At 38.5% G+C, this 40,709-nt stretch carries 37 protein-coding genes and 1 pseudogene; 6 read left to right on the forward strand and 32 right to left on the reverse strand.

What is annotated here, in order from left to right; all coding sequences use genetic code 11:
- A partial coding sequence (locus tag C9J34_RS22295; protein ID WP_238600566.1) for a hypothetical protein occupies nucleotides 1-260 on the forward strand: 260 nt, incomplete at its 5' end.
- Nucleotides 261-274: 14 nt separating this feature from the next.
- On the opposite strand, the gene moaD is transcribed toward C9J34_RS22295, so the two are convergent.
- The 5 genes from moaD to C9J34_RS04665 are packed head-to-tail and all read right to left on the reverse strand — an operon-like array spanning nucleotide 275 to nucleotide 3,765.
- The gene (moaD, locus tag C9J34_RS04645) at nucleotides 275-505 is read right to left on the reverse strand and encodes a molybdopterin converting factor subunit 1 (protein WP_107838699.1); all 231 of its coding nucleotides are present in this window, start codon (nucleotides 503-505) and stop codon (nucleotides 275-277) included.
- Between the two features lie 5 nt (nucleotides 506-510).
- Nucleotides 511-969: a molybdenum cofactor biosynthesis protein MoaE gene (locus C9J34_RS04650; protein WP_107838700.1), complete on the reverse strand. Its 459-nt coding sequence runs from the start codon at nucleotides 967-969 to the stop codon at nucleotides 511-513.
- On the reverse strand, nucleotides 969-1,481 hold the full coding sequence (gene mobB, locus C9J34_RS04655; protein ID WP_107838701.1) for a molybdopterin-guanine dinucleotide biosynthesis protein B: 513 nt from the start codon (nucleotides 1,479-1,481) through the stop codon (nucleotides 969-971). Before mobB ends, C9J34_RS04650 begins: the two co-directional genes overlap by 1 nt.
- Nucleotides 1,442-2,734, reverse strand: a complete 1,293-nt coding sequence (locus C9J34_RS04660) for a molybdopterin molybdotransferase MoeA (protein ID WP_107838702.1) — start codon at nucleotides 2,732-2,734, stop codon at nucleotides 1,442-1,444. Before C9J34_RS04660 ends, mobB begins: the two co-directional genes overlap by 40 nt.
- A gap of 14 nt (nucleotides 2,735-2,748) precedes the next feature.
- Nucleotides 2,749-3,765 carry a MoeB/ThiF family adenylyltransferase gene (locus tag C9J34_RS04665; protein WP_107838703.1) on the reverse strand — a complete coding sequence of 339 codons (1,017 nt, stop codon included), beginning with the start codon at nucleotides 3,763-3,765 and terminating at the stop codon, nucleotides 2,749-2,751.
- Nucleotides 3,766-3,830: 65 nt separating this feature from the next.
- Between C9J34_RS04665 and C9J34_RS04670 the strand changes: the two genes are divergently transcribed.
- The 3 genes and pseudogenes from C9J34_RS04670 to moaC all read left to right on the forward strand — a co-directional run bounded on the left by C9J34_RS04670 (nucleotide 3,831) and on the right by moaC (nucleotide 5,377).
- Nucleotides 3,831-4,328: a MogA/MoaB family molybdenum cofactor biosynthesis protein gene (locus tag C9J34_RS04670; RefSeq protein ID WP_107838704.1), complete on the forward strand. Its 498-nt coding sequence runs from the start codon at nucleotides 3,831-3,833 to the stop codon at nucleotides 4,326-4,328.
- Nucleotides 4,325-4,795, forward strand: a pseudogene (locus tag C9J34_RS22300) (molybdenum cofactor guanylyltransferase); the annotation flags it as partial. The gene C9J34_RS04670 and the pseudogene C9J34_RS22300, both read left to right, overlap by 4 nt.
- A gap of 99 nt (nucleotides 4,796-4,894) precedes the next feature.
- Nucleotides 4,895-5,377: a cyclic pyranopterin monophosphate synthase MoaC gene (gene moaC, locus C9J34_RS21830; RefSeq protein WP_193768891.1), complete on the forward strand. Its 483-nt coding sequence runs from the start codon at nucleotides 4,895-4,897 to the stop codon at nucleotides 5,375-5,377.
- Between the two features lie 160 nt (nucleotides 5,378-5,537).
- Here the strand turns inward: moaC and moaA are convergent, their stop codons facing one another.
- The 3 genes from moaA to C9J34_RS04690 are packed head-to-tail and all read right to left on the reverse strand — an operon-like array spanning nucleotide 5,538 to nucleotide 7,714.
- Nucleotides 5,538-6,551, reverse strand: coding sequence for a GTP 3',8-cyclase MoaA (moaA, locus tag C9J34_RS04680; protein ID WP_420799117.1), 1,014 nt, complete (start codon nucleotides 6,549-6,551; stop codon nucleotides 5,538-5,540).
- Nucleotides 6,551-7,354 (reverse strand): formate dehydrogenase accessory sulfurtransferase FdhD, encoded by an 804-nt coding sequence (gene fdhD / locus C9J34_RS04685; protein ID WP_107838707.1) that lies wholly within the window; start codon nucleotides 7,352-7,354, stop codon nucleotides 6,551-6,553. Before fdhD ends, moaA begins: the two co-directional genes overlap by 1 nt.
- Nucleotides 7,355-7,366: 12 nt before the next feature.
- Nucleotides 7,367-7,714, reverse strand: a complete 348-nt coding sequence (locus C9J34_RS04690; protein ID WP_107838708.1) for a Na-translocating system protein MpsC family protein — start codon at nucleotides 7,712-7,714, stop codon at nucleotides 7,367-7,369.
- Nucleotides 7,715-8,095: 381 nt separating this feature from the next.
- Here C9J34_RS04690 and fdhF point away from each other — a divergent pair, with 381 nt between their 5' ends.
- Both fdhF and C9J34_RS04700 read left to right on the forward strand, forming a co-directional pair.
- A complete protein-coding gene (fdhF, locus tag C9J34_RS04695; RefSeq protein WP_107838709.1) occupies nucleotides 8,096-11,029 on the forward strand; it encodes a formate dehydrogenase subunit alpha in 2,934 nt (977 codons plus the stop codon).
- 4 nt (nucleotides 11,030-11,033) lie between these two features.
- Nucleotides 11,034-11,510, forward strand: coding sequence for a helical membrane plugin domain-containing protein (locus C9J34_RS04700; RefSeq protein WP_107838710.1), 477 nt, complete (start codon nucleotides 11,034-11,036; stop codon nucleotides 11,508-11,510).
- A gap of 209 nt (nucleotides 11,511-11,719) precedes the next feature.
- On the opposite strand, the gene C9J34_RS21690 is transcribed toward C9J34_RS04700, so the two are convergent.
- From C9J34_RS21690 to C9J34_RS04825, 24 genes are all read right to left on the reverse strand, one after another.
- A complete protein-coding gene (locus C9J34_RS21690) occupies nucleotides 11,720-12,190 on the reverse strand; it encodes a hypothetical protein (RefSeq protein ID WP_153062606.1) in 471 nt (156 codons plus the stop codon).
- Nucleotides 12,191-12,384: 194 nt separating this feature from the next.
- Entirely contained in the window at nucleotides 12,385-12,675 is a 291-nt protein-coding gene (locus tag C9J34_RS04710; RefSeq protein WP_107838711.1) for a hypothetical protein, read from the reverse strand.
- A gap of 15 nt (nucleotides 12,676-12,690) precedes the next feature.
- The gene (locus C9J34_RS04715; RefSeq protein ID WP_107838712.1) at nucleotides 12,691-15,288 is read right to left on the reverse strand and encodes a VWA domain-containing protein; all 2,598 of its coding nucleotides are present in this window, start codon (nucleotides 15,286-15,288) and stop codon (nucleotides 12,691-12,693) included.
- On the reverse strand, nucleotides 15,272-17,017 hold the full coding sequence (locus C9J34_RS04720) for a vWA domain-containing protein (protein WP_107838713.1): 1,746 nt from the start codon (nucleotides 17,015-17,017) through the stop codon (nucleotides 15,272-15,274). The genes C9J34_RS04715 and C9J34_RS04720 overlap by 17 nt, the downstream gene beginning before the upstream one ends.
- A 10-nt stretch (nucleotides 17,018-17,027) precedes the next feature.
- Nucleotides 17,028-17,903: a DUF58 domain-containing protein gene (locus tag C9J34_RS04725; protein ID WP_107838714.1), complete on the reverse strand. Its 876-nt coding sequence runs from the start codon at nucleotides 17,901-17,903 to the stop codon at nucleotides 17,028-17,030.
- A complete protein-coding gene (locus C9J34_RS04730; RefSeq protein ID WP_107838715.1) occupies nucleotides 17,900-18,895 on the reverse strand; it encodes an AAA family ATPase in 996 nt (331 codons plus the stop codon). The genes C9J34_RS04725 and C9J34_RS04730 overlap by 4 nt, the downstream gene beginning before the upstream one ends.
- Before the next feature lie 11 nt (nucleotides 18,896-18,906).
- A complete protein-coding gene (locus C9J34_RS04735; protein WP_107838716.1) occupies nucleotides 18,907-20,331 on the reverse strand; it encodes a hypothetical protein in 1,425 nt (474 codons plus the stop codon).
- A gap of 12 nt (nucleotides 20,332-20,343) precedes the next feature.
- Nucleotides 20,344-21,189: an ABC transporter permease gene (locus C9J34_RS04740; protein WP_107838717.1), complete on the reverse strand. Its 846-nt coding sequence runs from the start codon at nucleotides 21,187-21,189 to the stop codon at nucleotides 20,344-20,346.
- A complete protein-coding gene (locus tag C9J34_RS04745; RefSeq protein WP_107838718.1) occupies nucleotides 21,186-22,121 on the reverse strand; it encodes an ABC transporter ATP-binding protein in 936 nt (311 codons plus the stop codon). Before C9J34_RS04745 ends, C9J34_RS04740 begins: the two co-directional genes overlap by 4 nt.
- Nucleotides 22,121-24,514, reverse strand: a complete 2,394-nt coding sequence (locus C9J34_RS04750) for a DUF7408 domain-containing protein (RefSeq protein ID WP_107838719.1) — start codon at nucleotides 24,512-24,514, stop codon at nucleotides 22,121-22,123. The genes C9J34_RS04745 and C9J34_RS04750 overlap by 1 nt, the downstream gene beginning before the upstream one ends.
- A gap of 359 nt (nucleotides 24,515-24,873) precedes the next feature.
- The gene (locus tag C9J34_RS04755) at nucleotides 24,874-25,740 is read right to left on the reverse strand and encodes an ABC transporter ATP-binding protein (protein WP_107838720.1); all 867 of its coding nucleotides are present in this window, start codon (nucleotides 25,738-25,740) and stop codon (nucleotides 24,874-24,876) included.
- Complete coding sequence (locus C9J34_RS04760) at nucleotides 25,740-28,205, reverse strand: ABC transporter permease subunit (protein WP_107838721.1); 2,466 nt, start codon at nucleotides 28,203-28,205, stop codon at nucleotides 25,740-25,742. The genes C9J34_RS04755 and C9J34_RS04760 overlap by 1 nt, the downstream gene beginning before the upstream one ends.
- Nucleotides 28,206-28,330: 125 nt before the next feature.
- Entirely contained in the window at nucleotides 28,331-28,810 is a 480-nt protein-coding gene (locus C9J34_RS04765; RefSeq protein WP_107838722.1) for a hypothetical protein, read from the reverse strand.
- A gap of 331 nt (nucleotides 28,811-29,141) precedes the next feature.
- Nucleotides 29,142-30,029, reverse strand: coding sequence for a LysR family transcriptional regulator (locus tag C9J34_RS04770; RefSeq protein ID WP_107838723.1), 888 nt, complete (start codon nucleotides 30,027-30,029; stop codon nucleotides 29,142-29,144).
- A 66-nt stretch (nucleotides 30,030-30,095) separates the two neighbouring features.
- On the reverse strand, nucleotides 30,096-30,539 hold the full coding sequence (gene cbpB / locus C9J34_RS04775) for a cyclic-di-AMP-binding protein CbpB (RefSeq protein ID WP_107838724.1): 444 nt from the start codon (nucleotides 30,537-30,539) through the stop codon (nucleotides 30,096-30,098).
- A 319-nt stretch (nucleotides 30,540-30,858) separates the two neighbouring features.
- Nucleotides 30,859-31,098 (reverse strand): short-chain dehydrogenase, encoded by a 240-nt coding sequence (locus tag C9J34_RS04785; protein ID WP_238600567.1) that lies wholly within the window; start codon nucleotides 31,096-31,098, stop codon nucleotides 30,859-30,861.
- 89 nt (nucleotides 31,099-31,187) lie between these two features.
- The gene (gene fadH / locus C9J34_RS04790; protein ID WP_107838727.1) at nucleotides 31,188-31,955 is read right to left on the reverse strand and encodes a 2,4-dienoyl-CoA reductase; all 768 of its coding nucleotides are present in this window, start codon (nucleotides 31,953-31,955) and stop codon (nucleotides 31,188-31,190) included.
- A gap of 331 nt (nucleotides 31,956-32,286) precedes the next feature.
- The gene (locus tag C9J34_RS04795; protein ID WP_107838728.1) at nucleotides 32,287-33,930 is read right to left on the reverse strand and encodes a putative bifunctional diguanylate cyclase/phosphodiesterase; all 1,644 of its coding nucleotides are present in this window, start codon (nucleotides 33,928-33,930) and stop codon (nucleotides 32,287-32,289) included.
- A 42-nt stretch (nucleotides 33,931-33,972) separates the two neighbouring features.
- A complete protein-coding gene (locus tag C9J34_RS04800) occupies nucleotides 33,973-36,144 on the reverse strand; it encodes an RNA degradosome polyphosphate kinase (RefSeq protein WP_107838729.1) in 2,172 nt (723 codons plus the stop codon).
- Nucleotides 36,144-37,688, reverse strand: coding sequence for a Ppx/GppA family phosphatase (locus C9J34_RS04805; RefSeq protein ID WP_107838730.1), 1,545 nt, complete (start codon nucleotides 37,686-37,688; stop codon nucleotides 36,144-36,146). The genes C9J34_RS04800 and C9J34_RS04805 overlap by 1 nt, the downstream gene beginning before the upstream one ends.
- Nucleotides 37,689-37,960: 272 nt before the next feature.
- On the reverse strand, nucleotides 37,961-38,863 hold the full coding sequence (locus tag C9J34_RS04810) for a chemotaxis protein (protein WP_107838731.1): 903 nt from the start codon (nucleotides 38,861-38,863) through the stop codon (nucleotides 37,961-37,963).
- Nucleotides 38,864-38,983: 120 nt separating this feature from the next.
- Nucleotides 38,984-39,853: an NAD(P)-dependent oxidoreductase gene (locus C9J34_RS04815; protein ID WP_107838732.1), complete on the reverse strand. Its 870-nt coding sequence runs from the start codon at nucleotides 39,851-39,853 to the stop codon at nucleotides 38,984-38,986.
- 323 nt (nucleotides 39,854-40,176) lie between these two features.
- A complete protein-coding gene (locus C9J34_RS04820; protein ID WP_107838733.1) occupies nucleotides 40,177-40,362 on the reverse strand; it encodes an aspartyl-phosphate phosphatase Spo0E family protein in 186 nt (61 codons plus the stop codon).
- Nucleotides 40,363-40,399: 37 nt separating this feature from the next.
- Nucleotides 40,400-40,588: a hypothetical protein gene (locus C9J34_RS04825; RefSeq protein WP_107838734.1), complete on the reverse strand. Its 189-nt coding sequence runs from the start codon at nucleotides 40,586-40,588 to the stop codon at nucleotides 40,400-40,402.
- Nucleotides 40,589-40,709 lie beyond the last annotated feature (121 nt).

Below are 40,709 nucleotides of genomic sequence, written 5' to 3' on the forward strand. Positions count from 1 at the left end.
TTGCGACTTTCCCGATTTATTTGCGGGTTTCCTCAGTTTATTTGCGACTTTCCCAATTTATTTGCGGGTTCTCTCAGTTTATTTGCGACTTTCTCGATTTATTTGCAGGTTTCCTCAGTTTATTTGCGACTTTCCCGATTTATTTGCAGGTTCTCTCAGTTTATTTGCGACTTTCTCAATTTATTTGCGACTTTCCCAATTTATTTGCGACTTTCCCAATTTATTTGCGGGTTTCCCAATTTATTTGCGGGTTTCCATAAATCATTCTCGCCACTCATCCCCCGCTGATTGGTGGGATAAAGGCAACTGTATCTTGTGGTTGAATCACGGTTGTATCTATGGCAAACTCCTCATTCACTGCAACCATCACTTGCTGCAACGAAATGTTCGGATAGTTGCTCGCCATCCATTGTTTCAACTCGCCCACTGTGCATTGTGGCATGTCAATCGTTAACTGGGATTGTCCGATGGTTTCCTGCAAATGAGCAAATAATAAAATCTCCATGTTGCCTAGTCCTCCTTATTTAATGATGGCGTACCTGTTGGATAAGGGATATTTTCCAATTGGTCCCCTATCCACTCTGTGCCATCCTCCCAATGCTCTTTCTTCCAAATCGGCACAATTTGTTTAATGCGGTCAATTGCATATTCATTTGCTTCATAGGCAACTTTACGATGTGGCGAGGAGACTGCAATAACAACAGCAATATCTGAAATCGCTAGCTGTCCGATGCGATGACTAATCGCTATTTGTGCATCTGGCCAGCGTTCATTTATTTCCTTAGCAATTTGCTCAAACATTTTAATTGCCATTGGTATATAGGCCTGATATTCCAAATGCAATGTTTTTTTGCCTTTTGTCATTTCACGCACTGTGCCGATAAAAACTGTGATAGCTCCTGCATTACGACTAACTACCTTACCTCTTACTTGCTCTATATCAATTGGCTTATCAGTAATTTCAAACATTAATCTTTCCTCATTTCTGTCATTAAAAAATCAAGATATTGTGCTGTTTCATCAATCGAAAACGCTGGATAATCCGTTGTAGGCTGTACATGCCAATAAATTACACAGACGATATTGGATAACTGCTGCAATAAAATCTCATCTGTCTCTGTACGTAACAACACAACTTTCGGGTAATGTTCATTTTTATAGCCTTCAATCAACAGCCAATCGATTGGAAATATGTTATAAAGCGCCACGATATCGTCTAGCTTCCAACGCTCTTGCTGTATGCTCAAACGCAACATGCCCGCACCTTCAACAGCCGTTATACGAGCACCTGCCTCTGCATGACGTGCGCTATCTTTTGTCTGATCGTTTTGCGGTACACCGCCATGCCCATGGTGCTTAATCGTTGCAACTCGCACCCCTTGCTTTGTTGCACAGGCAATTAACCTCTCAAGAAGCGTCGTTTTGCCGCTGTTTTGATAGCCTACGATTTGTAGGATTTTTCGATTTTGTCCCAAGGCCATTCACTTCCTTGCATATCTTCTAACAATAAAACAACAACTTGCATGCCCTTTTCGTAGCCGCGCGAGCCACCTGGCAACACGATAAAGGCGTTCGCTCCCTCTAACGATGATACAGCACTTGATTTATCAAAACCGCAAGGCACAGCAATTAGCTGCCCATTATCAAAAGAAACCGTTCCACGTACAAAGCGTGTAAAAGGATTCGGCTTTGGAAAATCAGCGCCTAACCTCGCCTGCTCACGTCGTAAATGCGGCTGCGGATTTTGAAAAGCTGTACGAATAATCGGACGTGTAAATAGTTCAAAGCCGACATAACAAGCAGATGGATTGCCAGACAAACCATATAAGAGCTGTCCATTACGTGCCGCAACTGTCGTAACGCTACCTGGACGCATCGCCACTTTATTAAAAAGTACCTCTGCTCCAATCGCCTTGTAGATAGCTGGCAAATAATCATAATCACCAACAGATACGCCACCTGTTGTAATTAAAATATCCACTTCCTGTAAAGCATCTTTCACAGCTTCAATACATAGTTCCAAATTATCGCTTAATTGACCAAAATATTTCGCTGTTGCACCAGCACGCTCAATTTGTGCCATTACCATATAAGCATTACTATTGCGAATTTTTCCAGCTTGCAACGCTTCATCAGGCTCTAATAATTCACTGCCTGTTGCAATCACACCAATGATAGGTTTTTTGAAAACTGTTACTTGTGGATAACCAAATGTAGCCAAAAGTGCAACAACACCGGGGTTAATATACTGCCCTTTTGTAATTAAAACAGCACCCTTTTGAATATCCTCGCCTTTGTAAGAAATATTTGTGCCTGCCTGTACTTGTCGCTTCAATGACATATAGGCTTGCCCATCCTGCTCAAAGCTTTGCGTTATTTCAAGCATGACAACAGCATCACAGCCTTGCGGAATCATCGCTCCTGTCATAATGCGCACAGCTTGCCGCTCATCGACAATACCGTCGTAAACATAGCCTGCGCCGATTTCACCTACAACTTGGAATACAACAGGCTGTTCAGCGTTAGCTCCCTCACTATCAATCGAACGTATCGCATAGCCGTCATAAGGCGAGCGATCAAAGGCAGGGACATCTTGATCAGCAGCAATATCCTCTGCTAAAAAACGTCCATACGCTTGATGCAATGGAATCGTTTCCGTTTTTTCTTGATAAGCATAGTGCATGACACGTTGCACAGCCTCCGCTACAGCAATTGGCTTTCTTTGTTCTATCATATTAAAACACTCCTTTATCCTAATAAACGATAGTAAATGCTTTTCGCTTGGTGAACATCTTGTACGCCATGGATCACAACTCGTCCATCTTGAAATAGTACAAAACGATAATCCTCTGTTTGACAAGAGAGTAAATATGGATTTTGTTGAATCCTACCATGATGTTGTAGCTTTTCGGCAAGCTGCTGCAAGTCATAGTGAACTTGCTGTGGTGGTCGAATTTGTACAGCATCACGTCCACATAATATATCGAGCTTCGTTTGATTTTCATAGGCTAAATACGGATAGGTAGGATTTGTACCACAGGATGGACAATCAGATTGACGGATTTTATTCACATTAATTTCATAATGCTGATTTTGCCAAACATCAAATGTTAAATAGCTTTTGCGTAAAGTTGCCATATTCCCTACTAGAATTTTAAGTACCTCCGCTACTTGATAAGCCGCTACTATTTGCACTGTTGGGCTAATAATGCCTACCGTATCACAGGTTGCTCCGGTATTTGGTATAGCGGATAGTAAGCAGTGTAGACACGGTGTGACCTTGGGTACAATGGTATACGTAGCGCCGTAGCTTCCAACACAAGAACCATAAACCCATGGTATGTGATGCTTTTGTGCAAGGTCATTCAAGAAAAAGCGAATATCAAAATTATCCGTTGCATCTATCATGACATCAACACCAGCAAGCAATGTGGTAAATTGTGCCGTATATGCATCTAAAATATGTACATCAATCAGCACATCACGGTTAATTTGCTGTAAGCGCTGCTGTGCCGCAATCACTTTCGGTATTTTATTTTCAGCATCTTGCTCTGTATAAAGTTGCTGCCTTTGTAAATTACTCCATTCTACATAGTCTCGATCAACTAACGTCAGCTTGCCAACACCAGCGCGTACAAGTGCCTCCGCACTCGCACTGCCGAGAGCTCCTACCCCAACAATAAGCACATGCTTTTGCTGAAGTTGCTGTTGCCCAAGCTGTCCAATGGGCTGAAATAATTGCTGTCTTGAATATCTATCATGCATGGCATTTTTGCCTTTCTATTTATATTTTTATTATAATAAGATTCAAAAAGGAGAATTTCAATTATATGACACATCCAACATATCAGCATCTTGCTATACACGTTGCAGTTTTAACAGTAAGTGACACACGTACAGTAGCCGATGACAAGAGCGGGCAACGCATTCAAACATTGCTTGAAGAAGCTTCCTTTACATTAGCAGACTATCGAATTGTAGCCGATGAGCCTGCTGAAATTGCCCACCTTGTACAAGGCTGGTGCGCTGACCCAACCGTTCATGCCATCATTGTAACTGGTGGAACAGGCTTTACAGCAAGAGACCAAACCTATGACGCCATTGCTCCTCTTTTTGAAAAAGAAATGACAGGCTTTGGCGAGCTATTTCGGACGTTAAGCTATGATGAAATTGGTGCAAAAGCAATGTTTAGCCGCGCAACAGCAGGTAGCTGTCAACAAACGGCCATCTATGTGCTACCAGGCTCTACAAACGCGGTTACACTTGCAATGACAAAGCTTATTGTGCCGACTATCCAACATTTTGTTGGTGAGCTACGACGCCTATGAAAATTGCAGGCGTCTTATTAGCAGGTGGGCAATCGTCACGCTATGGTCAGCCAAAAATGTTTGAGCAATTTGCAAATCAGCCTCTTTATCAGTACAGTTTAAACGCTTTACAACAAAATCAGCTACAGCCCTTAATTATCGCCACAAATGAGCACTTGCAGAAGGGCTTTGCTGAAACTGATGTACAGTGGCTTATTGAGCAACAGCCACACCAAGGACCGCTCTTTGCTTTACACAATATTATGGGAAATTTCCCCGATGTTGAATGGTTTTTCGTTTTAGCAAGCGATATGCCTTTTATCGATGCAGCGCTTGTCCAAACATTGCTAACATTTATAGATGAGCGCTATGATGCCATTGTGCCACGGCAAGATAATCGATTACAGCCGCTCGCTGCCTTATATCGCCGCACTGCCTATCCACTTGCTAGCCAATTAGTTCAGCAAAATCGGCGCAGTATGCAAGCTTTATTAGAAAAGCTTCGCGTTTGCTATGTCCCATTCGCAAGCGATACAATGGCATTTACCAATATCAACACACCACAAGATTGGCAAAGGAGTCAAACCATGAATAATTTTACCCATTGGAATGAGCAAGGTCGTCCAAAAATGGTCGATATTTCGGCAAAGGATGTTACACAGCGCACAGCGATTGCACGTAGCATTATCACTTTATCAAATCAATTGTATGAAGCGATTCAACAAGGTCACATCAAAAAAGGTGACCCAACACAAGTAGCACAAATTGCGGGTATTATGGCTGCTAAAAAAACAGCAGACATTATTCCGATGTGCCACCCTATTATGTTGCAAGGTACAGATTTCCAATTCACTTATCAGCAAAGCGCTTCAGGCTACGAGTTACATATCGAAGTAACTGTCAAATGCAATGGTAAAACAGGTGTAGAAATGGAAGCATTAACAGCCGTTTCCGTTGCTGCACTGACGTTTTACGATATGTGCAAAGCGGTCGATAAGTCGATGGTCATTAAAGAAACCTATCTTGTGCAAAAAACAGGTGGCAAAAGCGGCACATACACGCATGACTAATATGAGAGGGGCTGTCTGAAATTGCGGGCACGCCCCTCTTTAACAGGCGAAAACAAACATTGGTTGGGCACTTTAACCTGTTCGTTGGGCGAATTTAGCGATTGGCCGGGCGCTTTCCTTCATCCGTTGGGCGAATCATTACTTTTGAACTAGATAATTTTCAACCACCGATATGTGACATTTCAATTTTTGCATTTCTTCTGTTTTGCACCGTTTGTTCATTGCGCTCATCTGAATAACGGTCCACGCGCTGTTCCCATATTTCAGAAATTCTCTCGGTAATCACCACATCATCCGCATTGGAGCGCAATAATTCTCGTAAATTGACACCGTTTGTAGCAAATAAACATGTGTACAATATGCCCTCTGCTGAAATACGAGCGCGTGAGCATGTCGAGCAAAAAGAATCTGTCACTGACGAAATGACACCAATTTCCCCTTGCCCATCCTCGTATTGATAGCGTGTCGCTACCTCGCCTGTATAATTCGGCTCAACTGGATGCAACGGTGAAAAATTCTGTACTTGTGTAAGAATCTCTCTTTTCGGCACAACATCGTCTAAGCGCCAGCCATTTGAATTGCCGACATCCATATACTCAATAAAGCGTAAAATATGCTGTTTCTCCTTAAAAAAGCGCGCCATTTCTGCAATATCTTGCTCATTTTTTCCTTTTTGAACAACCATATTAATTTTCACAGCTAATCCTGCTTCGACTGCTTTTTCAATGCCTTCTAGCACTGTTACCACTTTTCCACGCTGTCCATTCATCTCAGCAAAGCGTTGCTCATCTAATGAATCTAAGCTGACAGACACTCTTGACAAACCTGCTTGTGCTAAAGCCTGTGCATATTTTTTTAATAAAGTGCCATTTGTTGTCAAAGCAATATCTTCTACGCCTTGTACTTGATAAAGACGCTCAATTAACACAGGTAAATCACGGCGTAGCAACGGTTCACCGCCTGTAATTCGCACTTTTTTAACACCGAGTGCTACGAAAATTTTCACTAAGCGTTCAATTTCCTCAAAGCTTAAAATTTTATCCGATGGTAGAAAAGCATAGTCTGGTCCAAATATCTCCGCGGGCATACAATATTGACAACGGAAATTGCAACGGTCTGTTACCGATATGCGCAAATCTCGCAACGGCCGATTGAGCTTATCACGTACAGTCATCATAGCTCCTCCTTTCGCAATTGAATACGCTCTGGATGTGTATAAATATTAAGCGAATTGTATCTAATAAAGCCTACTGTCGTAATACCTAATTGTTCAGCTAATTGCAATGCTAGCTCTGTCGGTGCCGATTTTGATAAGACAATGGCACAGCCAATTTTCGATACCTTTAATAAAATTTCAGATGAAATGCGTCCGCTAAAAACGATAATTTTATCACGCATATCAATTTGTTGGCGCAAACAATGACCGTATATTTTATCAAGTGCATTGTGACGACCAATATCCATACGCGTTAATAAGATGCCATTGTTATCACATAACGCCGCATTATGCACACCGCCAGTTTGCTTAAAGGTTAATGCCGTATTTTGCATTTCCTGCATAAAGCGGAAGCAATCCTCTGTTGTAATTTGGATATTGCTATCCTTCATTGTTTTTGCTGTCAAGGCATCGTTTGTAAAAACAAAGCCTTGCCTACTCATACCACAGCAAGAAGTAATATAACGCTTATTTTGGATTTGTTGATAATATGGATTTAACCGCTTTGTTGTAATATGCACAAAGCCCTCTTGTTGCTGATACCAAATATCCTCAATATCTTCAATGCTCTGTATAACACGCTCAGAGGCTAAGTATCCAACAACCATATCTTCCACATATTCAGGCGTACAAACCATTGTCACAAATTCCTGCTGGTTAATTTTAATCGTCACTGCATGCTCTGTGACAACCATATCTTCTAGCGTTTTTACTTGTCCGTTATCAACGCGTAAAATCTTTCGCATAACTGCCTTTTCCATCAGTCATCGCCTCTATTCACTAATAGTATCCTCAAACATAAATACCGAAATGGCTATATCTTCCTCAATTTTTATATCTGTAAAAAGATGAACTAATTTTGTACCCATCAGTTCTTCCAATGCGGTTGGCGGTTCTTTCGCATATAGCTCCTGTATCATGTTCGTTCGTGCAGCATGAATCGTTTTTAAGCCCTCTGCTGTACTTGCGATAAATTTTTCTGTCGGTGTGAGATTGCCGTGCAAAGTCGAAATCGCCATATTGTTAACAAAAACTGTCTGGATACGCTCAGGTCCTTTTCCAAATAAATCTTTACGCAACTTGCGAATCATATCGTTAAATTCATGTATTTTTTTAGACATTGTGCGGTTCTCCTAACATCAAATAATTTTTCCACCCTACTAGTTTGTTAATAATATAGTACCGCGAAAAAAATTGAAAGGGAAAAATAAAGGATTGTTCATTGCAAATAAAGAAGCTATAATAAAAGATATACGAATGGGATTGAGATATTTTAATTCATCAGGAATTTTAATGTTTGAGTGCTATTGTGAACTTAACTGAACAGTAGATTGGGTTTTTAGCACGTTCTGCTAAGAGTTTTATCCACCTTGAATGACTAACATGCAAATAGCGTGTCATTTCTTGGTGGATTTTTTTATTTCATGTGAAGACATAAGCACTAAATGAGGGGGTGCTAGTCTTGGCATTTAATAGTCGGAGAGAAAGAGGAGGAACTGACTTTGAACAATATTACGATTAACGGCGTAGCATATCCTATAACAGAAGGGGCAACAATTCTCGATACGATTAACCAAAATGGTATTGCACATCCACAAATTTGTCATGTGCCGGTAGTTGACCCAATTGAGACCTGTGACACTTGTATTGTGGAAGTAAATGGACAATTAGTACGCTCTTGCTCAACAAAGGCACAGCAAGGAATGAATGTCCAACTAGCCTCTGACAAAGCAAAGGCGGCCCAAACAGAGGCGATGGATCGCTTATTAGAAAATCATTTGCTATACTGCACAGTTTGCGATAATAACAACGGTAATTGTGCATTGCATAATACGGCTGAAATGATGGAAATAGAGCATCAAAAATATCCGTATAAACCGAAAGTTGAACCACATGAAGTCGATACATCACACCCTTTTTACCGCTATGACCCAAACCAATGTATCGCTTGCGGCCAATGTGTAGAGGTCTGCCAAAACTTACAGGTCAATGAAACATTATCTCTTGATTGGGAAGCCGACAGACCACGTGTCATTTGGGATACAGGTGTGGCAATTAACGATTCGTCCTGTGTTAGCTGTGGTCAATGTGTCACAGTCTGTCCATGTAACGCTTTAATGGAAAAAACAATGCTTGGCGAAGCTGGCTTTATGACAGGGTTGAAGCAAGATATGCTTGACCCAATGATTCACTTAATTAAAGAAGTTGAGCCGGGCTATAGCGGTATTTTTGCTATTTCTGAAGTAGAGGCTGCGATGCGTAGTAAACGCACGAAAAAAACGAAAACGGTTTGTACATTTTGCGGTGTAGGCTGCTCATTCGAAGTATGGACAAAGGGGCGAAAAATTTTAAAGGTGCAACCTTCTGAAGGACCTGTTAATGCCATTTCTACTTGTGTAAAAGGTAAATTTGGCTGGGATTTCATCAACTCAGAGGAGCGTCTAACGAAGCCATTGATTCGTAAAAATGATGAATTTGTCGAATCATCTTGGGAGGAAGCACTTGATTTAATAGCTAGAAAATTAGGTAGCATTCATGAACAATATGGCTCAGGCTCTATCGGCTTTATTTCTTCTTCTAAAATTACCAATGAAGAAAACTACTTAATCCAAAAAATGGCACGTCAATTGTTCCAAACAAATGATGTCGATAACTGCTCACGTTATTGTCAATCACCTGCGACAGATGGCTTAATTCGCACAGTTGGCTTAGGTGGAGACGCTGGCACAATTAAGGATATCGCCAAGGCTGGTCTTGTGATTATTGTTGGTGCGAATCCTGCTGAGGGACATCCTGTACTAGCAACGCGTGTCAAACGTGCCCATAAGCTACATGGGCAAAAACTAATTGTAGCTGATATTCGCAAGCATGAAATGGCGGAGCGTTCTGATATTTTTATGCGTCCAAAGCAAGGTACGGACCAAGTATGGCTAATGGCTGTGACCAAATATATGATTGACCAAGGCTGGCATGATGAAGCCTTTATTCAAGAAAATGTAAATCATTTCGGGGAATTTAAAGAGGTACTTGAAAAATACACATTGGATTATGCTGAGCAACAAACAGGTATTGCGAAAGAAACATTAATTCAAGTAGCTGAAATGATTCACGATTCAGATGGTACATGTATTCTTTGGGGAATGGGCGTTACGCAAAATACAGGTGGTTCTTATACATCTGCGGCAATCTCCAATTTGCTATTAGCAACAGGTAACTATCGCCGTCCAGGGGCTGGAGCCTATCCACTACGTGGACATAACAATGTACAAGGTGCCTGTGATATGGGAACATTACCTCACCTATTGCCTGGCTATCAAAAAGTGGCAAATGACGAAGAACGTGCTAAATTTGAAGAGGCTTATGGTGTAAAAATTCCTGCACAACCGGGACGCACAAATATGGCCATGCTTGACGCAGTAATGGAAGGTAAAATGAAGGCGATGTACTTAGTTGGAGAGGATATGGCACTTGTTGATTGTAACGCAAACCATGTTGATGAAGTGCTGTCACAACTAGACTTCTTCGTTGTGCAAGACTGCTTCTTATCACGCACAGCACAATATGCCGATGTTGTTTTACCCGCCGCACCATCGCTTGAAAAAGAAGGAACTTTCACCAACACAGAGCGTCGTGTACAACGCTTATATCAAGCATTACCAACACTTGGTGAGTCAAAAGCGGATTGGGAAATATTACAGCTGATTGCACGCCGCTTAGGTGCAAATTGGAATTATCGCCACCCAAGCGAAATCTTTGCTGAAATGGCTAGCCTTTCACCTATATTTACTGAAGCAAGCTATGATGTATTAGAGGGCTGGGGCAGCTTCTGTTGGGGTAGCTTAGACGGCAAGGATACGCCTTTATTATATGAAGACGGCTTTAATTTCCCTGATAAAAAAGCTCGCTTCTCCTTACAGGATTGGGTACAGCCTGTAGAATATGAGGCACAATATGATTGCTTAATTAATAACGGACGTATGTTAGAGCATTTCCATGAAGGCAATTTAACAAATAAATCAAAGGGTATTCAAGCAAAAGTTCCCGAAATTTTTGTTGAAGTATCGCCTGAATTAGCGAAGGAACGCGGTATTGAAGATGGCGCTCTCCTGCGCCTCGTATCACCATATGGTGCATTGAAATTAAATGCGCTTGTCACAGATCGCGTACAAGGCAATGAGCTATTTTTACCGATGAACTCTGTTAGTAAAGATTCAGCAATCAACTTCCTAACAGGTCCAGCCGCAGATATTAACACATCTACACCTGCCTATAAACAGACGAAGGTGCGTATTGAGGTACTGAAGCCTAAAGGCAAAACGCCACTTCCTCGAACAAATCCGCGCTATAAGCAGCGTCATCCGCAAAATGGTGTTGAAGTACAGCGCAAATGGAATCGTCCAGGCTATGTGCATTTAACAACGAATGGGGGGAATTAAGAGCGTGGCAAAATTAATTTCGACGATTAAAAAAGAAGAGCTTACAGCTGAGCAACTACAAGCACAAAAGCTAGAAGATTTAAAACAACTTGTCACAGAAAATGAGGATGCTGTGAAGCAAATTTTCACCATTTTAACGGAATTAAATGATATCGGAGCACTAGAGGCTGCATCGAAGCTAATTGAAGCAAAGGAAGAGGTTGCTCATATCGCATTAGGCCAATTAACACGTAAGCCAATCACAAATATTATGAATAATTTAATGGGCGTTGCAGGCGCATTGTCAGATATGGACCCTGCTACAACAACAAAGCTCATTGAGGCTTTAAACAGCGGACTAGATGAAGGCAATAAAGCTGTAGAAGCTGATGAAAAAATCGGTGTTTTGCAATTAATGAAGCAATTAAAAGATCCTGATGTCAACCGCGCTGTCAATTTTGGTGTCCATTTTTTAAAAGGGCTTGGCAAAGGCTTGAAATAATAGATAGTCAAAAGGTGCAAGAAATCAAGTTTTTCAATTGATTTCTTGCACCTTTTTCTTGCAGTATTATTTTGCATATTCAAATTCCTATTTTCCCCTTAAAAGTAGCTCGTTATTTCATTAAAAGGTTTTCAAAAGTCATGTGATTCAAAACCTCAGTCTGAATACTTAACAATTTTTTTCAACTCATCACGTTATTAAAACATAGTTTATTGTTTGTAGCGTAAAAACATAATATCCTTTTCGTTTTTGGCAGCCTTCAATGTAATATAATCCAATCTTTCATTTATTTCTTTATTAGCATTATTTTGCAATTTAACAACTTCTTCAAATTGCTTGCCAATCCCAATAAAATGTCTATCCATTTTTTCTTCTATCTGCCCAACTCTTACTTTTAAATCTTGTACTTCTCCCTTTACTTCTTGCATTTCCCCTTTTAAATCTTGTACTTCTCCCTTTACTTCTTGTATTTCCCCTTTTAATCCTTGTACTTCTCCTTTTACTTCTTGCATCTCTCCTTTTAACCCTTGCACTTCTCCCCTTACTTCTTGCATTTCCCCTTTTAATCCTTGCACTTCTCCCCTTACTTCTTGTAATTCTCCCTTTACTTCTTGCATCTCTCCTTTTAATCCTTGAATTTCTCCATACATTTTTTCTAATAAACTATATACCTTTTCCATTATTCTCACCCCCAACAAAATAAGAACATTTGTTTCATTTCAACATAACACAAGTGAATTTGGCTAGTGTGAATTGACATTTATTATGATACGCAAAGTGTTTTATATCTTTCATTATACAATTTTTTGTTGCAAGATTCGAATGTTAATGATTAGAAAAAGATGCTGGGAAAATCCATTCCCCAGCACTCTTTTTATCGATATCCCGCCTTCGTCAACACCTGCATAAAGTAAAAACGATAAGTATTTTGCACGAAGCTTTCTAAAGGTAAACCAACATCTAACTGGTACTTCGTAAAAATAAAATGAAATCGTTTATCCCATTTTAAGCGTAACAGCTCACCTGCGTCTTTTCCGTATTTCTCAGTAAACTCCACAATTAAAGGCTCAATCATATAAGTACATTCATTTTTCAAGTGCATTAATGCTTCAATATCCTTTTCCTGCTGGAAACGTCTTATCCACTCATGTAACTGTTCATCCATTTCACAACCATCCTTTTATGAGCGCTTTTTCATACCTTTCAGCAATTGAGCAACATTCGTATCTTCTGCTTGTATAGGCTTTTGCTCCACACTTTCTGCTTCCATCCTTGGCTTGATGAAAAAGCCCCAGCCAAAGCGACGTATCGTAATATCAATAAAGAATAGTAGCATTCCTGCTAATAATAACCATAGCGCAATATTTTGACGTTCAGCACCCTTTGTCGTAAAGTCACGGAATGCTTCAGCTGGTTCTTTCAAAATAGCGCCACCTGTTTGCTCTGTCAAATCTGTAATAAGCCTTTCATTGACAGGCTTTAGTTCATATTCCTCACTATATGGCACAGTTAAGCCAGCTTGGTAAATTGCCTGTTCCTCATCGGCAATTCGGAAGAAAATCAGCCCTTGCTCTGTATCTACCGTAGCTCTTACTTGTGAGGCAGAAATCATTTCAAGTTGCGTTTCTAGCTCTTCTCCTACCTCATTGACAGCCACAATATCTAAAAAGGCAGCTTCATTTGTCGGGTCCGTAATAATAAAAGAGCCATCTGCATCTAAACGAACATCGTAGGCAATATCATTATAGCTTGGTAGCATTTGTGATAGCATCGTTTGCCAGAACATGCCCCAGTCTTGCCATCTTGCCCAATCACCTGTCCATTTACCTGTCGAATCAGATGTAAAGGCAAAGGTTTTCCCTAAACCGTACTGCCACTGTGCAAGTACAGGGTCTTCCTTCGCACTTTCTGCTACAACGACTGCACCTTGCTTTGCTGTAGTACCAATATAGGCATTCATTTGCGGTACACCTTGTGCAAATAATTGATTCCAGCCTGATGCATTATAAATTGTCGGATAAAATGGATTATCCTCAATATAAGTACGTGAAATCATGGCTGTTTCTCGTGATAAAATGGACGGGATTGTTTGCTCATCGATGACATCGTAAAAGCGTCCGCTTCCCATTTCGCTCAATTGCTGTAATAACGAGCTATCTGCATCGCTGCCAATCGCTACTGTTGATAGCGTAATATTATTGCCTTTGCCTTCTTCAATTAATTCCTCATAATTGCCAGGCTGTGACTGACCATCCGTTAATAAAATGATATGTTTACGTTGCAATTGTAAGTCTGCTAAATTTTCATAAGCTAATGCAAGTGAGCGATAAATTTCTGTACCACCACCCGGTGTCACCGATAAAATCGTATCGACAGCTGCCTCTTTATCATGTAATGGACTTGTTTCAATAATTTCCCATGGTTGATCATCGAAGGCGATAAAGCCAAGTGTGTCTTCCTCACGTAGCAATTCTACCGAACGAGCTGCTGCCTCCTTTGCCAGTTCGAGCTTAGAGCCGTACATACTACCAGAACGGTCAAGCACAATAACGAGACCTAATGAAGGAAGCTGTTCTTTCCCTTTTATCTCCATTTCAACAGGCAATAATGTTTCAATTGGTGTTTTAAAATAACCACCTAAGCCAAAGCTGTTTTCTCCACCAATCATGGCAAAGCCGACACCAAAGTTTTTAACAGCTTGCTCAATAACAAGCATTTTTGCTTCACCGACTACATGCCCTGGGACATTGTCGAAAATAATCGCATTGTATTGCAAGTAGTTGGAAAGATCGTTCGGTAAGCTTTCAGCTGCAATTACATCATAATTGATAGCATGCTGACCGAGTGCTGCTGCAATAGGAGATGCTATATCATAACCATTGACAATTAATAAGCGAGGTTCACTTTGCACCATTGTAATGCTCGTCAGCTTATTATTTTCATAAATAGCATCTTCTCCAACTTGTACAACCGCCTCATATTTCACAAGCCCCTCTGATTGCATACTATGCTTATACGTAAAAACGTTGGAGCCTTCTGTCAGCTCTACCGCCTCACGATGGATTAACTGGTCGTTTTCATATAGCAAAAGCTCTCCTTGTTCTGCTTCTGTTGCATAAATCTCAGTAACAAGCTGCTGTTGCTCTCCCGCATACGCAATTTGTGGTGAAACAAAGCTTTTCAATGACACATCATTCGTGACTTTTTGTTGGAATGGCACCACATCAATACTCATTGCTGAGCTTTTAAGCTTTGTCGCAAATTCTAAGACATCCCCCTTTGTTTCATTGCCATCTGTTAATAGGATAAAGCGTGTTGCTTTTTTGGAATCGACAATACCTGTAGCAATTTGCAAGCTTTGCTCAATATTCGTTTCGCCATTATTTTTGAATGCTGAAAATTTCGGCACTTCCTTCAAATCCCCTGTTAAAGTTGCTTCAGTTTGCACAGTGGAAGCAAAGGAGTAAATGCCTGCTGCTTGATTATTTTTTTTCGATTGTAGACTCTCTACGATAAAGTCAGTCAGCTCCTGCTCCGTCGTATTCATCGATGCTGAGCGATCGACTAAAAAAACGATTTGCTGCTCTTTAATTGGCAGTAAAATATAAGGACCTGCGAGGGCAAATACAAGACAGCAAACCGCCAAAATTCGAATACCTAATACGACAATATGGCTCTTTTTCAAACGCTCTCGTTCACGCCAAAATGTCCAAATAAAATAAATAAGCAATGGAAGTAATAGCAACAAGGCAAGCGGTATATCAATTCGTAAATCCACGACGTCGTTGCACCTCCCATTCGACAACTAACAATAATAAAACAAGCAATAGTATCCATGGTACAATGGATGATTTCGATAATTCCTCTTGCCCATTGTCTGGTAATGCACCAATTGTATAGCTTGTTCCCTCTTCAATGACACGCTCCTGTGCCTGTAATTGCACGATAAAACGCTTCTCCTCTTCAGTAGAGCGCACAACATAAGTATCTGGCTTTATCGGAGCTGTTAAAATACCATTCACAACAGTTGATAAAAATTCATCATCCTGTGAATAAACTGACCACTCTCCTTGTGCCAAGGCTACAACTCTCTCCTCATTTGGCGCAAAGATGCCAAGTGAGCTAGAGGATTCTAATAGTTGCTGCTCCACGCTCCATAAAAATAACGGGAATGATGGATGCAACGGCCAATCTGTATCTTCAATATCGGCTAAAACAATAATATCCCCTTCAGGCGAAAGCTGAATAAAGGGCTCCTCGCCTACCGTTGCAATTGTTTTATAACTATCAAAGCCTTCATATAATGCCCCTACATAAACATCCTTTAAATTACTAAAGGCAAATAATGCATCATTTGTCATACTTATATTTCCTGCTACTTCAAATTTCTCTGCGTCATCTCGACCAAATAAAATAATAGGCTTTTTCATTTGTCCAAGTAATGCTACTTGATTCGTTACAATAACCGCATCTTTATTATCAGCTAGCTGCAACGCAGGCACCATTTTGACATTTGGCTGTATCGCTTGAAAGCCTTTTTGTATGAGCTGATGCAAGCTTTGGTCAACTACTAATGCAGCAGAAGTTGTTTGTAACAATGCCGTTTGTGTATTATCAACTAGATAATCATCATTTGCATCAATTTTCGCTGTCATTGTTTGGGTAACAGGCAAATCTTTAAAGGTTTTTGCTACGATTTCCTTTGCCGGTATGTTCACTTTTTCACTTACTAGCTCTTTATTATCAGCATCGTACAATGTTAATGTTGCTTGCTGCATCTCCTTCGTATCGTTACGAAGCTGTACAAGTGCCATTGCCGCTTTTCCATCTGTCGTTGCAGCAAAGCGCGTAATTGCAATATTTTTTAAATCCTTTGCTGCACCTTTCACAATCCACTGTACCGTATCTTTTTCAATAGGTAATTGCATTTTATCAAGCGCATCTGTAAAAATGTAAACAGATGTTGGCGCATCTCCAATAAATGCTTGTGCTACATCAAGTGCTTTCGGCATTTGAGCCGTTTCATATGTTACCTGCAACGCCTGAATCGCCTGCTCAATCGCATTGACATTCGTTTCTTGTTGTAAAATAGCTATTGGCGCATGTCCTGTGGTAATCACTGTGATTGGCCTGCCGTTTAAATCGTTGATGAGTGACAGCATTTCTTGTTTATGTAACTCAAATGTTGCTTGCTCTTTCCCTGCAAGCATTGTCGCTGACGTATCAACAATAAACACGACTTGCGAACCTGCAATTTTTGATTTATTTATATATGGATTCATCAATGCGAGCATAAGCAGCAATAACGCCAATAGTTGTAAGTAGAGCAAAGCATTTTTTTGCAGATGCTTTAAATATGGTGATACACGTGTTTCCTGCATAATTTCTGACCAAAAAAGGGTAGAAGATACAGGTTGATCCGTATATTTTTTACGGAAGAAATAATATAGTAGGACAATAACTGGAAAGATGGCCGTCCAGCTATAAAGTATTTGACTAAAGCCCATACGGCTCACCTCACCTAATCCAATGTGCTTTCATTAATTGATGGAATATGGCATGTTGTAAGCCATCCTCCACCTTCAATTGTAATTTGCGAATGCCGAAACGATGGCATACCGCATCGAACTGTTGCTCATGTAATACGCGGCGTTCTGTATATGTCTGTAATACCTTGCTCGACATTGTAACATTGACATCATTGCCTGTCTCGCTATCTAAAAGTCGCACATCGCCTGTATACTTTGGCGAAAGCTCCTCCTCTGTCACGATTTGGATAATACGCACATCTCCAGCAAAGCGTGGTAACCGCTTTAATAGCTGTTCCCACTCTTCAACAGGCTCTAAGCCATCTGTAATAATGAATAAAACAGTACTATCCTTTGGCAATGCTCTTAAAGCACCTTGCGCAAAGCCACCGCTATAATTAGCTTGCTCAAGGGCAGAGACAATTTGCAGAAATGCGCGCCTGTATGTTGCCCCTTTACGACGAAATGGTGGCGTTAGCTCCTCCTGTAAATAAGAAAAAGATAGACGGTCATCACGCCCAAGCACCATTAAACCAAGTGATGTAGCGATTTGCCTTGCAAACAACCACTTCGCTTCTCTCGCCATTGATTTTGTTGTATCAAGCAAAATATGCACGCGCATCTCCTGCTCATCTAAAAAGCGTTTAATAAAATATTTATCTGTTCTTGCAAAAACATTCCAATCTACTTGTCGCACATCATCGCCTAAATGATATTCACGAAAATCTGAGAAATCAAGCGATGCCCCGAAGCGTTGCGAACGGTGCGAGCCTTTATGCTGCCCACGTAATTTGGAGGCCGTTGCTACTTGGAAGCGACCGATTTTGACGAGCCAATCTTCCGGCAATACGTATTTATTCGTCACTTGCTAGCACCTTGCTGCACTTTTTCTAAAATAATATCGATAATATCATCCGCTGTTTTACCAGAAGCCTCCCCTTCGTAATTCAACAGCATACGGTGACGCAGTACAGGCTTCGCAACCGTTTTAATATCCGCTACAGAAACATGGAAACGTCCATTGAGTAATGCACGTGCCTTCGCAAGCTTAATTAAGCTTTGCAAACCACGCGGACCACTACCATACAATGCATATTGCTTCACTTCATCAATTGCATAGTCTCCCTCTGGATGTGTTGCCACAATCAGCTCTGTGGCATACTCTAACATTTCATCCGCCACTAATACTTCTTTTACCATGTGCTGTGCTTGAACGAGCTCCTGCGCATCCATTACTTTTTGTAAGCCGATTTCTATGGAGCCTGTTGTGCGCTTCATAATTTCCATCAGTTCTTGCTTCGTTGGATAGGGTACGAGTATTTTACAAAGGAAGCGGTCCATTTGTGCCTCAGGTAGTGGGTATGTGCCTTCCATCTCAATCGGGTTTTGCGTAGCTAGTACAAAAAACGGCTTTGCCATCTTTTTCGTATCACCTAAAATGGTCACCGTTTTTTCACCCATCGCCTCTAACAAGGCACTTTGTGTTTTTGGTGTTGCACGGTTAATTTCATCCGCTAATACCATTTGGCTAAAAATCGGTCCTGGCTGGAATGTAAATTGTTGCTTACCATCCGCAGTACGCTCAATCATGCTTGTTCCTGTAATATCTGCAGGCATTAAATCTGGCGTAAACTGAATACGCGAAAACGATAAATCCAAAACTTCCGAAATCGTGCGAATTAACATCGTTTTCCCTAAGCCTGGTAAGCCTTCTAATAAGGCATGCCCATCTGCTAAAACTGCATATAATGTGTAGTCAATTGCTTCTTCTTGTCCAACAATAAAACGATGAATTTCTTCCTTTACTTGCTGTAATTTTTCACTCATCTCTGTGTACTGCTGTTCTGTAAATGCCATCAAATTTCCTCCTAGCGCGACTCGATTGACGTAAAGTACGATTGTACAACCGATTGTAAATCTTTCGGTAATTGTAAACGCTCCGAGCTCTCTAAATAGCTATCTTTATATGTGCCAACGACTTCTTCGTATGGACGAATTGTCCCTTTCGTAATGGGGCCGTCTGCCTCTTGCTCATCAACATGTGTTCCTTCTCCTAATTGACCACCATCAACAGTTGTCTCACTTGAACCACCAATACGATCTGGAATTGTCAATAAATCACGGCTACCTTGACCACTTCCTGCCCCTGAGCCACCTTGACCATTGCCCTGACCAGTGCCTGTTCCCTGGCCACTTCCTTGCCCTTGTCCAGAGCCTTGTCCCTGACCTTGACCAGAGCCCTGTCCCTGACCATTTCCTTGTCCCTGCTGGTTTCCTTGGCCTTGTTGATTCCCTTGTCCTTGCTGACCAGCTTGACCAGATTGGCCAGACTGTCCTTGTTGACCAGATTGGCCTTGCTGTCCTTTATTACTAGATTGATTGTTTGAATTTGCGGCATTCGCATTATTCGCACTTGCAATCGAATTTTGTAACGATTTGCTTAAAGGCTTGCCCAGTCTCCCCATCTCAGCTTGTGTGGAATTGGCACTTTTCGTTAGCTGCTGCTGTGATTGCGCTAGTTCTTTTAGCTGTTCTACCTCTTCGTCTGATAAGCTCTCACCTGCATCGTCACCATTTTCCTTCACGCTTTGTTTATCTTTTAACTGCTGCTCTTTTAGTGCAAGCTCCTTTTGCTTTTTCACCATTTCGCGCAATGCTTCCTCAGCAGTTTTCGTATCCTTCAATTTGTTTTGTAATTCCTTCAGTTGCTCTTTTACTTCTTTTGATTCAGCCTTTTTCTCTAGCTCCGCAACTTCCTTTTTTATATCCTGCATAACCGCGCGTTCCTTTTCCACTTCAACTGCCTCCATTTGCGACTTAGCAGGAAAGATATACATAATTGCTAGCAAACAAGCCGTAATAACAAGACCGATAAACGCTTTCGGCTGAAATAATTTTTTATCGCGCTTTTTAAAGGCTGAAAATGCCTGCTCCATGTTGTGCCATGCCTTTTGTAGCAATGATTGCACCAAGGGTTCATCATCATTTTTAAAAGATAAAGCTGTTACTAGCTCATTATGTGCAAAATAACTGTCTAGCTTAAATAAAGCTTCTTGCTCACGAACTCGCTTCCACCATATAACAATTAGCGTCACAACAAGCCCTACAGCAAATGCTGTGAAGGCTGTTTGACGATAATATGGCCAGACAAACAATCTTGAAACAATCATGATAGCAGCGCTCGCAAGCATGGCCAAAAACAAGCCATATTGTGCAAGCGGTATGCTTTTTTCTAGTAATAAACTTCTTTTCGCACGTTGAATATAGCTCCGTAATTGCTTACGCTGCTCCATATCCATTCCTCCTTATCGATTGCTCTTCATATTTGCACGCAATTTCTTAATTGCAACAGTTAAACTAAGCACAATCATCACACTGTAAAAAATTAAATACGTTACCCAAACAGGTAGCTTAACACCTGATAGCTCCGTTAGTCCTCTACCCATTTCTGGCTCGATTAATGTCAGCATTAAAGCACCTGGATTAATCGCTGCCCAAAAGTAAGCAATAAAGGATTGTGGCGTACCACCTGTTGCTGTCATTTGTGTAAAAGCAAGCGTTATAAAGAAGAAAAACGCTGTTATTCCTCCTAAAAAAATGATAGAGCCATACGTAGCAATCATTGCGACAATCGTTTTTTTCGTAATTGTTGAAAACATTACGCCAATGCTACCAACTGCTATAACAGTTAATAAATAAAATAAAAAGATTGATACAATTTGTGATGGCGATACACCACCAAATAAGAAAACTAAGCTGTACAATGGTAAGCCTGCTACAAGCATTAGTACAAGAAATGATAAAGATGATAATAGTTTACCAATCACGATTTGTGTGGAGCTTTGTGTCGTTGTTAGCAAAATATTTAATGTTTGCTTTTCACGCTCACTACTAATAGCACCAGCCGTTAAACTCGGCGTAATAAATAGCACAAGCGCCATTTGAATAATTGTCAATACAGCAAACATCATAAAACTCGTATCTGGCCTAAAAAAGCCTTTACCTGTAAAGCCTGTCGTAATTAATAAAAAGCCTGCTATAAAAATCGTTAAAACGGCTAAATAAAACATTAAACCTGAAAAACTTTTAAAGGAACGGAAGCGCAACTTCAGCTCCTTCACAAATACTGGGTTATATAAGCGTTCCATCATTCCGCATCCGCTCCTTTCGTAATTGCCATGAAGACATCCTCTAAATCCTTCTCTTCCTCTATTAAAGCATAAATTGGTAAATCTGCTAAGATGGCTCTTTTTAGTAATGCTACCTGTTCCTCATCTGTTCCACGATAATTAAATTCAATTTCCAATTTGCTATCAATCAGATCGATTGAAGATATTTTCGGATCTTCCTCTAAAAAGGCACGCACTTCTTGTAAACGCTCTGTCGCTTTTATGACGATGCGCTTTTCTCCTTGTAGCTGCGCCTGAATTGTTGCTACATTACCATGCGCAATTAGTTTGCCATTGTCAATCACACCGATTTCATCACACATTTCTGCTAACTCAGGTAAAATATGCGAAGAAATTAAAATCGTTTTGCCCATCGTTTTTAAATTGCGCAAAATATCACGCATTTCTACTCGTGCACGTGGATCTAACCCCGATGCTGGTTCATCTAAAATCAGCACTTTCGGATCATGAATCAAAGCTCGCGCTAAGCATAAACGTTGCTTCATACCACGCGACAATAAATCTACATATTCATAGCGCTTATTCGTTAAATTGACAAGCTCCAATAGCTGCGGTATTAACACTGCTCGTTCTGCTGCTCGAATGTCGTAGCTTGCACCGTAAAAATCTAAATATTCATCGACCTTCAGTTGATCGTAAACGCCAAAGAAATCTGGCATATAGCCAATTTGCTTACGCACTTCTTTCGGATCTTTGACAACGCTTTTCCCATTAATAAACGCATCTCCAGAGGTCGGCGAAAGCAATGTTGCTAAAATGGAGAAGGTTGTTGATTTACCTGCGCCATTTGCTCCTACGAAACCGAAAACAGTTCCTTCTGCTAACGATAAATTTAATTGATCTAAAGCGATAAAGGAGCCGTATTTTTTCGTTAAATTTTGAATTTCAATCATTATTTCGCCACCCCTTTCAGCTCAACGTTAGGTAATGTCGTTTCAATCGTTCCCTGATTTGTAGTAAATATTAGCTCTAAACGGATTTCACCTAAGTCATTCATATAATTCTCAACGTCATTTGTTAATTCAACACGATTTTTATCTAAAGGCTCGTAGCTTTCCGTATGATTATTCCAAATTGCTAACTTCATATTGACTGAATCTTTGTTTGCAATAATCAATTCATTTAGCTGTTCAATATGCTCTGTAAAATTAGGTGGTACTGAAACAATGACTTCGTAAGAGCCATCGGATAAATACCATTTGTTTAACTGTCTATCAAATGGTTCATAATAACCATTTACCGATAAAGGAATCAAATCATAATTTAAATTGCTTTGCTTCATTGTAAACGGCCCTGTTAATTCTACTTTTCCTTCAAATGGCTGCACGAAATAAGAAATCGGTGACATATTAGCCCCTGACTCTAGCTCTACACCTACAAGCGCTTGCTCTGCCCATGCACTAATGATTGGCTGCTCCTCTTGCTCAGTTAAAGAGCCTGTCATTGCCTGCAAACGCTCAATTCGAACTGGGTCGATATCAGCCTTTGTTGTTGGATAAGTATAGTTATACCTGTTGTAATAGACTGGCTTTTGCAATGTTGTCAGCTTCACATCTTGCGCAACAGTCAATGTACCATTCGCTTCGATATCACCTAACTTCACAATTTTTAAGCCCGATTGTAGCGTGACATCCTTTAAGTCAAACGGGAAATTATTTTTAATTGTCCCTGTTAGCTTTTCATTTTTTAATGTTAAATCAATATCCATTTTCCCTACATTTTGCGTAGCCGTATTACCAATAAAAGATTGTACAGACCAATAGCTTAAATCGCGCAATGTTAACGTTGTGCCATCTGCGTGCTCTTTAATATACGAATGTTCATATAAAGCACCGCCCGAACCTGTAAATCGACCATAATTACGCAAAGCCATTGCCGTTGTATTAGAATCGGTATTGACAATAAAGTCTCCACCACGATTTGTTAAAATCGACTCTATATAGTAACCATTTAAACTACTATCCTCATTTACTTTATAAATTGCAGATTGCTGCGCTTGAGGCTGCATAATGCGTCCTTGTGCACCTATAACGAATAATGCAATTGATACAACAATCGATATTAAAGGAATCATCCACCAAGCATACTCACGCTTATCTAATCTTTTTAAAATAAAGTAAAGTATCGGTCCAATCACAATAATATAAATAATGACAACAATCAGTGTAAAGGTCATCGAAACTTCAAATGATGGGAATAATTCATTTACCGAACGTATGTCATACATCATTTGCTCAAATGGTGATTGATGATATCCTCCCATATTAAAATTAGAAAACTTTTGAATGCTTAACATTTTCGCTGTTAATGCCGCGTAGCCTTCCATGGAAGCAAGTGGCTGATCACCTAACGAAAACGCCGTTTGAATAATTTCACCACTACCAATTTTTTTACTTGCAGCTAATATATTGCCTTCATCAGCTAACACAGAAAGACTACCAGCATTCATCGTAGCTGCATGCACTTGAATTGATTCAGAAAACTTTTCCTCATTGATTAACGCTGATAACCTCTCTGCACTAACAGTTTCCATTTCATTTGATAATGTTAATGGCAAGCTATCTTTAAATATGCCAGAAGCTGTATTGATTTGCTCCATTGCACCGATAACAAGCGTGCCACCATCCTGCACCCATTTTAATAATGCTTCTTGCTGCTTCTGCGATAAATCGGCAATTGATACTTCATCAAATGCAATAATGTTCGCCATCGCTAAGCCTAGTGGATCTTCAGGCAATGTGTATTCTTTTATTTGGTTCAAATGGATAACTTCCAGCTGAGCATGTGGTAAATGCTGCGATAGCTTTAAATATTCACTAAGACGGTCACTACTATCGGTAACCGTAAAAATAAACGTCGTCATTGGATCTAAAAAATTCGTTTGCAGACGCTTCGTTCCTGAATATTTTACTTTCTTGCCTTTGTCAATTCCGCCTTCAAAAAAGGCGAACATTTCCTCTTCTGAATATCCATAGTTTGTTAAACCATTCAAATATAATTCAAATGTTTTTTCTTCACCATTTGCTATCGAAATAGGAATGACGAGCGCTGTAGCTGCTTCATAAGAATACGATGCATTCACAACCATATCTCCATTAAAATCGTCTCCGGTATTTTTAATGGTTACATACAAAGGAGCTGGCTGCATATGCTTTGCCTTCCCATTAATGCCTGCTTTTGCACTCACCTCTAGCGCTGGTGCTGCGCTCGCTTGTCCAACTGGTAAAAACAAGCTAACCATTAGCATCATGACTATTATGTATGCTGTTATTTTTACACTTCTCAAAAACTCAACCCCTTCTTATTAGTGACTATACATAAATTATACGTTTTTCCTATCCATTAGTTCCAATTATTATGAAATTTTCAGAAATTCTTAAGAAATGCTTCATTAAAAAATAGTTTCAAGATAGATATCGCTGTATATTTGAGAATACCCTCATGAATTAACATGCTCACTTTGGTAAGTTTGCAATTTTCAATTTAAATATTCTGACTCTTATTTTATTAGACGTAATATCGTACAGTTTGTTACGGAGGCTACTTGTTATTTTATAAAGCTCTGTACAATTTAAAAGACAGCAATGCACACTAGCCACATTCCTGTCCTTTCAAATTGTTTAACTGTATTTTATATTTTCTTCTTCACACCTCATAAAAATGCCTATATACATCCTCTAAGTTTTGCTTGCTACGATTAACAGAATGAATTTGTACCTCATTTTTGATAAGCCATTCAAGATATTTTTCCACGCTATGTGCTGCATCTGTCAGTAGGCGATTATCATTCATTCGGAAAGGAAGTGGACAGTTTTTCAAAAGTTGCTCGATGTTATCCTGATACGAAAGTTCAATTTCATATGGTGCATCGATATTCAATACATGATCATTCATGAACAGCTCCCCATCTTTCATAAACCAAATCGTCTCTGTCAAATCCTCTAATATATCCAAATTATGCGTGGAGATAAGCATACTAATCCCTCGTGCATGTAGAGTACGAATTAATTGTTTTAACTCAATCGTGCTCGTTGGGTCTAACCCATTAAAAGGTTCGTCCATTAAAATAATCAAGGGCTTTGTTAAGATGCTGAGCGCTGTAAATAAATGCTGGCGCATCCCATAAGAATAGGATTTCACAGACTGATGGACATAGGAGCGAATACCGATTAAATCAATGACCTCCTCGATTTCTCGCTTCTCTAAATCATAAATATTCGCAACGAAGGATAGATGGTCATAGCCCGTTAGATGCATATATAAATAATTATCACTTGGCAAAAAAGAAATATATTTAAAAAAGTCCGTGTGACTGTTGGCAATATCTTTTACCGTGATTGAACCGCTTTCAATTTCCTCTAATGCAAGGATCGCGCGCATTAAAGTAGATTTACCAGTACCATTGGGCGCAACAAGACCGATAATTTCTCCTTTGGCAATCGTAAAGGATATATTTTTTAAAATCGTTTTCTTGTGATACTTTTTCGTCAATTGCTTTACTTGTAATACCATTACACTACCACCTTTCTTTTCCCTAAAAGTCCGATACAGAATAATAAGCTACCACTAATCAACAAAATCATCGTGCCGTTGAAGACATTTACTTTTGAATCCCTTGCTAAAATTGATTTCCAGCCATCTACAACATGCCATGTATCGAAATAAACGAATGGATTGATATACATACCGTCCATGGCAATATAGTGGCTTGCTAAAAAGTAACCTACAACAACGACAATTATTGTCAGCACAATTGTCACATAATGGTTTTTCATCCATTTGCCAATCAAGCTAAACAAGCTATTTAAAAAGAAAATTTGAGCAAAAATTAACAGACTGCTTTTCAAAATCAGTGTAGATAAATTCTCAAAATAAAAAGAAGCATCATCTATTATGGAATAGAAATAATCGTCATGGAGTCGATGCGTTGCATAGACTAAAATTGGATACTCAGCTTCACCCAAACCACCAATGACAACGCTCACAAGGAAAATGAAAATAGCACTGATCAATAGTAAACTATAAGCGATTGCAAGATTATACAGCCATTTCGTTAAATAAATCGACGTAACACGAATCGGCTTCGTCGTTAAAAAATTGATGGATGGATTTGGCTGTCGTTCGTCAGCCATTGTTGCCCATAGCAAGAGCACAAAGACCGCTAGCACACACTGCATGATGTTCCAATCTAAATATTTATAGATAGAAAACAAGCCACTATTTCCGTATTTCATATTTCTGTCTTGATAGAGATTTACGACCTCATCGTTATGAAAAGTTTTATTTAGTTCATTAAAATTAGAAACCCAATGATTCCCAAGTGACCATTCTTTTATTCCTTTCTCCTCTAAAATATACCGTTGTTCCTCTGATGCCATTATGGTTACATTCCATAGGCTACCGTCTAGGTCCTTATATGTTGGTGCCTCGAGTGACTTTAATAATTCTCGAAATTTTTCGGGAAAATCCTCTGCATGAATTTCGCCTTTTAAAATTTCTAACATATTGCAGATATAATTCAATTGTTCTACCATAGCTATATGAGGATTTTCCTCAGGGCTTTCTATTTCCTCCCCTGATTGTTGCTGCATCTCTATTTCTAACTCAAAATCCTCTTCAAGCATTTTCCAATGTGTACGATTTTCAACCGCGAAACTTTGGAAACCTTCAATTGCTTTCAATGCTTTCATAGGCATTGCTTGAAATTGCTGATTCACTACAGCCACTGTACCGCCAATAATGCCAAACAGTAGAAGAAATGTGAAGAGAATATGTCCCTTACGCTTCTTTTTCAAATGTTCAAATTGCAAAAGCTTCCACTTGTAGTACGGATGATACTGTTTTTTATTCATATGAAGAGCAGGCGTTCTAAACGTTCCCCATTGCAATTTGATGAGTGGATAAGAAATAACCATACATAAAATAAGGAGAATGAACATCCCTACTAAATAGCTCATATAACGATTTGTCGCCAATAAATTTGCTTCGTACGAAACAAGTAAGTGTAAGGGGTTTGCCATATAAAAACCAAATCGCAATGAAAGAATATAAACAATCATAAATGGCACACTTATGATTGCTAAAGTCATGCCTAAAGAACTGCGTTGCTTCAATAAGCATGTCGCTAAGATTAACAAAAGTGCCACGAAAATCCCCCAGCCAATTGGCAGGAAAACGAGCCACTTCCACACAGGAACCATGACAATCGTAGAACCCACCGCTACTGCTATTGGATAATAAATTGTATGAATATTACCGGTAATGAGTGGGAGTAATATTGATAATGAACTCGCTAGCACTATGTATAGGAGTGCAATTAGCAAAAAAGGAATGAAATAGCCATAATACACTGCTGTGGTAGATAATGAATTCACTTTAAAAAAATCAAATAGTCGATTTTCTCTATCTGATAAATATTTATAGCAAAATATGAGCAAAAACAGAAAAGCAGTCACAGGGCTGAATAATAGCTGAAAGAGCTGCTTTGTAAATAATGCTGTATTATATGGTGTTACTTGTTCCGTATAAGGTAAATCATGCTTTATTAGCTGCGCCGCTTTACGCTGTTCAATTTCCAATAATTTTTCGTTATTGTAGGGAATGTGAACAAGATTTACATAGTTATCATATTCGTTTATATAAGCTACATGCGCTGACGTAATCGCTAAATCATTTGCCTTTAGCTTGCTTGAAATTTCCTTTAAATACTGTTCCTGTACTAAGAGGCTATCCAATGATTGACGTTGTTCCTCGGTTAGTCCAACGAGCCTTTCTTTGCTAAATGCTCTCCCGATCAAATGATCGACAGTGATTTTGCGACCTTTGAAAATTTCCTCTAGCTCTTGTTGGGTTGCTCCTGATTGATTGTAATGAATAATGAAGAGAGACGTGATTAGTAAAATGATGGCAAGTGGTAATAATAAAGTATATTTGCTTTTAGCAATCCCCTTTAAAATAAAATGAACTACTTCCTTCATTTTTTACCCCCAAATTCCCCATTACTAATTTATTTTACTTTATAAAATTTCCCCTTTAAGCTAGATTGTTTGTTTCACAATTCCATATACTTAAAGGGGATGTTGGAAATTAGATATTTTTCAAATTAATGATTCTCTAGCACATATGGATTTGCATGAGAACCTGTGTGAATATATCCATTAAAAATATATTTTCCGCCCCCATAACTTCCTCTATTATAAATATAGCCTGAATATGTTTTACCATTTCTAGTTTCAGTTACCCATATAGCTGATACGTTTGTTGGTTCTATTCTTGTAACAAAAATTTTATCTTCTGCTTGAGTTATTACTGGCTCTAAATTTTCAGCGGCTTGAACGCTTGAAAGAGTGGCTGGTGTACTTAACGTGAAGGCTGCGATTAAACTTAAACTTAACATTATCAATTGCGCCTTGGCGTAATTGCGTCCAGATTTTTTTCGAGCTCGCTCGAAAAACTCCTCTTCAAAATCTGTGACATCCGCCGGAGGCTTAACTTGAATCAGCAAGATCTTTTGTATCGAAAGTGCAATGTCAGATATAGAGAGATTGAACTCTCTCTGATTGAAACATTTTTTAGTATTCATCTCGCTTACTTATGGAAGTGGTGAATCTCTATATCTGATGCTTCGCTTTCGATTTAAAGAAACCATGCTGAGTCAAGTTAAATTTTTTCATATACTTTTCCTCCATACATTAGTAGTTTTACAAATAATTCAAGGTTTGTTTAGGTGATGAATATTGGCCAAAAATTCTCACAATTTAATTTTTACATATAAATCCTTTTTTAACAATACATATTTGGTTTTTAAATTACAAATAGGATAAAATACCCATTTAAATTTCCATATTAAAAATTCAAACAAAATAAAAAGCTATAGGCAAAAGCCTGCGCAAGCATGCTTTTCCTACAGCCCTCTATTTATACTCATATAAACATCTCGCACGATCCTGTACAAGCTCTACAAACGCATTGACTTGGCGCAGTTCAAATGAAGATTCGTAACCGATTAGCCATGTATCGCGTGTTAAACCTAAATCGTTTTCCGTATTTGTTAATGGAATTTTATTCATATGCTCCGCACCATTTAATGTAATGGATGGCAATATCGCATAGCCAATGCCATTCATCACCATCTGCTTGCATGTTTCAATTTGATCTACGACAATTTGGTGACGTGGATTGGAATGAAAATGGCGCTGCCACCATTGCTGAATTTCCTGATAATAATTTGAATCACTTTTAAATTGAATAAATGGACGTGCTGTCGTTTCAATTTCCTGTAAATTCGTAATTTCTGTATCAACAAAATACATCATATCACGGAATAAATGCAGCTTCTTGCCTTTCCAATCGACCTGTCCGCGCACGATGCCAACATGTGCCTCGCCTTCATAAAGTGCCTTGACAATTTCTGAGCTCCAGCCTGTCATTAACGAAATTTTCGCATCAGGATATTGCGTAACAAAATCCTTTAACACTTTCGGCAGCCAATTTTGTCCAACAATCGACGCGCAAGCAATTTTCAACGTACCATGTACTTTCGAGTTAAGCGCTTGAATCGTTTCAAAAATTTCCTCACGCTTTACTATCGCGTCAATCGCATACTGGATAACTAGTTCTCCAGCAGGTGTTGGTGATAAGCCTTTCGGGGAACGTAAAAATAACTGTGTACCCCAATCCTTTTCAATTGATTGAAGCCTTTGAGATAATGCAGGTTGCGTTAAAAATAAGCGCTCCGCTGCCTTTCTCATATTGCGCTCCTCTGCTAATATTTTAATAATTTCAGCCTCTGTTGCCGTCATCAATTCACCCCACTCATCAAAAAGCTGCCAGAAAGTTTTACACCTCCTAACAGCCTCTGCGTTTACCTAGAATTCATTTGAATAAATATGTTTTTTTAGCTGTTTTAAAATGACTCGACGTGTCATAATACCTGCAAAGGTTCCATCTTCCTCTATCACACAAAGGAAAGCATGGTTAATAACTAAATCTAAAGCTCGTCGAAACGTATCAGTTATTTTTAAATAAGCTACCTCTTGATCCATCACATCTTCCACTTTAATTGAGGCAAGCCGATCATATTCAATACGCTCTAATCCTAATATTTCTTCTGTAATCATCTTTGTGCTCAGTAAGCCTTGTAGACGATACTTCACATCTAATACTGGTACGGACGAATAACCTGTCTTCGTCAAAACTAACAAGGCATGCTCTGCATTATTGCCACTTTGAACATGTGCAACCTTTTCAGCTGAAATAACTAACTCGGCTATTGGCATGTCAAGTATAGCTTTATTGTTTAATGAAATCATGACATCATAACTCCTTTTTGCGTTCTTTCTCCAGAATCGCACCCTTACTACTATCATATCATACTTCAATTCAATATGACTATGTGAAGGGCGGAGAAGTTCCCATGAAAAAAATAGAAGCTACCAGAAAACATGCTTGTGCAAGGTTTCCGAAGGCTTCTAACATTAAACTTGAAATATTTTGCACCTTAAACAATCTACCATATAATGGATTACATCTTATCGGTATTGTGAATTGTGCTTGTCTAATTCACAATACCGATGAAGCTTCACTCGGAAAGACGAAATAAAGGATAGTTTTTACTTTCTAGACAACTTCCTAATAGCTTGTCGTTGCCCAGTAATAAAAAATAATAATTCCTAAAAATAAGTTCATAATAAAATACATGATGATAATTGGATTTAAAAGAAATGGATGATCTTTAATTGCTTCATGGATTGGTGCATCTTCCGTGCTCGCCTGTCTTTCTGTTTCTTTTGCTACGCGTACCGTCACATAATAGCTCCATGCCAGTAATAGTACACCAGTAAAAATAGCTGGATAAAGCCATATCCCCAACAAAAACACTCCTTTCATTTTTGTTAGTATGTGCTACTCCAGCTGAAGTTTATTCAAATTTATTATTAGATCTAAAGTAATGATTTATACTAAAATGGGAATTGATTTAGCCATGCGCCGCCATCTAATGTTACACATTCACCATTCATATACGTAGCTTTATCAGATAAAATAAATGTTGCTAAATTGGCAATTTCCTCTGGTGTGCCAAGACGTTTTAATGGCACAGATTCAATTGTACGACGCGCTTGTTCCTCTGATTCCCATAGCTTATCCGCTCCACCTGTTCGCTCAATCGGTCCTGGTGCAATCGCATTCACACGAATTCCATACTGTCCACCCCATTCAACAGCTAATGAGCGCGTTAACGATAAGACACCTGCTTTTGCGGCAGCTGAATGAACGACACCTGCACCTGCACCCCACGCATATGTCGCTACCATATTTAAAATGGAGCCTTTTATATTGTTTTCAATCCAATAACGTCCTAGCTCTGAAGAACAGTAAAACGTACCATTTAATACAATGTCAATTACAGCTTTCCAGCCATTTGGTGATAATTTTTCTGCATGTACTAAAAAATTACCTGCCGCATTATTTACTAAGCCGTCCACTTGCCCAAACTTTTCAATAGCAAAAGCAAGCATCGCTTTTACATGCTCAGGTTCACGCACATCCATTTGAAATGTTTCGACCCCTTCACCATATGCTACAATTTCCTCTTTTGCTTTTGCCAAGCGCTCCAAATCGCGCCCTGTAATAACAACATTTGCTCCTTCTTGTACAAATTGCTTTGCCATCGCTAACCCCATCCCACTAGAGCCACCTGTAATAATCATTGTTTTTTGCTGTAACATACATAATCCCCCTTGTAAAAATAGTGAATGAACTGCCATTCATTTTTAGGCATAACCAAAACTTCCTTAGCTACACTTATTTATATATTACTATGAGTAAAGCTAAAAATATACTGCAAATTAAAAGAGGAAGATACATCTACTAAAAAGAGAAGCTAACGGGTGGTTTCAAAATTACTAGTTCAAAAGGAACAATTCGCTCAACCAATTGCCAAATTCGCTCAGCGAACAAGTGAATTCGCTCAACCAATACCTGCTTTCGCACGTTAAACATTAAAATTTGCCCAAAATAGGGGACTGGTACCTTTTCGGTCAGCCCCCTTTACTTATGTTAATGAAAGTATTGCTCCACAATTTGATTGGCTGGTAATGGGCGATTGTATAGGTAACCTTGCACCTTTTGACAATTATTTTCCCTTAAAAACTGCTCCTGTGCAGTTTCCTCAACACCTTCTGCAATGACCTCTAAACCAAGATTTTGCGCTAGTAAAATAATCGTTTCAACAATCGCTTTATTTTTTCTATCCTTTTCAATATCTGTAATAAAGGACTGGTCAATTTTTATAATATCGATTGGATATTCCTTTAAATAGCTAAGCGATGAATAGCCTGTACCAAAATCATCTACCGACACATATACACCAATTTCTTTTAAGCGGCTTAAAATAGAGGTTGTTTCATGTAAATTTGTCATAGAGCTTTCTGTAATTTCAAGCTCCAAATACTTTGGCTCAACCTTGTATTGTTGTAATAAAGCTGAAATACGTTTTACAAAGTCCTTTTGTTTGAATTGCTTTGGGGATATATTGACTGCGATGCGTACAGGTTTAAAGCCGTACTCTCTCCACTCTTTTTGATATTGGCAGACGCGCTCTAGCACCCACTCACCAATGCTAATAATCAGACCTGAAGATTCAGCGATTGGTATAAATTGCGCAGGCGAAACCATGCCAAACTTTCTATTTTCCCAGCGTATCAGTGCCTCGAAGCTGTCAATTTTATTTGTTTCTAAATTGACCTGTGGCTGAAAATAAATCATAAACTCCTTTAGCTCGATTGCTCTATGCAAATGTGCTTCCATTAGAGCCTCATTAGGGAAATAATGTTTTAGTTCCTCCCTGTAATAGCAATAATGCCCTCTACCATTATTTTTTATATAAAATAATGCTTGGTCTGCTTGATGTAACAAATTGTCTAAATCTCTTTCTTCAATTGTTGACAAGGCAATCCCTACTGAAGCACTAACAAAATATTCTTGGTTGTCTACTATGAATGGTTCTTGCAGACTTTGTAAAATATTGTATGCTAACGTCTCTACCTCTTCCAATGCCTCATAATGGAAAATGATAACAAATTCATCTCCATTATGCCGAAATACCTCACAATACTCGCTACGCAAGCTTCTGAACCTTTCACTTACCTCAAATAATAATCGATCTGAACGTTGTTTGCCCAAGGATTCGTTAAACTTTTTAAAGCGGTCTAAATCCACAAGTAACAGTGCAACATTTGATGTTTTTTCAAAGTTGTCATGGTCTGTCCATTGTTTATTTAATGCTCGTCGATTGTAAAGCTCTGTTAATTCATCGTAATAGGCTGAGCTCATAATATGCAAACGTTGATTATCAATGATTGGCGATGTCAGTAAAGAGCGCATAATGATGACCGTATACTCCTTGCCTTGCTCCATCATTGTTTGTAATACAACGGCGATTTCAACATCATCAATTTTAATTCTTTTCGTTTCTTGATCATTTTGTAAAATAAATTGCTTTACTTCTGACCAATTTATTTGATGAAAAAACTGTCCTGCATCCATTCCCTCTTCGAATGAGCAATTAAATAAATGGACCGCTTTACAATTGGCATGCTGCACAACATATTTTTGTTCAACATACTGTAAAACGACAATTGCATCAAATGGATTTAATTGAATAATTTTTTCAAATAAATTGTTCACATTATGCTTTATCATGTTGTTATCGAATCCTCCAGCCAAATGTTATTTCGCGTTTGCCTATTCCTCAAGTTTGACCGTACCAATCGCTTCTTTTAAAAACGATTCCTGACTATTAATGCGCTCTACACCTGTATATCCTTCTTTATAATGATATTTGCCATTTGCATCTTGAATACGTGCTTTTTGATTATCTCTTAGCTGCAAATCCATAATATCCATAATGCGCTGTTTAATATCCACTGAATAAATTGGGAATAAGATTTCCACACGATTGACCATGTTACGCGTCATCATATCTGCTGACGATAAAAATAGTTTATTTGCCCCATTATGGTGGAACCAGAAAATGCGTGAATGCTCTAAAAAGCGTCCAACAATACTCGTTACACAAATATTCTCACTCACACCTTTAATACCTGGACGCAAGCAACAAATACCACGAATAATTAACTCAATTTTCACACCTGTTATAGAAGCCTCATACAGCTTCAACATTAAATCTTTATCCGTTAATGAATTCATTTTGGCTTTGATAAAGCCATTCCCATGCTCTTTATGGCAGCGAATCTCCTCATCAATTAACTGAATAAATTCATCGCGAATATCGTAAGGCGATACAACTAAGTGATAGAATTTTGGTTTTTCCGTATAACCGCTTAAATAATTAAAGAAGTTTGTTGCATCCACACCAAAATCTTTATGGGATGTGATAATGCCCATATCCGTATAAATTTTCGCTGTAGCATCATTATAATTCCCTGTGCCTAAATGCACAAAACGTTCAATTTTACCTAATTTCCTTCGAACAACAAGCGTAATTTTAGAATGTGTTTTCAAATTATTCATTCCATAAATGACTAAACATCCTGCTTGTTCCAGTAGCTTTGCCCAGTGAACATTGTTTTCCTCATCAAAGCGAGCCTTTAATTCCACTAGTACAGTCACTTGTTTGCCATTTTCTGCTGCCTGCTTCAACGCTTGAATAACAGGTGAATTACCACTTACACGATATAATGTTTGTTTAATGGCTAGTACAGATGGGTCATTTGCTGCTTCTGTAATAAAATCAACAATCGGTACAAACGATTCATATGGATGATGGAAAAATAAATCTTGCACTAATGCTTTTTCAAATAAATTTTCCTCTGAGCTTAAATCTTGTGGCGGTTGCGGAATAAAGCTTTCATACATTAAATGCTCGCGTCCTTCAGAAATCGCCTTTACAAAGGAAAACATAAATGTTAAATCAAGTGGTCCATCAATTTTGAATACATCTGATTCCTCGATTTCGAATTCATCCAATAAATATTCAAGTACTTCGTCGTTCATTTCACGATCCCGTACTTCAAGGCGGCTACCAACGCCCCATTTACGCTTTTTCAACTCTTTTTCGATTTCCACTAATAAATCTTGTGCACCTTCTTCATGAATCGTTAAATCTGCATTACGAGTTAGACGGAAGGCTTGTGAAGATTTCACTTTATAACCATAGAATAACTTATTAATTTGACTTGAAATAACATCTTCTAATAGTACATAGACCGTTTCGCCATTATGGCTAGGCACTTTAATGACACGCTCTAATACAGAGGGTACTTGAACAATTGCTACTTTATCGAAATTTTCCAGCTCTACATCCGAGTTGCTTTCCAACATCACAAGTAGGTTTTGTGTTCCTCCTAATAATGTCGGGAAAGGACGATAAGCATCTACAGCGATTGGTGTTAGTACAGGGAAAATTGTTTCTTCAAATAATTCATTAATATATTGCTTTTGTTCCTCAGTTAAAAGCTTTAAATCGCGAATAAAGACATTTTCTTGTGACAATAACTCATCAATTAAATGACGATATATTTCCATTTGTCGACGTACTAATGCCTGTGTGCGCTCAGCGATTTTTGTTAATTGCTCTTTCGGTGTTAAACCAGATTTATTTTCAGCTTTATGGAAGCCTGCTCTTACCTGATCTTGTAATCCACCTACACGTACCATGAAAAACTCATCTAAATTAGAGCTAAAAATAGCCAAAAACTTTAAGCGCTCAAGTAATGGATTTGTCGTATCCTCCGCTTCTTCTAGTACACGTTCGTTAAATGCTAACCAGCTAAGCTCTCGATTATTATAGTATTGAGGCTTACTAATTTCTTCAAGTAATGCTTCGTTCGATAATATAGTATCTACACTTTCATGATTATTATTCACTTGATCTGTACTAAAATTTGTTGGCATTATTTATTCCATCCTTCCACTTCAAATTTAATCATTAAATTACATTTAAACAAGCGTTCAAGATGCTTTTTTTGCCTATTTGCCTGATATTCCTCAGCAACAGCGCTTCTCTTTGTTGTTACAATAGCTACTACTTCCTCTTCTATTTTTTCAAGCGTTACTTTGCTGACAATATTTCTTCTCGAAATATTCAATCCGTAAACAAACTTTAATAAGGCACCAAAATCTCGTAAAACCTTCTGTTCATCCTTAGAAAACCATTCTGTAAATGGCTGTACAAAGCGCTCAAAATACTCTTTATTTTTATAAGAAGCTAAAAGTGCTATTTTAATTCGCTCTATTTGCGTAATCCCTGGAATGGATTGATTAGCAATTAAGTAAAACGTATGCTGGCTTACTGAATCAAGCTCAATATATTCACCTATCGCATACAGTTTAGCCGCTCGCGTCAAAAGCTCTAAATGTGCTTCATTATAATCAAACAATTCTAAAAGGCAAGCCTCTCGATATAGTTGCTCTGCTAAACTGCTGAGTGTCTGCACTTCCTCTTCAGAGCGCCCATATTCAAATGCAATACGGCGTGCATTGATATTAAATACATCATACTTATCGAATACAGCTGTATTATTTCCTGCAATTCGGTTAATAATTAAGCCTTCACGTAATCCCTTTTTGCTTAGTTGGAAATGCTTTGAGCCAGCCACATCCATTAATGCAGCAAATGCTTCAAGTGCAAGCACGATAATGTCTGCACGATCTGCGGATAAACCATCTAATTGCTTGAGCTGCTCAAAAGTCATGCTACCAAGTTCTAATTTTAATGTGTCAATATTCTGTTTTGTTAGCTCATAATGGTGCACATCGGAAATAGGATAACCAATCTTTTGCTGATACACCTGCCCAATATTACGAGCGCTTCCGCCAATTCCAATTACAGGTAAACCTACATCAACAATCCATGGTAAGGACATAAATTGCTCACGTAAGAAGCTACGTAATTGTTTCTTTTCATTTTCAGTAATAATGGTATTGTTTACATAGTTTTGTTTAAGAGAAACTGTTCCGAACGGGAAACTATGCGTTTTCAAGAGTTTTTTATTTTTAAACAATGTAATTTCCGTTGAGCCACCACCGATATCAATCGTTACTGCGGATGGTGTAGCCATCGAATTCACAACAGCTAAAAAACCAAAGTATGCCTCTTCCTCTTCCGTTAAAATATCGATTGTCATACCTAACTGCTCTTGCATTCTTTGCACAATTTCAGCATTATTCGTCGCTTGGCGCACTGCCGCAGTTGCAGCTATTTTAAGATCTTTAATGTTGTAGTCTTCTAAAATTTGCTTAAACGATTGCAATAAATCCTGTAATAGTTGAACCCCTTCTTCAGACATTTCACCATTTGGCAAAATATATGTACGTAGCCTTGCAACCTTTTTCATATTCCCGAACTCTCGTAAACCCTCATCTTTGCTATAACGATACATAACGAGACGGACAGTATTTGAACCGATATCAATAATCGCTGTTCGCATATCTTTCATAATTCTCGCTCCTTTATTTCTCTTAATTCAGTAAACCTAACTACTTATCCGTCACATATTTCCAGCCAATTATGCTCTACCTAATTCTAATTTAACTATTCAAACACTCGTAAATAACAGTTCGCTGCATTTATACTTACGACCTTATTGTGAATATAGAAAATTTATCGCTACGTTTTCCCAACAAAAAATCATACTGAATGAAGAAAAAAGCCGGAATACCTTATGTAAGCATCCGACTTTTCATGTACGTATCTAATGATAGGTGCTTACTACAAAATAAATTGATCTACACGTAAAATTAGCTCTGCGATTTCTGGTTTTGAAATTTGATCCTCCGCACCAACTTGATCTCCTTTATGTCGCAAATCATCTGTAATTAAGCTTGAGAATATAATAACAGGTAACACTTTTAAATCTGGATTTGATTTAATTCGCTTCGTTAAATGATGCCCATCCATTTGTGGCATTTCAATATCTGTAATTACTAACTGTACATGCTCTTCAATATTTCCTCCAGCTTTTGCCAATGCCTCTAAATAATTCAAAGCATCTTGACCATTTTCGAAAAAGTCAATATTATCATAACCCGCTTCGTGCATCGTATCATGTAGAAGCTTACGCAATAATGGTGAATCTTCAGCGATAAGAATTTTCTTTTCAGAGCGCTCACGCTTACCTAATTTTTTCACAGACTCCACACTAATACCAGAAGCCGGGTTAATATCTACCATAATTTTTTCGAAATCAAGTAAGAGTATCATTTCCTCATTATACTTAATAACACCAATAACCTGCGATACACCACCTTGATACATATCAGATGGCTTTTCAATTTGATTCCATGAAATACGATGAATTTGTGTCACATTGTCTACATGAAATACGACGCGCTGTTTATTAAATTCAGCTACAATATATTTTTGTTGAGGGCCGTGCTGTAAGTGATTTAGACCTAGCACCTTTAACATATCAACAACAGGTAGAACTTCACCGCGCAGTTGAATAATTCCCTCTACATGTGGGTGAACATGCGGAATAAATGTTACAGGGATTGGTTGAATAATTTCTTTCACTTTAATTACATTAATACCAAACTTATTATTAGCTACTTCGAATTCTACGATTTCTAATTCATTTGTACCACTTTCTAATAAAATACCTTTATGATCCAAGGTCGCTCGCCCCTCTCTTAAAGCCCCATTTTTTATACTACAATTGTATCACAGCCCAACTATTTGTCATATCACCGTTTTGAAATTTTTACAATTGTTATATTTCTTCTCTCGTATTTATTAAATTTTATTTTCATAGTATTTAATTAATGCTTGTGTTCCTTTTTCTCCATAACCTTCCGTTAATAAAATGTCATACATTTTTTTCGCTAATTGCAAACCTGGTAATTGTAAGCTCATTTTTTCCGCTTCATCTAAGGCAATTTTCATATCTTTAATAAAATGTTTTATATAAAATCCTGGTTCTAAGTCTTGTTTTAGAATACGTGGTGCTAAATTAGATAAGGACCAAGAGCCTGCTGCACCTGATGAAATAGATTTTAACACCTCTTCCATTGTTAAACCTGCCTTTAGACCATAAATGATTGCCTCACATGTGCCAATCATTCCCCCAGCAATCGCAATTTGGTTACACATTTTCGTATGCTGTCCTGCCCCAGTTTGCCCTTGGTAAACAATATTTCCGCCGAACACTTCAAAAATTGGGCGAATAGATTCCACAACGTGCTGGTCACCACCAATCATAATGGATAGCGTACCGTTCTGTGCGCCAATATCACCGCCCGACACTGGAGCATCAATACTATGTATACCTTTTTCTGATGCCACTGCATAAAGCTTTTTGGCCAATGTTGGTTCAGATGTTGTCATATCAACGACAATTGCACCTTTCTTCGCTGTGGAAAAAATCCCATTCACTCCGCAATACACTTCTTCTACATCTTGAGGGTAGCCAACCATAGTAAATATCACTTCTTTATTCACTGCTGCTTGTGCTGGTGAATCAGCCCATTTCGCACCAAGCTCTAGTAATGGCAATGATTTCGCTTTCGTTCTGGAATAAAGCGTTACATCATGCCCCGCTTTTAATAAATGCTTCACAATACTCGCTCCCATAACCCCTGTCCCGATAAATGCAATTGTTGTCATCATTTGTTCCTCCTTAACAATACAGAAAATTCTAAATATTATAGGCTCATCATCATAATTTATGATTGAGATGTAATGAATAGTATATAGGTAAAAGCAATATATACCATTCAACATATCAACTACATACTTTACGAGATAAAACATAGTTCTTTTCTCCATTGTAGTTCACAAAGATAAATTATTATAGTAGTTGAACAAAAAAAGAGCAGAAGCTTTGATTTGCTTCTACTCAAAAGGGGGAAATGAGAATGTTGCTGTGTTCATTCATATTATTCCCGTGATTTCATTAACTTAAACATATTTTATATAAAAAATTATTTTTAATTCATTAATTGATTATCGATCCTATTTTCATTTTGCTTTTGTTGTTTTGCATATTTGTTCATCAATCGATCTAGTTGTCTACTCAAGCGAATTGTTTTGGCATTTCGCAGTCCATTTTCGATTCCTGAACGAATCATCAGTTCCCGTGTACGTTCGAGCTGCTTTAAAATACCTTCTTCCACTTTTGTTCCCCCCTTATCATTGATACAAATAATTTGCTTATGTTCGAGCAATATCTAAATAGGTAAATATTATATTGCCGCCTTGCTTCGCTTCTCCTCTAAAATGCTTGAAATCAGGCTCATTTACTAAAATTTGTCGAAAAGCTAAAAATTCATCTTTTACAATTTCAATTGACTGTACTTCCTTACTTCTCAAATCAGCCATCTTTTTTCTATATACTTCCATAAAAAATGCTTATCTCCTTCTAAAAAACGTATTTCTTTATTTTAATGTCAGGCGTGTTCATTAGCCTTTATTTTACAGAGAATACCTAAGAATTCGTTGATTTCCGTTGCGGGTGGACGCT

Source organism: Metasolibacillus meyeri, assembly GCF_003049505.1.
Taxonomy (GTDB): domain Bacteria; phylum Bacillota; class Bacilli; order Bacillales_A; family Planococcaceae; genus Metasolibacillus; species Metasolibacillus meyeri.

Excerpts from the sequence above, each read along its gene's own strand:
- C9J34_RS04660 (WP_107838702.1), bottom strand. The coding sequence starts at position 2,734 with ATGATAGAACAAAGAAAGCCAATTGCTGTAGCGGAGGCTGTGCAACGT.
- C9J34_RS04710 (WP_107838711.1), bottom strand. The coding sequence starts at position 12,675 with ATGGATGAACAGTTACATGAGTGGATAAGACGTTTCCAGCAGGAAAAG.
- C9J34_RS04745 (WP_107838718.1), bottom strand. The coding sequence starts at position 22,121 with ATGATTGAAATTCAAAATTTAACGAAAAAATACGGCTCCTTTATCGCT.
- C9J34_RS04795 (WP_107838728.1), bottom strand. The coding sequence starts at position 33,930 with ATGATAAAGCATAATGTGAACAATTTATTTGAAAAAATTATTCAATTA.
- C9J34_RS04720 (WP_107838713.1), bottom strand. The coding sequence starts at position 17,017 with ATGGGCTTTAGTCAAATACTTTATAGCTGGACGGCCATCTTTCCAGTT.
- fdhD (WP_107838707.1), bottom strand. The coding sequence starts at position 7,354 with ATGGAAAAGGCAGTTATGCGAAAGATTTTACGCGTTGATAACGGACAA.
- moaD (WP_107838699.1), bottom strand. The coding sequence starts at position 505 with ATGGAGATTTTATTATTTGCTCATTTGCAGGAAACCATCGGACAATCC.
- C9J34_RS04815 (WP_107838732.1), bottom strand. The coding sequence starts at position 39,853 with ATGACAACAATTGCATTTATCGGGACAGGGGTTATGGGAGCGAGTATT.
- moaC (WP_193768891.1), top strand. The coding sequence starts at position 4,895 with ATGAATAATTTTACCCATTGGAATGAGCAAGGTCGTCCAAAAATGGTC.
- C9J34_RS04765 (WP_107838722.1), bottom strand. The coding sequence starts at position 28,810 with ATGAATACTAAAAAATGTTTCAATCAGAGAGAGTTCAATCTCTCTATA.
- moaA (WP_420799117.1), bottom strand. The coding sequence starts at position 6,551 with ATGACTGTACGTGATAAGCTCAATCGGCCGTTGCGAGATTTGCGCATA.
- mobB (WP_107838701.1), bottom strand. The coding sequence starts at position 1,481 with ATGGCCTTGGGACAAAATCGAAAAATCCTACAAATCGTAGGCTATCAA.
- fadH (WP_107838727.1), bottom strand. The coding sequence starts at position 31,955 with ATGTTACAGCAAAAAACAATGATTATTACAGGTGGCTCTAGTGGGATG.
- C9J34_RS04755 (WP_107838720.1), bottom strand. The coding sequence starts at position 25,740 with ATGGTATTACAAGTAAAGCAATTGACGAAAAAGTATCACAAGAAAACG.
- C9J34_RS04805 (WP_107838730.1), bottom strand. The coding sequence starts at position 37,688 with ATGAAAGATATGCGAACAGCGATTATTGATATCGGTTCAAATACTGTC.
- C9J34_RS04670 (WP_107838704.1), top strand. The coding sequence starts at position 3,831 with ATGACACATCCAACATATCAGCATCTTGCTATACACGTTGCAGTTTTA.
- C9J34_RS21690 (WP_153062606.1), bottom strand. The coding sequence starts at position 12,190 with ATGGAAAAGGTATATAGTTTATTAGAAAAAATGTATGGAGAAATTCAA.
- C9J34_RS04735 (WP_107838716.1), bottom strand. The coding sequence starts at position 20,331 with ATGGAGCAGCGTAAGCAATTACGGAGCTATATTCAACGTGCGAAAAGA.
- C9J34_RS04690 (WP_107838708.1), bottom strand. The coding sequence starts at position 7,714 with ATGTCTAAAAAAATACATGAATTTAACGATATGATTCGCAAGTTGCGT.
- C9J34_RS04800 (WP_107838729.1), bottom strand. The coding sequence starts at position 36,144 with ATGCCAACAAATTTTAGTACAGATCAAGTGAATAATAATCATGAAAGT.
- C9J34_RS04770 (WP_107838723.1), bottom strand. The coding sequence starts at position 30,029 with ATGACGGCAACAGAGGCTGAAATTATTAAAATATTAGCAGAGGAGCGC.
- C9J34_RS04665 (WP_107838703.1), bottom strand. The coding sequence starts at position 3,765 with ATGCATGATAGATATTCAAGACAGCAATTATTTCAGCCCATTGGACAG.
- C9J34_RS04760 (WP_107838721.1), bottom strand. The coding sequence starts at position 28,205 with ATGAAGGAAGTAGTTCATTTTATTTTAAAGGGGATTGCTAAAAGCAAA.
- cbpB (WP_107838724.1), bottom strand. The coding sequence starts at position 30,539 with ATGATTTCATTAAACAATAAAGCTATACTTGACATGCCAATAGCCGAG.
- C9J34_RS04650 (WP_107838700.1), bottom strand. The coding sequence starts at position 969 with ATGTTTGAAATTACTGATAAGCCAATTGATATAGAGCAAGTAAGAGGT.
- C9J34_RS04740 (WP_107838717.1), bottom strand. The coding sequence starts at position 21,189 with ATGATGGAACGCTTATATAACCCAGTATTTGTGAAGGAGCTGAAGTTG.
- C9J34_RS04730 (WP_107838715.1), bottom strand. The coding sequence starts at position 18,895 with ATGGCATTTACAGAACAGCAGTACACAGAGATGAGTGAAAAATTACAG.
- C9J34_RS04825 (WP_107838734.1), bottom strand. The coding sequence starts at position 40,588 with ATGGAAGTATATAGAAAAAAGATGGCTGATTTGAGAAGTAAGGAAGTA.